The organism is Brevibacterium ammoniilyticum (assembly GCF_038429965.1).
Classification (GTDB): Bacteria; Actinomycetota; Actinomycetes; order Actinomycetales; family Brevibacteriaceae; genus Brevibacterium; species Brevibacterium ammoniilyticum.
In genome coordinates, this window is the sequence record NZ_BAABNP010000018.1 from 1 (window position 1) to 57,671 (window position 57,671).

The 57,671-nt window shown below is 67.6% G+C and carries 38 protein-coding genes, 2 tRNA genes and 1 pseudogene (1 of these 41 running past the window's edge); 16 read left to right on the forward strand and 25 right to left on the reverse strand.

All coding sequences use genetic code 11. The features are described from left to right. Nucleotides 1-342: 342 nt before the first annotated feature. Both AAHA49_RS15815 and AAHA49_RS15820 read right to left on the reverse strand, forming a co-directional pair. A complete protein-coding gene (locus AAHA49_RS15815) occupies nt 343-1,737 on the reverse strand; it encodes an aspartate aminotransferase family protein (protein ID WP_342038964.1) in 1,395 nt (464 codons plus the stop codon). 24 nt (nt 1,738-1,761) lie between these two features. Then, complete coding sequence (locus AAHA49_RS15820; RefSeq protein WP_342038991.1) at nt 1,762-3,246, reverse strand: CoA-acylating methylmalonate-semialdehyde dehydrogenase; 1,485 nt, start codon at nt 3,244-3,246, stop codon at nt 1,762-1,764. 114 nt (nt 3,247-3,360) lie between these two features. On the opposite strand from AAHA49_RS15820, the gene AAHA49_RS15825 reads away from it, so the two are divergent. Further along, the gene (locus AAHA49_RS15825; protein WP_342038965.1) at nt 3,361-5,043 is read left to right on the forward strand and encodes a PucR family transcriptional regulator; all 1,683 of its coding nucleotides are present in this window, start codon (nt 3,361-3,363) and stop codon (nt 5,041-5,043) included. 57 nt (nt 5,044-5,100) lie between these two features. On the opposite strand, the gene AAHA49_RS15830 is transcribed toward AAHA49_RS15825, so the two are convergent. Next, nucleotides 5,101-5,189, reverse strand: a tRNA-Ser gene (locus AAHA49_RS15830). 360 nt (nt 5,190-5,549) lie between these two features. Between AAHA49_RS15830 and AAHA49_RS15835 the strand changes: the two genes are divergently transcribed. Together AAHA49_RS15835 and AAHA49_RS15840 are read left to right on the forward strand one after the other, a co-directional pair. Continuing rightward, complete coding sequence (locus AAHA49_RS15835; RefSeq protein WP_342038966.1) at nt 5,550-7,964, forward strand: LCP family glycopolymer transferase; 2,415 nt, start codon at nt 5,550-5,552, stop codon at nt 7,962-7,964. Beyond that, nucleotides 7,961-10,261, forward strand: a complete 2,301-nt coding sequence (locus AAHA49_RS15840) for an FAD/NAD(P)-binding protein (RefSeq protein ID WP_342038967.1) — start codon at nt 7,961-7,963, stop codon at nt 10,259-10,261. The genes AAHA49_RS15835 and AAHA49_RS15840 overlap by 4 nt, the downstream gene beginning before the upstream one ends. A gap of 301 nt (nt 10,262-10,562) precedes the next feature. Here the strand turns inward: AAHA49_RS15840 and AAHA49_RS15845 are convergent, their stop codons facing one another. Together AAHA49_RS15845 and AAHA49_RS15850 are read right to left on the reverse strand one after the other, a co-directional pair. Then, nucleotides 10,563-13,067 carry a YhgE/Pip family protein gene (locus tag AAHA49_RS15845; RefSeq protein WP_342038968.1) on the reverse strand — a complete coding sequence of 835 codons (2,505 nt, stop codon included), beginning with the start codon at nt 13,065-13,067 and terminating at the stop codon, nt 10,563-10,565. Beyond that, a complete protein-coding gene (locus tag AAHA49_RS15850) occupies nt 13,064-15,988 on the reverse strand; it encodes an MMPL family transporter (protein WP_342038969.1) in 2,925 nt (974 codons plus the stop codon). The genes AAHA49_RS15845 and AAHA49_RS15850 overlap by 4 nt, the downstream gene beginning before the upstream one ends. Nucleotides 15,989-16,253: 265 nt before the next feature. Here AAHA49_RS15850 and AAHA49_RS15855 point away from each other — a divergent pair, with 265 nt between their 5' ends. Further along, complete coding sequence (locus AAHA49_RS15855) at nt 16,254-16,910, forward strand: TetR/AcrR family transcriptional regulator (RefSeq protein ID WP_342038970.1); 657 nt, start codon at nt 16,254-16,256, stop codon at nt 16,908-16,910. 112 nt (nt 16,911-17,022) lie between these two features. Further along, on the forward strand, nt 17,023-17,988 hold the full coding sequence (locus AAHA49_RS15860; protein WP_342038971.1) for a hypothetical protein: 966 nt from the start codon (nt 17,023-17,025) through the stop codon (nt 17,986-17,988). A gap of 81 nt (nt 17,989-18,069) precedes the next feature. Here AAHA49_RS15860 and AAHA49_RS15865 read toward each other — a convergent pair whose 3' ends face one another. Both AAHA49_RS15865 and AAHA49_RS15870 read right to left on the reverse strand, forming a co-directional pair. Beyond that, nucleotides 18,070-19,218 carry a C45 family autoproteolytic acyltransferase/hydrolase gene (locus tag AAHA49_RS15865; RefSeq protein ID WP_342038972.1) on the reverse strand — a complete coding sequence of 383 codons (1,149 nt, stop codon included), beginning with the start codon at nt 19,216-19,218 and terminating at the stop codon, nt 18,070-18,072. Continuing rightward, nucleotides 19,215-20,309 (reverse strand): MBL fold metallo-hydrolase, encoded by a 1,095-nt coding sequence (locus AAHA49_RS15870; protein WP_342038973.1) that lies wholly within the window; start codon nt 20,307-20,309, stop codon nt 19,215-19,217. The genes AAHA49_RS15865 and AAHA49_RS15870 overlap by 4 nt, the downstream gene beginning before the upstream one ends. A gap of 312 nt (nt 20,310-20,621) precedes the next feature. On the opposite strand from AAHA49_RS15870, the gene AAHA49_RS15875 reads away from it, so the two are divergent. After that, nucleotides 20,622-22,025, forward strand: a complete 1,404-nt coding sequence (locus AAHA49_RS15875) for an APC family permease (RefSeq protein ID WP_342038974.1) — start codon at nt 20,622-20,624, stop codon at nt 22,023-22,025. 406 nt (nt 22,026-22,431) lie between these two features. Here AAHA49_RS15875 and AAHA49_RS15880 read toward each other — a convergent pair. Next, nucleotides 22,432-22,519: transfer RNA gene (locus AAHA49_RS15880), tRNA-Ser, on the reverse strand. Between the two features lie 103 nt (nt 22,520-22,622). Then, nucleotides 22,623-26,000, reverse strand: coding sequence for a maltokinase N-terminal cap-like domain-containing protein (locus AAHA49_RS15885; protein WP_342038975.1), 3,378 nt, complete (start codon nt 25,998-26,000; stop codon nt 22,623-22,625). Nucleotides 26,001-26,272: 272 nt separating this feature from the next. Here AAHA49_RS15885 and ilvA point away from each other — a divergent pair, with 272 nt between their 5' ends. From ilvA to AAHA49_RS15910, 5 genes are all read left to right on the forward strand, one after another. Continuing rightward, complete coding sequence (gene ilvA, locus AAHA49_RS15890; protein WP_425286530.1) at nt 26,273-27,559, forward strand: threonine ammonia-lyase IlvA; 1,287 nt, start codon at nt 26,273-26,275, stop codon at nt 27,557-27,559. Between the two features lie 265 nt (nt 27,560-27,824). After that, nucleotides 27,825-28,997, forward strand: a complete 1,173-nt coding sequence (locus AAHA49_RS15895; RefSeq protein WP_342038976.1) for an NAD(P)H-quinone oxidoreductase — start codon at nt 27,825-27,827, stop codon at nt 28,995-28,997. Next, nucleotides 28,994-29,683 carry a proteasome activator gene (locus tag AAHA49_RS15900; RefSeq protein ID WP_342038977.1) on the forward strand — a complete coding sequence of 230 codons (690 nt, stop codon included), beginning with the start codon at nt 28,994-28,996 and terminating at the stop codon, nt 29,681-29,683. Before AAHA49_RS15895 ends, AAHA49_RS15900 begins: the two co-directional genes overlap by 4 nt. Further along, complete coding sequence (locus tag AAHA49_RS15905; RefSeq protein WP_342038978.1) at nt 29,680-30,252, forward strand: hypothetical protein; 573 nt, start codon at nt 29,680-29,682, stop codon at nt 30,250-30,252. Before AAHA49_RS15900 ends, AAHA49_RS15905 begins: the two co-directional genes overlap by 4 nt. Continuing rightward, entirely contained in the window at nt 30,249-31,082 is an 834-nt protein-coding gene (locus AAHA49_RS15910) for a Cof-type HAD-IIB family hydrolase (protein WP_342038979.1), read from the forward strand. The genes AAHA49_RS15905 and AAHA49_RS15910 overlap by 4 nt, the downstream gene beginning before the upstream one ends. A 75-nt stretch (nt 31,083-31,157) precedes the next feature. Here AAHA49_RS15910 and AAHA49_RS15915 read toward each other — a convergent pair whose 3' ends face one another. Continuing rightward, nucleotides 31,158-32,006 (reverse strand): HAD family hydrolase, encoded by an 849-nt coding sequence (locus AAHA49_RS15915; RefSeq protein WP_342038980.1) that lies wholly within the window; start codon nt 32,004-32,006, stop codon nt 31,158-31,160. A gap of 32 nt (nt 32,007-32,038) precedes the next feature. Then, nucleotides 32,039-33,319, reverse strand: a complete 1,281-nt coding sequence (gene serS / locus AAHA49_RS15920; RefSeq protein ID WP_342038981.1) for a serine--tRNA ligase — start codon at nt 33,317-33,319, stop codon at nt 32,039-32,041. A gap of 82 nt (nt 33,320-33,401) precedes the next feature. On the opposite strand from serS, the gene AAHA49_RS15925 reads away from it, so the two are divergent. The 3 genes from AAHA49_RS15925 to AAHA49_RS15935 all read left to right on the forward strand — a co-directional run bounded on the left by AAHA49_RS15925 (nt 33,402) and on the right by AAHA49_RS15935 (nt 38,233). Beyond that, the gene (locus AAHA49_RS15925; protein ID WP_342038982.1) at nt 33,402-34,517 is read left to right on the forward strand and encodes a diacylglycerol/lipid kinase family protein; all 1,116 of its coding nucleotides are present in this window, start codon (nt 33,402-33,404) and stop codon (nt 34,515-34,517) included. A 307-nt stretch (nt 34,518-34,824) separates the two neighbouring features. After that, nucleotides 34,825-36,639, forward strand: a complete 1,815-nt coding sequence (locus tag AAHA49_RS15930) for an LPXTG cell wall anchor domain-containing protein (RefSeq protein WP_342038983.1) — start codon at nt 34,825-34,827, stop codon at nt 36,637-36,639. A 202-nt stretch (nt 36,640-36,841) separates the two neighbouring features. Beyond that, entirely contained in the window at nt 36,842-38,233 is a 1,392-nt protein-coding gene (locus tag AAHA49_RS15935; protein ID WP_342038984.1) for an Ig-like domain-containing protein, read from the forward strand. A 268-nt stretch (nt 38,234-38,501) separates the two neighbouring features. Here AAHA49_RS15935 and AAHA49_RS15940 read toward each other — a convergent pair whose 3' ends face one another. Together AAHA49_RS15940 and AAHA49_RS15945 are read right to left on the reverse strand one after the other, a co-directional pair. Further along, nucleotides 38,502-39,443 (reverse strand): diacylglycerol/lipid kinase family protein, encoded by a 942-nt coding sequence (locus AAHA49_RS15940; protein ID WP_342038985.1) that lies wholly within the window; start codon nt 39,441-39,443, stop codon nt 38,502-38,504. A 131-nt stretch (nt 39,444-39,574) separates the two neighbouring features. Further along, nucleotides 39,575-40,447 carry a DUF1206 domain-containing protein gene (locus AAHA49_RS15945; protein ID WP_342038986.1) on the reverse strand — a complete coding sequence of 291 codons (873 nt, stop codon included), beginning with the start codon at nt 40,445-40,447 and terminating at the stop codon, nt 39,575-39,577. A gap of 569 nt (nt 40,448-41,016) precedes the next feature. On the opposite strand from AAHA49_RS15945, the gene AAHA49_RS15950 reads away from it, so the two are divergent. After that, nucleotides 41,017-42,351, forward strand: a complete 1,335-nt coding sequence (locus AAHA49_RS15950) for an LPXTG cell wall anchor domain-containing protein (RefSeq protein WP_342038987.1) — start codon at nt 41,017-41,019, stop codon at nt 42,349-42,351. A gap of 557 nt (nt 42,352-42,908) precedes the next feature. On the opposite strand, the gene AAHA49_RS15955 is transcribed toward AAHA49_RS15950, so the two are convergent. From AAHA49_RS15955 to dnaK, 12 genes and pseudogenes are all read right to left on the reverse strand, one after another. After that, a complete protein-coding gene (locus AAHA49_RS15955) occupies nt 42,909-44,057 on the reverse strand; it encodes a HoxN/HupN/NixA family nickel/cobalt transporter (protein ID WP_342038988.1) in 1,149 nt (382 codons plus the stop codon). Next, nucleotides 44,054-44,965 carry an urease accessory protein UreD gene (locus AAHA49_RS15960; protein ID WP_342038989.1) on the reverse strand — a complete coding sequence of 304 codons (912 nt, stop codon included), beginning with the start codon at nt 44,963-44,965 and terminating at the stop codon, nt 44,054-44,056. Before AAHA49_RS15960 ends, AAHA49_RS15955 begins: the two co-directional genes overlap by 4 nt. Nucleotides 44,966-45,174: 209 nt before the next feature. Continuing rightward, nucleotides 45,175-45,915: pseudogene (gene ureG, locus AAHA49_RS15965) on the reverse strand (urease accessory protein UreG); the annotation flags it as partial. Continuing rightward, complete coding sequence (locus tag AAHA49_RS15970; protein WP_339392473.1) at nt 45,908-46,702, reverse strand: urease accessory UreF family protein; 795 nt, start codon at nt 46,700-46,702, stop codon at nt 45,908-45,910. The pseudogene ureG and the gene AAHA49_RS15970, both read right to left, overlap by 8 nt. A 14-nt stretch (nt 46,703-46,716) precedes the next feature. Next, entirely contained in the window at nt 46,717-48,420 is a 1,704-nt protein-coding gene (locus tag AAHA49_RS15975; RefSeq protein WP_339392474.1) for an urease subunit alpha, read from the reverse strand. After that, the gene (gene ureB, locus AAHA49_RS15980; protein ID WP_339392475.1) at nt 48,420-48,875 is read right to left on the reverse strand and encodes an urease subunit beta; all 456 of its coding nucleotides are present in this window, start codon (nt 48,873-48,875) and stop codon (nt 48,420-48,422) included. The genes AAHA49_RS15975 and ureB overlap by 1 nt, the downstream gene beginning before the upstream one ends. Nucleotides 48,876-48,960: 85 nt before the next feature. Next, nucleotides 48,961-49,263, reverse strand: a complete 303-nt coding sequence (locus AAHA49_RS15985) for an urease subunit gamma (protein WP_339392476.1) — start codon at nt 49,261-49,263, stop codon at nt 48,961-48,963. Continuing rightward, the gene (locus AAHA49_RS15990; RefSeq protein WP_339392477.1) at nt 49,263-51,005 is read right to left on the reverse strand and encodes a purine-cytosine permease family protein; all 1,743 of its coding nucleotides are present in this window, start codon (nt 51,003-51,005) and stop codon (nt 49,263-49,265) included. The genes AAHA49_RS15985 and AAHA49_RS15990 overlap by 1 nt, the downstream gene beginning before the upstream one ends. Before the next feature lie 346 nt (nt 51,006-51,351). Further along, nucleotides 51,352-51,801 carry a heat shock protein transcriptional repressor HspR gene (locus AAHA49_RS15995; protein ID WP_339392478.1) on the reverse strand — a complete coding sequence of 150 codons (450 nt, stop codon included), beginning with the start codon at nt 51,799-51,801 and terminating at the stop codon, nt 51,352-51,354. A gap of 14 nt (nt 51,802-51,815) precedes the next feature. Continuing rightward, nucleotides 51,816-52,862 (reverse strand): DnaJ C-terminal domain-containing protein, encoded by a 1,047-nt coding sequence (locus AAHA49_RS16000; RefSeq protein ID WP_339392479.1) that lies wholly within the window; start codon nt 52,860-52,862, stop codon nt 51,816-51,818. 212 nt (nt 52,863-53,074) lie between these two features. Then, nucleotides 53,075-53,746 carry a nucleotide exchange factor GrpE gene (locus AAHA49_RS16005; RefSeq protein ID WP_339392480.1) on the reverse strand — a complete coding sequence of 224 codons (672 nt, stop codon included), beginning with the start codon at nt 53,744-53,746 and terminating at the stop codon, nt 53,075-53,077. Beyond that, the gene (gene dnaK, locus AAHA49_RS16010; RefSeq protein ID WP_339392481.1) at nt 53,746-55,617 is read right to left on the reverse strand and encodes a molecular chaperone DnaK; all 1,872 of its coding nucleotides are present in this window, start codon (nt 55,615-55,617) and stop codon (nt 53,746-53,748) included. Before dnaK ends, AAHA49_RS16005 begins: the two co-directional genes overlap by 1 nt. 1,415 nt (nt 55,618-57,032) lie before the next feature. Here dnaK and AAHA49_RS16015 point away from each other — a divergent pair. Beyond that, nucleotides 57,033-57,671, forward strand: partial view of a hypothetical protein gene (locus AAHA49_RS16015; RefSeq protein WP_342038990.1) — the 5' portion only. 384 nt of this gene lie beyond the right edge of the window; only the first 639 of its 1,023 coding nucleotides appear in the window; its start codon is at nt 57,033-57,035; its stop codon lies off the right edge, out of view.

A 57,671-nucleotide genomic window follows, 5' to 3' on the forward strand; every position in this document is an offset into this window, starting at 1 on the left:
CTCTCGGGGAGGTTGAGTCGAAGCTCCTCGAGACGTTGAAACTCCACTGATCAAGGCACTAACGCATTTGACCCAACACAGGTCAAACACGTGCGAGTCTACCGCCTACGACCCCGAAGCTTCACACAGCCTTCAGACCCCGGCCACCCCGTTCACCTTGCGTTCATCTCCCAACTGGGCAAACAACGGCAGGTGTCGTAAGGATGTATCAGCTCTCACATCCCGCCGAGGTGGTCCTCCGTCCCAGCGCACCCTCGCCGAGGCGGTCGTCGGGTTCCGGGCGACCGCCTCGGCGGGGTGGATCCGAACGTCCGCACCCAGCGCACGAACCGTTCGCGACGCTCAGTCCACGAATCCGTCCGCGACACTCAGCGCCCGGTCGAGTGCCTCGAGGCCGCGGCGGACATCGGCGTCGGCGGTGTTGAGCGGCGGGACGATGTGGATCCGGTTGAAGTTCGCGAACGGGAGCACCCCGTCGGCCTTGAGGGCCGCGATCACCGCGTTCATCTCCGGCGAACTGCCGCCGTAGGCAGCCAGCGGCTCCTTCGTCTCCCGGTTGCGGACGAGCTCGACGGCCCAGAAGCAGCCCATCCCGCGCACGTCCCCGACGGACGGGTGCCGCAGTGCGAGTTCGCGCAGGGCCGGACCGATCACCTCGGCGCCGAGGCGGTCGGCATTGTCCACCATCCCCTCCTCACGCATCGCCCCGATCGTCGCAACGGCCGCCGCGCACGCGAGCGGATGCCCGGAGTAGGTAAGGCCGCCGGGGTAGGCGCGGTCGCGGAAGGTCTCGAAGATCGCCTGCGAGATCGCGACCCCGCCGAGCGGCACATACCCCGAGTTCACGCCCTTGGCGAAGGTGATGAGGTCAGGGGCGACGCCCCAGTGGTCGACGGCGAACCAGCGGCCCGTGCGCCCGAAGCCGGCCATGACCTCGTCGGCGATGTAGACGATGCCGTAGCGGGCGGTGAGCTCCCGCACGCCCTCGAGGTAGCCAGCGGGCGGACCGTAGATGCCGGCGGTGCCGGGCACGGTCTCGAGGATCAGGGCCGCGATGTTCGTCGGGCCCTCAAGGACGATGAGGTCTTCGAGGTGGCGCAGCGCCCGCTCGGTCTCCTCCGCCTCGGTGGTCGCACCGAAGTACGAACGGTACTGGTAGGCGGGCATGAAGTGGACGACACCCTCGGCGGAGTAGTCGTTGGGGAACCGGCGGGGATCCCCGGTGACGTTGACGGCGAGCTGGGTGCCGCCGTGGTAGCTGCGGTACGCCGAGAGCACCTTCGTCCGGCCCGTGTGGAGCCGGGCCATGCGGATCGCGTGTTCGTTCGCGTCTGCTCCGCCGTTGGTGAAGAACACGTGGTCGAGGTCTGCGGGGGTGAGCTCGGCGATGAGCCGGGCCGCCTCCGAGCGGGCGTCGTTGACGTGCTGCGGGGCGATCGTGCACAGCTTCGCCGCCTGCTCCTGGATCGCCGCGACGACGGCGGGGTGCTGGTGGCCGATGTTCGTGTTCACCAGCTGCGAGGAGAAGTCGAGGTACCTGCGGCCCTCACCGTCCCAGACGTACGAGCCCTCGGCTGCGACGACCGTCATCGGGTCGAAGGGGCCCTGCGCCTGCCATGAATGGAAGACGTGGGCGCGGTCGAGCTCGTGCGCCCGACGGCCGGCCGCCAGCTGATCCTCGGTGGGCGCCTGTGCGTGGGGCCCGGCAGGAGCTGCCGGATCGATCGTCGTCGTCATCGTCGTGTCCTTTCGCCGAGGCGGTCAGTCGTTTGTGGGGAAGCCGAGGTTGAGGCCGCCGTGGCTGGGGTCGAGCCACCGGGAGGTGACGACCTTGCCGCGGGTGAAGAAGTGCACGCCCTCGTCGCCGTAGGCGTGGGTGTCGCCGAAGAGCGAGTTCTTCCACCCGCCGAACGAGTAGTAGCCGACGGGCACGGGGATCGGCACGTTGACTCCGACCATGCCGACCTCGACCTCCCGTTCGAAGCGGCGGGCGGCGCCGCCGTCGTTGGTGAAGATCGCCGTGCCGTTGCCGTAGGGGTTGGCGTTGATGAGCTCGAGGCCCTCGTCGTAGCCGGGGACGCGGACGACGGAGAGGACGGGGCCGAAGATCTCGTCGGTGTAGATCGACATCTCCGGGGTCACCCGGTCGAAGAGCGTCGGATTGAGGAAGAACCCGTCGGCGGGGACGTCCTCGCGGCCGTCGAGGACGACGGTGGCCCCCGCCTCGGCGCCGGCGTCGATGTACCCGGCGACCTTGTCGCGGTGGGCGGCGGTGACGAGCGGTCCCATGTCCGGTTCGGTGGCGCCGTCGCCGACCCGCAGGGTGCGGGTGCGCTCGGCGATCTTGGCCACGAGCTCCTCGGCGATCGACTCGACGGCGACGACGACGGAGATCGCCATGCACCGCTCCCCGGCCGCACCGTAGCCGGCGTTGACCGCGGCATCGGCGGCGAGGTCGAGGTCGGCGTCGGGGAGGACGAGCATATGGTTTTTCGCCCCGCCGAGTGCCTGCACGCGCTTGCCCGCCGCGGTGCCGGTCTCGTAGACGTACTTCGCGATCGGGGTCGAGCCGACGAAGGACACCGAGGCGACGTCCGGGCTGGTCAGCAGCGTGTCCACGGATTCCTTGTCGCCGTGGACGACGTTGAAGACGCCGTCGGGCAGTCCGGCCTCCTGCCACAGCGCGGCCAGCCAGTTCGCCGCGCTCGGGTCCTTCTCGCTGGGTTTGAGGACGACGGTGTTGCCCGCGGCGATCGCGACGGGGAAGAACCACATCGGGACCATGGCCGGGAAGTTGAAGGGCGAGATGATCGCGGCCACCCCGAGCGGCTGCCGCAGCGAGTGGACGTCGACGGTCGTCGAGACGTTCTCGGAGAACCCGCCCTTGAGGGCGCCTGCGATGCCGCACGCGAATTCGACGACCTCGAGCCCGCGGGCGATCTCGCCGAGGGCGTCGGAGAGCACCTTGCCGTGCTCGGCGGTGATGATCGCGGCGAGCTCCTGCTTGCGGGCGTTGAGCAGCTCCCGGAACGCGAAGAGGATCGCGGTGCGCCGGGCCAGGGAGGTGTCGCGCCAGGCGGGGAACGCCTCGGCCGCCGCCCGGATCCCCGCTTCGGTGGTCGCCCGGTCGGCGAGCGCGACCTGTCCGGAGACGATCCCGGTGGCGGGGTTCATCACCTCGCCGAGGCGGGTGTCGGGTCCGGTGGGGGCGATCTGTCCGTTGATCCAGTGGGAGATGACGGCCATGAGGTGTCCTTCTGCGTCGATGACGGGGTCTGTCGGTTCCATCGTCGCGCCGACCGCACTGGCACGACAATGTCAGAGTGTCATCGAACGAGCATCGAGTCTTACACTGTGTCAATGAGCGCAGAGGCAGCGGAGCACGGCCCCGGCCCGGCTCGGCACACAGCGGGCACGGTCGGGAACACCGCCGGCCCGACCGAGCACGGCACGGCCGAGCACGGCCCGGGCCTGACCGTCTCCGCCGTGCTCGACCTCGAGGAGATCCGCGCCGGAGCGCCGACCGTCGTCTCCGGGGCCGACGGCCTCGACCGCACCATCCGCTGGGTGCACATCGCCGATTCCGAGCATGTCGAGCAGTTCCTCGAAGGCGGCGAGCTCGTGCTCACGACCGCGCAGACCTTCCGGACCGCGGCCGCGATGAGGGTCTTCCTCGATGAGCTCGACGCAGCCGGTGCCGCAGGCGCGGTCGTCGAACTCGTCGATGAGCGCGGGGAGTCGGATGAAGCCGCCGCCGAGGTGCTGCGCCGGGCCGCGGCCGGCCGGGACCTTCCCGTCATCGTCCTCTCCCGCCGGATCAAGTTCGTCCGCATCACCGAGCACGCGCACCGTCGGCTGCTGAGCGAGCACCTCGGTCGGCTCGAACGTGCGCAGGAGATCCACGAGGCGTTCACGCAGCTCAGCCTCGAGCGCGCCGAGGTCGGCACGATCGTCGCCCGGACCGCCGAGCTCCTCGGCGCACCAGTCGTCCTCGAGGACGTCGCCCATCGGGTGCTCGCGCATGCCGGTCCCGGCGCCGAGGCGGTCGTCGGGGACTGGCTCTCGCTCGTTGCCGAGACCGATGCCTACGCGAGTCGGGACTGGGCGCAGATCCCGGTGGGCCTGCAGGCCAGGCGGTGGGGTCGCCTCGTCGTTGCGGGTATTGCCGCCGCCGGGGCCGAGGTCGATCAGATCATCGAACGCGCGAGCCAGGCGCTCACGCTGACCCGCATGGCCGAGACCGACGAACGCGACCTCCTCATCCAGGCGCAGAGCGGTTTCGTCCGCGAACTCATGGACGCCGGGTCCGAGGACGAGTCGCAGGCTCGCGCGCGGGCCCGTTCGCTCGGCTTCGATCCGCCGGCCGGGGCGCGACTCGTGCCCGCCGTCGTCCGCCTCGACCGGGACCCCGGAACCGACCTGACCAGGATCCAGCTGTGGGAGCGCGCGCTCATCCAGGAGGCCGCGTCCGCCGCGAGCCGTGCGGGGGCGGCGACCCTGGCGACCGGACTGCAGTCGGGGTCGTTCGGGCTCATCCTCGCCCTGCCCGGGCGGGGAGATGAGACGAAGGCGCTCGAACGGATCTTCACCGGCATCGACGACCTGGGATCGACGTGGGCCGTGGGCGTCGGACGGACCAGCCCGTCGCTCGTCACTGCTGTCTCCCGGCTCGACTCCGCCGCTCAGGTCGCCGAGGTGGCCTCGACCCTCGATGTCCGGGAGCGGGTCTTCTACCGTTCGGCCGATGTGCGGCTGCGCGGTCTCCTCGCGCTCCTCGGCGAGGACCCGCGGCTGCGGGCGTTCGCCGAGGGCGAGCTCGGTCCGCTGCTCGAGGACGAGGACGCGCAGCTGCTTGATCTCCTCGACCTAGTACTGGCCCACGGCGGGAACAAGTCCGCGGTCGCCCGCGCCGGATTCCTCTCCCGGCCCGCCCTCTACGCGCGCCTGGCCAGGCTCGAGGACCGCCTCGGCGTCTCCCTCGACGATGCCGAATCGCGCACCGCTCTGCACGTCGCGCTCCTGTGGTGGCGGCTCAACCGGTGAACGACGAAGCCCCTGCGATCCGCTTGTTCTCGCGGATCGCAGGGGCTTGTCACAACGCGGAGCCGGTGGGATTTGAACCCACGGTCCCCAGTTCAAGGGACTTCACCTTAGCAGGGTGACGCTTTCGGCCGCTCAGCCACGACTCCATCTTCCGACCCGAGCGACACGCTCACTCGCGCGCCTCGGATCCGCAGTTCACACTGCGAGCACAAGCCTATGCGAAAGGAACCTCAGAGAGCAAAGTTCACAGGCATCGAGTGGCCTTGATCATAGTCGCAGGTGTCGAGAGCGACGGGTTTGCCGACGTTAGGGCCGTTTCGCTGACGAACGTCGGCCCGAATTCCAGCATTCATCAATCTACAGGCGTAAAATCGACCTGATGTGGCCCGCTGGTCTGCACTCCGACACGCCCCTCAGTACGGACGATGCGGGATACATCTGCGCCGATGACGAGGCGTCAAGGCCCGAGACGCGGCGCACGAGAAGAGCAACGAGGAGTTAAGAACTTGCCAGAGTTTCCCCCTGACAAGAGAGGACCCCAGGGCAGCGACCCCGATTCGCCCTCCGCCGGTCGTCGCCTCCGCGCGTCATCCCGCCCCCGCTTCCGCGGTGAATCCGCCGCCAGCGCCAGCGAGAACCACGCCGATTCGGCACCCCAGAGCCCTGCCCCGCGATCCTCGGAACCCGCACCTCCCTCCGCCGCCTACGAGCCGCCACAGCAGTCGGCTTCCGGTTCCGGCGCGGACTACTCCCTCAACTCCTCCCGCCGAGGCGGCTCCCCCTCCGATGCCCGCGGCGAGTCCTCGTCCCGCGGCGAGTCATCCTTGCGCAGCGAATCGAAGGCACCGACCCCGCGCCCTGTGGCCCCGCGCACCCGCCGTGAAGCCCGCATGCTCCGCGCCGCCGCGGCAGGCGGAGCGAGCGCGGCCGGCGTCGCCGCCGCTGCCGGAGATGCCACTGCTCGCGGATCCCAGCCCGCAGCACCGTCTGCACCCGAGACCGCGACACCTCAGGCACCACAGACGCAGACCTCCCAGACTCCCCCGGCGCCCGCCTTCCACGCACAGTCGGCATCCAGCACCGAGGCCGCACCAGCCGGACAGGCGGCACGGGAGTCCCGCACCGCCTCGGCGAATGAAAGCGGGCGCACCTCAGGGCGCCGACGCTCCGAACGCGCCGCCGCAGCCGCAGCCCCCGCCGCCGCGGCAACCGCCGCCGCAGCCCCGGCGGCCGCAGCCCCAACGGCCGCTGCCGCCACCGCCCCGACCGACGGCGACGGCGAGGGACCTGCCTCGCACGGACCGGGACGCGCCCGCCGACATTCCTCCCGCCTCGGCGAAGGATTCCCCAGCCTCGTCGGCTGGACCTCACTGTCCACCCTGCTCCCGGGCATCGGCCTGCTGCGGACGCGGTTCCGCCCCCTCGGCCTCCTCGTCTTCGGCGGATTCGTCCTCACGATCCTCGTCGCCATCGGCTACCTCCTCATCAAGGGGCCCGTCCACGCGGTCGCAACGATCATCGCGACCCCCTCGCTGCTCAACTTCCTCGCGATCGCAGCCGTCGCAGTCGGCCTCATCTGGATCATCGTCGTCATCCTCTCCTTCCTCGGGCTGCGACGCGGGCACAAGTACCTGCCCTGGCAGAACCGCCTCTCCGGCGTGCTCGTCCTCTCCCTCGTCCTCATCATCGGCATTCCCTTCGGCATCGGCTCGGTCTACGCCAAGGTGCAGAGCGACACCGTCGCGAGCCTCTTCGGCGCGAGCACGGGCAAGACCCTCGACGCGCAGAACCTGTGGAAGGACAAGCCCTACATCAACGTCTTCCTCATCGGCCGCGACAACGGCGACGACCGTCAGGGCACCCGCCCGGACACGATGCTCGTCGCCTCGATTGACACGAAGACCGGCAACGCCGCACTCATCTCCGTGCCCCGCAACCTCGCGTTCCCGATCTTCCCCGAGGGCAGCCCCGAAGCCGAGGCATGGCCCAACGGCTTCCGCCCCACCGGCGACTCCTCGGAGGACCTCATCAACGCCGTGTGGCAGTGGGGCGATGAGAACCCCGAATCGGTCGGCGACACGAAGGGCCTCGAACCCGGCATGACGGCGACGATGGCCGCCGTCGAAGGCTCGCTCGGGCTCAAACTCGACTACTGGGCATCGGTCGACATGGCCGGGTTCGAAGACGTCGTCGACGCGATCGGCGGCGTCAACATCGACGTCGAACGCCCCATCCCGATGGGCGGCGGCAAATCGATGGCCGGGGTGCCGAACAAGGTCTTCGGCTGGATCGACCCGGGTCCGCAGAACCTCAAGGGCAAGAAGGCCCTGTGGTACGTCCGCTCCCGCGAAGGCAGCGACAACTACGACCGCATGTGCCGTCAGCAGCGGATGCTCAAGACCACGCTCGAGCAGATCGACCCGCAGGAGCTCGCGGCCGCCTACCCGAAGCTCGCGGGTTCGGCGACGAAGAACATCGCGACCTCGATCCCGCAGAACGAGATCCCCGCGTTCATCGAACTCGCGATCGCGATGCAGAAGGGCGATGTGACGACGGTGCAGATCAACAACGACGTCACCCCCACCTACAACCCCGACTTCGACGTCCTCCACAAGTGGATCCAGGGTGAGATCAAGGGTGCCTCCGACGGCGCCGAGACCCCCGGACCGACGAACAAGCCGAACGAGTCGAGCGACTCGTCGACGACCGATTCGTCGGATTCGTCCGAGGACGCCGGTCAGCGCGACGACAGCCAGGACACCGAGACCGGCACCGATGCCGCCGGCGGTGACGGCGCCGGCTCCGGCGAATCGACTCCGCCCGGCCAGCCCAATGCGGAAGGCAAGTGCTACCCGCAGGACTACAAGCCCGGCGATCCGTGGCCCGGCTACCCCGGCCCGGGTGCCGGAGACCAGGGGTGAGCGCCGACCATTCCGTCGCGATCATCGGGGTCGGCCCGCGGGGTCTGAGCGTCCTCGAACGCCTCGTCGCCCTCGCCTCGGCGCGCTGGTCGCCGGCGCGGGGACCGATCACCGTCCACCTCATCGACCCGTATCCTCCGGGCGCGGGCATCGTCTGGCGCACCGACCAGCCGACGAGCCTGCTCATGAACACGACGATCGGCGAGCAGACGATCTTCCCCGACGCCAGCTGCTCCTTCCTCGGCGAAGTGCCGGATGAGTCTGGTGAGTCGTCGGGTGGGACCGGTGCGACGTCGAGTCGTTCAGATTCCCCCGCCGAGGCGACCGACTCTCCCGCCGAGGCGACCGACCGCGAACGCGGAACGTCCGGTGACCGGTCGGCTGAGTCGGGAGGAGACGACCGTTCGCCCTTCGGCCCCTCGATGGCCGAGTGGTACCGCGCCCGAGGCGGCACCGAGCCCGTCGACTCGACCTTCCCCAGCCGCACCCTCTACGGCGAGTACCTCCGCGACGCCTACGCCGGCATCCGCGACGCCGCCCCCGACTTCCTCGACATCGTCGAACACCGCACCCGCGCGGAATCCGTCATCGACCTGCCCGCCGTCGACCTGCCTGGTGAGCCCGCCGAGGCGGTTCCCCCGCAGCTCGTCCGCTGCGAGGACGGCACGACGATCATCGCCGCGGCCGTCGTCCTCGCCGTCGGGCACATTCCCAGCGCCCCCACCGAGGAGCGCGCCCGCCTCGCCGCCTACGCGCAGCGCTCGGGCGGAATCTACATCCCGCAGAGCCTGCCCGCCGAGGCACCGCTGACCGAGGTGCCCCCACACGCCCGTGTCATCATCCGCGGCATGGGCCTGAACTACTTCGACGTCCAGACGCTCCTGACCATCGAGCGCGGCGGCCGTTTCGACGCCGTCGGCAGCACCGATGCGGGCGCGGTCCGCTACACCGCCAGCGGCACGGAGCCCGTCCTCTTCCTCGGCTCCCGTCGCGGCATCCCCTACCGCAGCAAGCCCATCAGCGACTCTCACCCCAGATCATCCTGGCCGCTGCGCTACTTCACGAAGGACAACGTCGCCCTCCTCGCCGGCCTCGACGACCTCGACGGCGACCGGCTGGCAGCGGCCAGGTTCAACGACCAGCTGTGGCCGCTCATCCTCGCCGATCTTCGCTTCGCCTACTACCGGACGCTCGCGCGCACCACCCCTGAGGCGTTCAGCGACGACCCCGGCCGCCTCCGCGAAGCCATCGCCGAGGCGGTCTCGCGCCACCTCACCCGCCGCACCTGGCAGGAGACCCACCCCGATGCGGAGTCGGCGAGCGAGTCCTCCCGCCAGGGCCGCGTCACCCGCGAGGCGTTCGCCTGGGCGGAGATCGAAGAGGAGCTCGTCCCAGATCCCGCGCATCGGATGTCGCTCCACGACCTCCTCGACCCGCTCGACGGACTCGAGTTCCCCTCCCGTGAACCCGGCGCCCCAGGGTCGTTGCACGACTGGATGCTCGGCTTCCTCCGCACCGACCTCCGCGATTCGCTCGCCGGCCCCGAGGCCAGCCCGGTAAAGGCGCTGTTCATGGTCCTCTGGCAGGCTCGTCTCCTCCTCAAGGAGCTCATTGCCGCGGGTCACATCGACCCGGTGAGCGTCGACATGGAGATCCGCGGATGGTTCGAGAACTTCGTGTCCGGGATCTGCGACGGTCCTCCGCCGAGGCGGATCGCCGAACTCATCGCCCTCGCCGAGGCCGGCATCGTCCGCTTCATCGGCCCCGACATGCACATCGGTGAGAACCCGGCCGCGCAGCCCGCCGCCGCTGTCGGGAATGCCGACGGTTCCGTTGCGGACGGACTGGCGGCGGCGGTTCCTGGCGCGGAGTCGGCCTCCTCGGTGCCCGACGCCGAGGGCACGGAGGATCCGCTGCCGCAGATCTTCGCAGTCACCTCGGCGCGGGTGGCGGGCACGATCACAGGCAGCGTCGTCATCGACGCCGCCTCCCCGACGAACTCGCTCGCCCTGGCAGCCGACGTCCTCATCCACGGCATGGTCGATCGCGGTCAGCTCACTCCTGCCCGTCTGACCTTGGACGATGGTCGTGAGAAGCGGCTGAGTGGACTCGCGGTGACAGCGCGGCCGTTCCGCACGATCGACGAAGAGGGCGCCGAACACCCGCGTCGCTTCGCCCTGTCCATCCAGCTCTCGGCGGTACAGTGGGGCCTCGCGATCGCAGCGAATCCCGAGTCGGATGCTGCGACGCTCGCCGACTCGCACGCCGCCGCCGAGGCGATCCTCGACCTCATCTGAAACGCCCGCGCCCTCGTCTGACCGCCCGATCGGCCGCACAAGGCTGCGGGCAGCCTCCATCATTCTGTCGTGCTGTCGATCCACGCGTAGCTCGAAAATCGACGCGCTCGCGAACAGCGACCGCGCTCGATCCACGCGCGGCTTGAAAGTAGACGCGCCCACGAACAACCTTCGAACTCGATCCACGCGCAGCCGGAAATCCGCGTCGCCCGCGACGCGGATTTCGTGCCACGTGTGGATCGAGCGGACGGGTCGCTGGAACGAGCGCCGCCCGCCGCCCGCCACGCGCCGGCCGCACGCCTCAGGCCATGGCGAGCGCGGCCTCCGGCTTCGTCGTCCGCGCCCGGACGATCGCGAGCAACGAGGCCACCAGCCCGATGACCGCCCACGCGAGCAGTCCGCCATACGCGGCGGCCAGTCCCGAGGTGCCTGCGGCGATCGCGGAGAACCCGTTCATCGCCGGAGTGAGCGGCAGCAGCGGGGCGATGAACTGGAAGAACTCGGGCACTGCGCCGATCGTGCGCCCGGCGACCGCGAGGACGACCGCGATGACCGAGAGGAACCGGCCGACTCCCCCGAACCAGGCGACGAGCGCGAAGTTGAGGATCATGAACACGATCGCCGACACGAACGTGAGCACCGCGAGGTCGAAGCCCTGGATCGCGTCGATGTCCATGACGGTGACCGCGAGGATCGCAAGCACGAGCGCCTGGACGAGCCCGACCGCGAGACCCGGGACGAGTCCGCGCAGCCACACCGTCACCGAGGACCTCGTCGACAGCAGCGTCGAGGACGGGATCGGTTTGAGCACGGTGTAGGTGACGAGACCGCCGACCCACAGGGCGAGCATGATGAGCAGGGCGATCGTCGATCCGGTGAGCAGGTTCGTCACCGAGTCCATGTTCGGGGCTTCGATGTTCGCCGAGGCGACCCGTGAGAGTTTGTCCCGGTCCGGAGCCGAATACGACGGCACCTGGTCCGCCCCGTCCTGGACGCCGTCGGAGAACTGCCCGACGCCGTCGGTGAACTTCTCCGATCCGTCGGCGAGCTGGTCGAGCCCGCCCGCGAGATCCTGCGACCCCGTCGCCGCCTGCGAGACGCCCGTCGTGTACGAACCGAGGCCGTCGGCGAACTTCCCGGCACCGTCGGCGAGCTGGCCGGCGCCGTCATCGAGCTTCGCCGCGCCGTCGGCCGACTTCGCGATCCCGTCGGTCAGCTGTGGCATCCCGTCGGCGAGCTGCTGCGTACCGTCGGAGAGGTCGGAGGCCCCTCCCGCGAGTTTCGAGCTGCCGTCGGCGAGCCCGGATGCTCCCTTGCGCAGGCCCTTCGAGGCGTCGAGGAGCTTCGGCGCGTTGTCGGTGATGTCCTTCATCCCTTTCGCCAGATCGCCGAGTCCCTCCTCGAGTCCCTTCGCGAACTCGCTCATCTTCGTGCTGAAAGTTTTCGTGCTCTTCTTGAGCGCACTCGCCCCGCCGAGGATGGACTTCTCCTCATCGGTCGAGCCGAGTCCGTCGACTGCGGAGTTCAGTCCACCCGAGGTGCCGGCGAGCAGTCCCCGGGCATACGCCCGCTCCATACCCTGGCAGGCCTCGTCGGGGGTCCCGGCCGGGCACAGCTGCGCCCGGATCTGCTCGGCCTGCCCGCTCGTGAGCATGTCCGCAGCCACGAGGTCGTCGAGTCCCGTCGCTGTCTTCGCGAGTGCGTCGGCACCATCGGCCTTCTTCTTGAGCCCGTCCCGGTAGGTCACGAGTCCATCGGAGAGTCCGCTCGCACCGGTGGCCAGGTCGCCGGCACCCTTGTCGAGGTCCTTCGCCCCGTCGATGAGGTCGTCGAGTCCGCCCTGGCCAGAGCCACTGCCAGAGCCACTGCCCGACCCACCAGAACCGCCGCCTGAGAGGCCCTTGATGATCGCGTCGATCGAGGTCGTGTACTCATCGACCCCGCCGGAGAGCTTGTCGGCACCGTCGGAGAGATCCCCGGCACCGGTCGAGAGCTCATCGGCACCGTCGGCGAGCTTCTGCGTGTTCTCCGGCAGATCCTTCGTCTCATCCTTCATCGTGCCCAGGCCCTTCGCGAGACCCGAGGTGCCCTTCGCGAGCTCACCGGCACCGTCGGCGAGATCGCCGGCGCCCTTGTTCAACTCCCCGCCGGCCGTGTCGAGTTCGCCCATGCCGTCGGCGAGCTCCCCGGCCCCGTCAGCCGACTGCCGGGTGCCCGAGGAGAGCTGCTGCGCCCCGTCGTCGAGCTCACCCGCGGCGTCACCGAGCTTGCGCATCTGCGTGCCCATGTCGTTGAAGCCGAGGTAGATGTTGTCGAGGTAGTTCTCCGTCATCTCCGTGTTGAAGGTGGTGCGGGCCACCTCGGCGACGGAGCGGGAGATGAGCTGATCGGAGGCCGGCGCGACACCGGAGACGTCGACGTCGAGCTGGGTCTGCGTCGCCGACTGCGCATCGGAGACCGAGGTCACCGCCCGGGAGAACCCTTCCGGGATCGTCAGACGTGCCGCGTACGTGCCGTCGGCGAGCCCCTTCTCCGCGTCCTCCTCATCGGTGATGACCCAGCGGACGTTGTTCTCCGTCTCCCCGACGAGTCCGCTGGTCAGCTGCCGGCCGATGGGCACGGTCTTCCCGTCCACCTCGGCGCCGTCGTCGTTGTTGACGATCGCCGCCTCGATCGTGTCCAGCCGGTCCCCGCTCTTCCACGTCGCCAGGATGAACCCGGCCGCGACGATGATGGGGATGAGGACGAGACCTGCGAAGGACACCCAGGTCACGGGCCTCTTGGAGTTCGCTCGCTCAAGTCTCACGACTGCACGCCTTCCCGTTCGCTGTCCCCGGCGCGCACACCGGGGCTGTCAGAGGTTTCCTGCTCGGCTCTCCCGCCGAGGTGGTGATGCCGGTCGTCCCGGTCGATGCTCGCCTCGTCGAGGTCGAGGTGGAGATAGTCCGCGTTCGGTTCGAGCACTCCGCGCACGTCCCCGTCCGGCAGGGCGAGGACGACGGTCGTGCCGTCGGCGGTGAGCTCGGGCAGCGCGTCGGCGAGGTACCTGCCGTCGCCGCGGGCGAGCGCCTCGGCGCCGTCGATGACGAGAAGGTCCGGCGGGGTGCTGCGCAGCCGGTTGATCTCCTGACCGTTCGGCGGTCTCGTCCCCGATTCGCCGAGGTCGTAGAACGCCACCGTGCGCCTGACCTTGCCTGCGTGTTCGGGCAGGACCATTTCCCCGATCTTCATCTCCCCGGCCGTGAGCGGCACGCGGCCGGTGAGGGCGAGGAGGAGCGCAGTCCGGTCGGCGCCGCTGACGACGAGGGTCTGACCGGGCAGCAGGGCGATGTCGACCTGCGCGAAGCCGCGGTCGCCGGCGCTCACGCCGATGCCGCGACCGTAGATGCGGTAGGGCGAGTCCGGTTCGGGCCAGTCGCGCAGGGCCACCTCGTGGGCGAGGCCTTCGCCTTCGACGTCGAGGCGGGGCAGGATCCGATCGAGCCACTTCGGCAGCCACCACGCCTTGTCCCCGAGCAGCTGCATGATCGCGGGCACGAGCGACATCCGCACGAGGAACGCGTCGACGAAGATGCCTGCGGCCAGGGCCAGGGCGATCGACTTGATGATCGGCTCACCGGCGGGCACGAAGGCCGCGAACACGGAGAACATGATGACCGCGGCGGCGGAGACGACGCGGGCGGAGGCCATGAAGCCTGCACGGATCGCCTGCTTCGCACTCGCCCCGTGGACGTAGGCCTCCCGCATCCCGGAGACGAGGAAGACCTCGTAGTCCATCGCGAGTCCGAAGAGGATGCCCATGAGGATGATCGGGAGGAAGCTGATGACGGGCCCGGTCTGGTCGATGCCGAGAGGTCCGGCGAGGAAGCCCTCATGGAAGACGAGGACGACGGAGCCGAAGGAGGCGAAGACGGAGAGGAGGAACCCGCCGGTGGCTTTGATGGGCACGGCGATCGAGCGGAAGACGATGGTGAGGAGGATGATCGAGAGGCCGACGACGAAGATGCCGAAGGGCACGAGCGCCTTGCCGAGCTGATCGGAGACGTCGATCTGGATGGCCGTGGCCCCGGTGACGGCGGTGTCGAACCCGTAGTCGTCCTCGATCTGGGCGCTGAGGTCGCGCAGCCGGTTGACGGTGTCGAGGGTGGCCGGATCGTCCGAGGCGGTCGTCGGGATGATCTGGAACAGCGCGGTCGTCGCATCCCGGTTCGGGGTGGCGAGGACGACCTGGTCGACGCCGGGGACCGCGGCGATGCGCTTCTCGATGTCCTCGACGTCGCCGAGGGGGTCGTCGGAGGTGACGATCTGGCTAGTCATCACCAGGGGTCCGTTGAAGCCGGGACCGAAGTTCTCCTCGATGAGGTCATAGGTCGTCCGGGCGGGGCTGCCCTCCTCCTGGCTGCCGGCTGTGGGCAGGGAGAGCTGCAGCTGGGAGGCGGGGATCGCGAAGAGGCTGAGGCCCCCGACGATGATGACGATCGTCAGCAGCGGCACCTTCGTCACCACGGTCAGCCAGCCGGAGAAGAAGCGGTCGGTCAGGGTCTGCGGATAGGGATCTCCCGCCTCGGCGAGGACCGCCGGATCCGTGCGGGGGTCGATGACCTGCGACGACGGGGAACCGTTGCCGCCGGCCGGGGACTGCACGGCACGGGACTGTGCCGCAGCCTCGGCGCGGGCCATGGCCTTCCGGTAGCGGCGGGAGGGCTTCGGGGTGATCTTCGCCTTCGCGATGCCCAGCAGCGCCGGGACCATCGTCAGGGAGATCATCACGGCGATCGCGACGGCACCCGAGGCGCCGATGCCCATGACGGTGAGGAACGGGATGCCGGCCAGGGAGAGCCCGAGGAGGGCGATCATCACGGTGATGCCGGCGAAGACGACGGCGGATCCGGCGGTCGCGGCAGCACGGCCGGCTGCTTCGATGGGGGTGTGGCCCTCGGCGAGGAGGGAGCGGGCGCGGGAGACGATGAAGAGGGCGTAGTCGATGCCCACGGCGAGGCCGAGCATGAGCGCGAGCATGATCGAGGAGGAGTTCACCGCCCCGAACGCCGTCGACCCAACAACGAGGAGGACGGAGATGCCGACGCCGATGAGCGCGGTGATCAGCGGCATGCCGGCGGCACGGAACGAGCCGAGGGTGAGCAGGAGGACGATGAAGGCGATGACGACGCCGATGCCCTCGACCCAGGAGACCTGGACGCCGGTGATCTGGAAGAGCTCGCCCCCGGCTTCGACCTGCGCCCCAGGCAGGGCCGCGCGGATGGGGTCGAGGGCGGAGACGAGCCGGTCGGCGGCGGCCGGTCCTCCGACCTCCTGGAGGGTGCCGTCGTATTGGACGGAGATCATCGCCGCGGACTTGTCGTCGCTGATCGCGCCCTTGACCATGTCGTCGAAGGGTGAGGTGACGGCGTCGACGTTCGGCAGCTCGCCGAGGTCGTCGACGGCGGTCTCGATCTCCCGGCGGTAGTCGGGGTCGTCGACCGTCTTCCCGTCGGCGGCGACGATGATGACCGACGCCGAGGTGCCTGCCGCTTCGGGGAAGGTCGCCTGCATCGCGTCGAGCGCGGTCTGGGCTTCGGAGCCGGGAAGCGTGAAGTCGTCGTCGAAGTCCTTCGCGAAGGCGGCGACGCCGGCGGCGACGAGTCCGAAGACGACGAGCCAGAGCGCGATGAAGCGCAGGGGCTGACGGAACGCCCGACGGCCGAGAGCGTAGAGGAAAGTCGACACGGAAACCTCGATACAAAAGTGTATTGGATACAGTCATGTATTCTTGTTGACGCCTCCCGCCGAGCGCAAATCAGTGTGAGAGAATCATGTGATTTCCCATGGGATGCCCAGCTTGGCGCTGGCCCGGTTTGGCGTTGGCCCGGTTTGGCGCTGGCCCGGTTGGGCGGGTGACCGGCTTGGCGGTGTCCGCTTGGGAGGCGCAGCACGACCCGACGCGGCGAAGCCGCACAGGAACCGAGACGACAGACAGATAGACAGACAGGCTATGAACACAGAGAACCTCAGCGAGCGCAGGCAGCGGACGCGCTCGACCCTCGTCGCCGCCGGCGTCTCCGTGTTCGCGGCCAAAGGCATCGACGGTGCATCGATCGAGGAGATCTGCGAAGCCGGAGGCCTGACCCGCGGGGCGTTCTACTCGAACTTCTCCAGCCGCGACGACCTCGTCCTCGCCACGATCGAGATCCACACCTCGGAGACCCTCGACCGACTCGACAAGGCGATCCAGCGCTGGAAGGAGCAGCTCGACGCGACCCCGCCCACGGAGATCCGCCCCCTGCTCACCCAGTTCATCGCCGACATCTTCACCGAGAAGCGCCTCACCGTCGCCAACGTCATCGTCGAACGCGAGATCGAGGTCTACTGTCTGCGCGCGCCCCGGCTCTATGAGCGGTACATGGAGCTCAACGCCACTCAGCTCGAGCGTCTCGCGAAGCTCGTGCGCACGGCGCTGGACAATGTCGGGGCGACCCCGACGATCCCGCTTGACAGCCTGCTCACCGTCCTCATCTCGCTCTTCACGCAGCTCACGCTGCAGTCCGTGGGCGGCAAGGGACTGGACGAGACCGTCGACGTCGACCCCACTCTCATCGTCGAAGTCCTCATGCGCTTCCTCGACTTCACCGACTGCCCGCTCGCCGACTGAGAGGCCACCGACCGACGGTGGGCCGCACGACGGTGGACCGACGGACGGTGCGCCGACGAACGGTACGCCTCACCCGCCCCCGTACGGCGGGCCAGCGGCTAAGGTGGAGGGCGTGACTGAACTTCAGCGTGAATACACGGCCTTCATCAACAATATGGACGTCCGCCTCGGCGCGTTCGTCCTCGCGGACCTCCCCGAGTTCGTCGAGCAGGAGGACGGGACGCAGGCCCCGTTCCGCAAGGACCTCACCCCTGAGTCCCTTCCGCTCATCGAGCACTTCGTGCTCTCCCGGTTCGCCACCCCCGACGAGGTGGTCGCCCCCGAGAACCACCGGTTCGTCGAGGGGCTCATCCGCTACCTCGGCGAGACGTACCTGCGCGCGGTGGGCGGGGCGTGGGACCACGACGAGACGACGGGCAACGGCATGCCGTTCATCCGTCCCGACAATGCCTCTGGTCAGCTCGAGGGTGAGCCGATTCCGCTCGTCGCAGTCGTCCTCACCGCCGTCGACCAGCGCACCGGTGGGATCTTCACCGCGGTCCTCGATCGGGCCCGGCAGGAGCTCGGCGAGGCTGAGCGTCGCACGAGCACTGGACTCTCGATCGGGATGCTCACCAGGCAGAACTCGTCCGAGGAGGAGGTCGAGTTCCTCTCCCGCTTCATCGGCACCGTCGAACCGGGCATCGCCGCCTGGACGAAGGAACAGGCCGATCCGGAGTCCTGGGCCCTCGACCGCGACAGCCTCGTGCGCCTGGGCAAGCAGCTCGCCGTCCGCTACGACTACCGCGAGCAGATGATGGAGGACGAGGAGATCGCCTTCGTCGGCGGTGCGATGCGCTTCATCGGCGAGACGATCCGTCGCATCGGGCTCGGCCAGTGGCGCTACGGCGCCGAGCTCGAGGCCGACGATCCGCGCTTCCAGCAGCCCTACGTCCGTTTCGTCATCGGTGACCAGAACCTCGACATCGTGCCGTGGAAGCTCGCCCAGGCCGCGCTCGAGGACTCCGAGGCGATCGCCTCGGGCCTCGACACGATCATGGGCATGCGCGCTGAGGAGGCGGAGAAGCTCTCCGAGTGAGGCGCGGGCCTGCGAGCCTGTGAGCACGGCGAGTGGCGCGGGCACGATGCTGGAGCCGGGTGGCGCGCAGGCACCGGAGTCTCAGAGGTGGAAGCGGCGGTTGCCGTGCAATCCGTCTGCGGGTGACCCGGGTGCGAGATCGATCGTCTTCGCGCCCGGGTCGATCTGCACCGTGACGAGCGTGGCCGATCGGTCGCCGTAGGGAGCCCCGGGTTCCGGAACGCATGACACCGGTGGGTCGTCCGGGCCGGTGGTGAGCAGTTCGACGAGGTCCCCGGTCGTCTCCGGATCGTCGCCAGCGGCGATGCCCGCGGCGGTCCGCGCAGCGAGGAAGTCATAGCGCGGTCGTGAACTCGAATCCGCTCGCAGCTCCATCGCCCCGGTCTGCAGATCGGGGTGGAGGAAGTGGTTCGTGTGGATGAGGATGCCCGCGTCGGCGATATCGGTCGCCGATGTCGGGGAGCCCGCCGGCAGCGGGTCTCCAGGACGCAGCTCCCGCTTGGCGTCACCGGCGATCTCGACCTGGACGGCCGCCTCGGCGGTGACGACGGTGACGACCGACGACGATGAGGTCGGGGCCGAGCGGATGATCGCCAGCGCCTCGGCGAGGGTGTGCGCGGTGGCGAGGACCTGGGCGAGGACGGCGTGGACGGGCAATCCCCCGGCGGCGTCACCGGCGTGCTTGAGGATGTTGAGGTGGACGCCGACGCCGGCCTCGTTGAGCCCGATCTTGCCGAGCATCCCGTACTCGGCGATGCCGATGTGGCGCAGCTGTCCGGGCACCGCGCCGATGTCGCCCACATGCCAGAGCGTCGAGAAGTCGGCGAGCCAGTCCCAGGTCTGAGCCGAAACTGTCCCGCCCGGTCGCGTCCGGCTCAGCGTCGAGCACTCCGTGGGGGCGGCCTTGGCGAGCGTCATGATCTCCGTGCGCGCGATGACCTGCATGATCTCGTTCGTCGTCCGCCCGGATCCCTCCGCGACGGCGGAGATCTCGGCGGCGGCATCCGGAGCCCAACCCTGCAGACGGCGATGACTGTTCTCGGCAGCGGTGCGGACGTCCGCCTCGGCGATGCCGAGGAAATCGAAGTAGCGCTGATAGCCGGCGATCGCGGCCCCGATGCCGGTGCGCAGCTCACGGCCGCGCTGGAGTCCGCGCTGGATGTGGTCACGGGCCCGGGTGATGAAGAGCTCGGGGCGGACGGCGGCGGCGGGGACCAACTCGGTGCTCATGGGCGTCCCTGCGGGACGAGGGAGTCCACGCCGACGTCGAGGTCGAGGTAGTGCATGTGGGCGGCGGTCTCGGCGAGGGCGGCGAAGAGGTTGAAGTGGTGGAGCTGGTCGAAGCCGCGGGCCCAGTGCAGGCCCTGGGCGATCGAGTACACGGAGTGGTCGTCGGTGGCCTCCATGCGCGCTTCGATCTCCGCGAGCCGTTCACGGTGGTGGTCGACGAGTTCGCGTTTGCGTTCGCGCAGCCCCCGGAACCGGAAGCCGTGCGCGGGGAGGACCGCGATGTCCTCGGGGAGGTCGCCGATCTTCTCGAGCGAGCCGAGGTAGTCGGCGAGGCTGTGGGTGATCGACCCGGAGTCGAGTCCGATGTTCGGGGTGATCGTCGGCAGCACGTGGTCGCCGGAGAAGAGGAGGGAGTCGTCGCGGACGAACGCGGAGTGTCCGTAGGTGTGACCGGGCGTCCACAGCGCGCGCACGCCGCCGGCTTCGAGCGGAAGCTCGGAACCGTCGTCGAGGACGAAGATCGAGTCGGGCAGGTGCGCCATCTGCCGTGCGAACGGGTCGGACTTCGGTGCGGTCCCGGCCTCTCCGCCGCGTGTCGGCTTGGACACCTGGAGGCTTTCGACCTCGCGCCAGCGGTCTTCGGGGACTCCGTAGGCGCGGGCGATGTTGAGATTCGGATCGATGCCGGTGCCCAGGTCGAGGGCACGGGAGGCGAAGCGCTTGACCGCGCGGAGGTCCTCGCCGTGGATGGCCAGCCACATCGCGGGGTTGACCTGGAGGAGCGCGGGGACGAGACCGATGTGGTCACGGTGGTAGTGGGTGACGGCGATGCCGTGGATGTCCGCGACGGCGAATCCGATCTCCGCCAGCGCCGAGGTGAGGGCTGAGTACTGGTCCCGACCGTCCCAGCCCGGATCGATGAGGACGACCCCGGAGCCGTCGGCGATCGCGTAGCAATAGGTGTAGACGAGAGGATTGTTCGGGATCGGCACCGGGATCGCCCAGACTCCCTCAGCGACGTCTTCGACGGCGGGCAGGACCCGGTCCTTCCAGGCCAGCGACTGCTGGGGGCTGAGCGTATCGATCGGCATTCGGCGGTCTCCCTCTCTCGTCGTCGAGCCTCGGCGAGGTTCTCCGTCCAACCTACTCCCCTCGCGATGAAACTGAAAGATCGTTCGACAATGGAATCCGGGAGGCGCGGATAACGAATGGTAGCCAACTGATTCCGTCGCTATCAGTCGGGCAGGTTCGACTTCTTTGGTCCATTTCGTGGTTCAAATTTCGCTTTCAGTTGAAGTGCACTACCATCGGCATGGCGCAGATCACGTCTGCGCGCTCGTGGGCGACCTCGTGGGCGACGCTGCCTGGTGCCGCCGACGCAAGACTCATTGGGGAGGATTGATATGGCTGGTTCGGGATCGCTGAAGCGGAACCTGGGGTTGTGGTCCATCGTCGGGCTCGGGCTCGGGTACATGACGCCGACGGTTGTGTTCGACACGTTCGGCATCGTGTCGGAGGGGACGAACGGTGCGGTGCCTGCTGCCTACCTCGTCGCTCTCGTCGTCATGGTGTTCACCGCCATCAGCTACGGCAAGATGGTGAGGATCTTCCCGACAGCCGGCTCGGCCTACACGTATACGAGGGAGACGATGACGCCGGGGCTCGGCTTCCTCGTCGGGTGGACCTCGCTCATGGACTATCTGCTGCTGCCGATGGTCAACTGCCTCATCATCCGGCTCTATATGGAGTCGATGGTCCCGGATGCGCCGCCGTGGGTGTGGGTCGTCGCGTACACGATCGTCATGACCGGGATCGTGCTCACCTCGATGCGGGGGACGGCGAACATCAACGCGATCCTGCTCGCGTTCTCACTCGTCCTCATGGTCACCTACTGCGTGCTCGCGGTCGCCCAGCTCAATGCCGGCGAGGGTGCGGGAACCGTGTTCAGCCCCGAACCCTTCATCCATGATGGGGTGCAGTTCAGCGCGGTCCTCACGGGGGCGACGGTCGTGTGCTTCTCCTTCATCGGCTTCGACGCGGTGACGATGTACACCAACGAGGCGAAGCACGTCAGCCTCATGCCCAAGGCGATCATGATCACCGTCATCGCCGGCGGCATGATCTTCCTCATCGCCTCGTACTTCACCCAGCTGCTCTACCCGGACAATTCGCAGTTCACGATCGTCGACGATCCGCTGCCGGAGATCGGCCTGCTCACGGGCGGCCCGTTCTTCCAGCTCTTCTTCGTCGCCGCCGCGTTCGCCGCGACGGTCGCCTCGGGGCTCGCCTCCCATGCTTCGGTCTCGCGGATGCTGCTCGTCATGGGTCGCAACGGGGTGCTGCCGCGCAAGGCCTTCGGCTACATCAACCCGCGCACGCACACTCCGGTGTTCAACATCGTCCTCGTCGGCGCGGTGTGCCTGCTCGCGATGTCGTTCAGTCTCGAGTTCATCTCCGCTCTCATCAACTTCGGCGCGCTTATCGCGTTCACGTTCGTCAACCTCACGGTCATCGCCCACTATGCGTTCCGGACCCGTCAGGTCGTCGATGTCCGGACGGCGATCAAGTACGTGGTCATGCCCGGTATCGGAGCGATCCTCACCGGGGTGCTGTGGGCGAGTCTGCATGGGACCGCGCTCATCGGCGGTCTCATCTGGCTGGCGATCGGCGTCGTCTACCTCGCCGTGCTCACCCGCGGGTTCAAGCGCACTGTCCGCAGCTTCGATGACCCCGAGGCCGACGCCGACATGTCGGAGCCTGAGGCCCCGGAAACCGAGGGTGTCGGCTCGGAGAGGACTGCGGACTGAGTTCGCTGTCGTCGGATGGTCGGCTGGCGCTTGTGCGGCGGGCGGCTGGCGTTTGTGCAGCAGTCGATGGTCGGCCTGTCGGCGTCCCATCGCGGTCGGGCAAGGCTTCGTTGCCTTGCCTCGCGCTGGGGATACTGCGCCGGGTCGGCGCGGGGGTGCTGTCGAGTCGTTCTGTGGGGACGGAACCACTTGACCTCTGCACGCTAACAGTCCCCTCACCCGGGGCGCCTCCCACAAAAGTATGAGATCGCAGGACTTTCTCCCGCCCTCCCATCCGCATACTTAACCCGACGTCCCTGATGTCATGCGGCGCCGCATGGCATTAGGGACGTCGGGTCCTGTTTGCGGTCAGAAATGAGAAATGTGCCGCGACATCGTAGGAACGATGTCGCGACACATCACACGGCGGAAGCGGTGGGATTCGAACCCACGGTACGGGGTTACCGCACAACGGTTTTCAAGACCGTCTCCTTCGGCCGCTCGGACACGCTTCCCTCGGTTCGGACGAAGCCGAACCCGGCCTGCCCAGCGCGAGCTGAGCCAGAACAGTTTCTCACAGTCCCGCGAGCAACTGCCAATCGCTCGGAGGGGCTGACCTCAGTGCTTGTTCTTGCCCTTCTTGTTCTTCTTCGCGCCGGGAACCTCGCGTGCCAGGCCGCCGTCATGCTTGTGCTGCTCGTGCGGACTGCGGCCCGTCGAATCCGCATCCGCCGAGGTGGCTCCCCTTGCCGCGAACGTCGCCGGCACCCGGGACGGAACGAACTCCGCTTCCTCTTCGTCCGCGAATTCGTCCTCATCGACCGGTGTCTTCGTCATGGCCGGGGCATCCGGCCCGTTGAGAGCCGAGGTCCTGTTCTCCCCGGTAGCTCGTTCGGACTCGCCCTGCTCAGCAACAGCGGGCGCATCCGGCAGAGGCGCCGAGGCGACCTCCGGAGGTTCGGACGGCATCGGCGGAGCATCCGGCATCCGCGCCGACTTCGGCGCACGCTCATCCTCGACGATCGGCGGAGCGTCTCCCCCGGCGACCGCCGCACTGCCCTCGGTGTCGGTGGTCTCGTCGGTATCGGTGGTCTCGACAGTCGGGTCGGCGTCGGTGGTCTGGGTGTCTGCGCCGGCGTCTGAGTTCTCCCCAGGTGCGTCGATGTCGCCGATGCCACCGCTCGAGTCTTTGTCGCTATCGCCCTTCGACTCGTCGAGAGCCTCAACGTCGACCTCAGCGAGATCATGGACGCCCAGATCGACCTCGGGGACACCGTCATCGACGCGCTCAACCGTCTCCGTCGTCACCGCGTCGACGTAGGTGTCCTCGACGACTGCACCGCCGGTGATCCGCACGTCGCCCGCGACCACTGAGCTCTCCGAGGTCGTCGTGCCCTCACCGTCCGTGCTCGTCGTCTCGCTGACGAAGAGCGTCCGGGTCACAGTGGTGCCGCGCGCCGAGGTGGTCACACCTTCACGAGTGTCCTTGTCCGAACCGTTGACGGACACTCCGTGGGTCTTCGGCGACTTCGACTCGGTCTCCGTCACCTCGCTCGGTGCCTCGACACTGGGCTCGACGAAGCCTTCGGAATCGGCCTCCGGATCCATTTCCGCGATCTCGTCCGGCCGCGGTTCGACCGATTCTGCCGACACCGCGTCGACAAGCACATCCTGCGAATCACCGTCGCCGGCAGCCGACGAATCGTTGTCGCGAGTTGTCGTGCCGTCGCCGTCCGCGGCAGCACCGGCGTCGGACTCCGCGCCGTCCTCGTTCTCGCTGCCGGTGTTTTCGGCATCCGACTCGGCATCGGCCGTTTCGACGTCGGCATCAGCGACGGAGGCGGACGACGTGTCTGCCTTGTCGCCAACGACATCGGCCCGCTCAGCGACGTGGTCGCCAGAGTGGGCACTATCAACCGAGTCGGCGTCGTCCTCGAAGTCGGCCCTGTCACCCGAATCAGCATCCTTGCCGTCGGCATCGCCCGCAGGTTCGGTATCGGCAGAAGCATCGTCACCATCGTTCGCAGCGACAGCTCCGGCGACGCCGGCGGCGCCGACGACCCCAGCCGCACCAGCGACGAAAGCGGCCCCACGTGACGAGTCACCGGACGTTGCCTCCTCGCTGGCCTTCTCTGCGCCACTGTCAGCCTCTGCACCAGACACATCACCGCTGCCCGAAGCGTCGGAGTCCGCGTCCACCGCGTCAGACTTCGTTTCCGACGACCTGGAGTCCGCCTCCACTGAGCCAACCCGGTCACGCTCAGCCGACTGGGCGGCACCCACGTCGCCACCGGCCCCAACACCACCGGCACCATCGTCGGTCGCGGGAACACTGAGCTCCGCCTCGGTGGGGTCGTCGCTGCCCCGCGCGGGCTTGCCCTTGAGGATGAGGGTGAGCGTCGCGAGCGGCACGGACAGCCAGTTCGGGCGGTTGCGCAGCTCGGTGACGACTTCGACGAGGAGCCGATCGATGAGGGCAGCCCGCAGCACGGGATCGCCCAGGCCGATGCTCTCGCCCCGTGCTCGCGAATACCCGCTGAGCAGGGAGTTCTGCACCTGGGACGCCCACAGGTACTCAGGCGAATCGTAGATCGTCCGCAACGCCGCAGGATCGTTGCCGAAGCCGTTGACGACGAGTCCGCCGTCCTCGTTCTCAAGCGCCTCGGTGCGCTGGAGCCTCGCGAATCCGGCCGCGTAGTCGACGCTGCGCAGCAGGGCGACGAGGTCGATGGCCACCGGCTTGGGATCGGAGTTCGACGAGTCGGTGAACTTCACGACCTGGTAGCCCTCGCTCGGGGAGCTGACGACATGGTCGAGGGTGAGCTCCCCGTGGATCTTCTGCAGCGTCCCGATCGAATCGAGCGACCGCAGCTTGTTCCGATGCTGTTTGAGTTCGGGCACCAGCGAGTCGAGCGCGAGCGGCGCCCGCCCGAGCGCCCAATCGACGCGTTCGGCCCACTTGTCGACGAACTGCTTCGTCGGAGCGCCCGCCCCTTCGACGATGCCGAACTCCGCGGCCATGTCGGAGTGCAGTTCGCCGATCCGGCGCCCCATCTCCGCGGCATGCGCGTTGTAGCCGCCGATCGACCCGGAGTCGACCGCGCAGACGATGTCGACGGCTTCCCTCCACGCCGGTTCCGCCTCGACGTCGGCCTGGGACAGCAGCGCCATCGGCGCCTCCATCTCCGTGACCTCGAACATGTCGTACCAGCGTCCCGAACTCCAGCCGATGACCTCGGGTACGCTGCGCGAGCCCGCCTCGGTGAGCAGGACGGGGATCGTCAGCGACGACGGCATGCCGTTCTCGAGCACCCGGAAGAAGCTCAGCTCCACCGGCTCGTACTCGTCGTGGATGATGACGGTGGACTTGTGCGCCCCCGAATCAGCGACCTCGATCGGCCGGATCGGCACGTCGATCTCGTCCTTGACCTCGGACGACGGGGGTGCGGTGACGGGTTTGGGCGGGACCGCCTCGGCGCTGGGATCACCATCGACAGCGGAGGACGACACCGTCGCCGAGGCGGGCGCTGGGACCGTCTCCCGGGTTCGCCCCGTGGACGCCAAGGTCGAGCGGTCGCGACTGTGACGCAGGGATTCGGTGCTCAGCTGGCCACCGTCGAAGACCTTGCGTTTGGTGATGGCATCGGCGAGGAGGTTGACGAAGATGGGGTCGGCGGCGCCGTCGTAGACGAAGACCCGACCGAGCGCGAGATCGTCGACGGTGCCGATGAGCGCGTGGCGCAGGTGGATGTCCTCGGTGCCGCGCAGGGACAGGGGGATGTTGAGGCGGCGCAGGGTCGGGCCGTCGCCGACGGAGATGACGGTGACGAGCCCGGAGAAGCCGCCGAGCTCCCCGGCGGTGAAGGTGAAGGCGCGGGCCACAGACATCGGGGTGATGTCGGGGTCCATTCCGAAGTCAGCAGCCAGCTTCGGGAACCACGACTGCCGGGGGATCCAGCGGGCTAGGAGCTGTTCGAGCTCACTGCTGATGGCCATGTCGCCTCCTTGAAGGGATTACGGGCATCTTCCATCAAATCACGGTATTGCCCTCTCAGCCCTGATGGCGCACCAGAAACCGGCCAAGTCACCATGCGCTCTGCGGGCGGGGCTGAGGGGGCGGCTGGAATCCGAGCGTCTCTGCGTGACGGTTCCGAATGTCTCGGCGTGAGGGGTCCGACCACCTCGGCGGAGGGGTCGAACGGTGGTCGCACGGTCTGCGATGCGGGACGAGTTGCCGAATGGCAAGACGGAGGGCGCACAATGGGAGGGTGTTGAGAACAGACGAATCACCCCAGCAGCAGACACTCGCGCACGAGGTCGAAGCGGCCGCTGCGCGAATCGCCGACTCCGTGATCACGTCTCCGCTCCAGATTTCGGAGCGGCTCTCCGCCGCCTGCCGAGCCACCGTCTACCTCAAGCGCGAGGACCTCCAACCGGTGCGTTCGTACAAGATCCGCGGCGCCTTCAACTTCATGCTCCAACTCGACGAGGAAGAGCGCGCCCGCGGTGTCGTGTGCGCCTCGGCGGGCAATCACGCCCAGGGCTTCGCGCTCGCGTGCCGTCAGCTGGGAATCCAGGGCACGATCTTCGTCCCCAAGACCACGCCGAGGCAGAAGATCGACCGCATCCGCCATTTCGGCCGCGACCGGGTGACGATCGAGATCTCCGGGTCGACCTACGATGACGCCTCGGCACTCGCCCACCGCTTCGCCGACCGCAACGAGGCCCTGCTCGTCTCCGCGTTCGACGACCGGCGCACGATCGCCGGTCAGGGCACCGTGGCCGTCGAGATCGCCCAGCAGCTCGACACGCACCCCGATGCGATCATCGTGCCCGTCGGCGGGGGCGGAGTCATCGCCGGCATCGCCGCGTATGCGGCCGAACACATGCCGGACACGAAGATCATCGGCGCCGAACCGGCCGGAGCCGCCTCGATGATCGCCGCCCTCAAGGCCGGCCACCCCGTGACCTTGGAGAACATCGACCGCTTCGCCGACGGCACCGCCGTCAAACGGGCCGGCACCATCACGTACGACATCGTCTCCGACCTCGGCGTCGACGTCCGACCCGTCGCCGAAGGCGCCGTGGCCACGGAGATGCTCGCGATGTACCAGGTCGACGGCATCATCGCCGAACCCTCCGGGGCGCTGGCATCGGCGGCCGTCGGCGCGCCCGGCACCGGCAAACCCGTCGTCGTCGAACCGGGATCGACCGTCGTCTGCCTCGTCTCGGGCGGGAACAACGACATCTCCCGCTATCCGGAGATACTCGAGCGCTCCCTCGTCCACGAGGGCCTCAAGCATTACTTCATCGTCGACTTCCCGCAGGAACCGGGAGCGCTGCGCCGCTTCCTCAACGAGATCCTCGGCCCCGACGACGACATCGCGATGTTCGAGTACGTCAAACGCTCCGACCGGGAGACGGGTCCGGCCTTCGTCGGCATCCAGCTTGGCGCGGCGGAGGATCTGCCCAATCTGCTCGAGCGCATGGAGTCCTCCCAGATCGAGATCGAACGCGTCCACCAGAACTCGCCGATGTTCCGTCTCTTCGCGTAGTAGGTCGTCCGCTCAGTCGTCCGGAGCGCCGTCCGCTCGGTCGTGCCTCTCAGTGGTGCCGTTCCCTCGCCGAGGTGGGGGCTGGGTGGGGTCGCGCCGACCGTGTCGTCGAGGTGGCTCGGCTGGATCCACGCGACGACCTCGGCGGGGTCGGGCCCTGTCCCGGCGACCGCCTCGGCGGGGTTGGTTCCACGGTCACGGACCGCTCACGGGATTCACCGATCCGGCCCATGGTGCGGACACGTCCACGGACTACAGTGGTCTCATGCGCGCCATCACGATTCCCGCCCCGGGTGATCCCGAGGCTCTGCAGCTGACCGAGGTGCCCACCCCTGAGATCGGGCCCGACGAGGTGCTCGTGCGGGTCCACGCGGCCGGGGTCAACCGCGCCGATCTCCTCCAGCGCCGCGGGTTCTACAACCCGCCTCCGGGCGCCACCGACATTCCCGGACTCGAGATCTCAGGCACGATCGTCGCCCTCGGCGCCGAGGTGACCGGGTGGAACGTCGGCGACCGCGTCGCGGCCCTCCTCTCCGGTGGCGGGTACGCCGAGGAGGTCGCTGTTCCCGCAGGTCAGCTCCTTGCCGTGCCCGACACGTACGACCTCACCGCGGCAGCCGCCCTGCCTGAGGTGCTCTCGACCGTGTACTCCAACGTCGTCGGCCGCGGACGCATCCGGATCGGCGAATGGCTGCTCGTCCACGGCGGCGGGTCCGGGATCGGCACCGCCGCGATCCAGGTCGCGAACCTCCTCGGTGTGAAGATCGTCGTCACCGTCGGCTCCGAGGAGAAGGCACGGTTCTGCCGCGAACTCGGCGCCGACGCCGTCATCAACTACCGCGACGAGGACTTCGTCGAACGCGTCCACGAGATCTGCGTCCGCCCCGACGGGACGACCGGCGCCGACGTCGTCCTCGACATCATCGGCGCGAAGTACCTCGAACGCAACATCGCCGCCCTCGGCACCGACGGCCGCCTCGTCATCATCGGCCTCCAGGGCGGCACGACCGCCGAACTCGACCTCAGCACCCTCCTCCAGGCGCGCAAGACGATCACCGCAACGACCCTGCGCGCCCGACCGGCGGAGCAGAAAGCGGAGATCATCGCCGAGGTGGCCGCCCAGCTGTGGCCGGCCGTGATCTCCGGCGACATCCGTCCGATCATTCACGACACCGTTCCCCTCGCCGAGGCGGCCCGTGCCCATCAGATCCTCGAGGACGGGAACAACATCGGCAAGGTCCTCCTCACCGTCGGGGATGAGGGCAGCGGCGCTGAGGGCGGGGTCGGGCACGCGACCTCACGCCGCCAGGCTGGACAGTCCGCCGGGGAGTCACAGTCCGCCGGGGAGACGCAGGCAGCCGGGTCGACACAGTCGGCCGGGGAGACGCAGTCGGCCGGGTCGACACAGTCGGCCGGGGAAGAAGGAGCGCGACGATGACCGAGAATTCGACGTCGACCGAGAGCGATCAGACCGAGGGCGCCGCGCAGGTTGAGGCGACGTCTGGGGCCACTGCCTCGGCGGACGTTGCTGCCGCCGAGCTGGGCGACGCGAGTTCCGCAGCCGGCACGGGCGAGGCCGCAGGCGCATCCGGGCCCGGCGATACCACCACTCCCGGGAACCAGCCGAGCTCGAACGGCGAGGCCACGACCGAAGCGGGCACCGCGGCTGAGGATGAGGAAACCGAGGAACCCGACATCTCCTCCCCCGCGAAGGTCATGCGCATCGGCACGATGGTCAAGCAGCTCCACGAGGAGGCCCGCGGAACCGAGCTCGATGAGAAGGGTCGCGAACGCCTCGCGCAGATCCATCGCCGGTCGATCGAGGAGCTCGAGGACGGCCTGTCCTCGGAACTCGTCGCCGAGCTCGACCGCTTCGATCTGCCCTTCGACTCTGCCGACGGTCCGCCTTCGGCCTCCGAACTGCGGATCGCCCAGGCTCAGCTCGTCGGCTGGCTCGAAGGACTCTTCCACGGAATCCAGACCGCGATCATGGCACAGCAGGCGATGGCGAGTCAGGACGCGGCCGGGCGCGGACAGCTCCCCGCCGTCACCCCTGGTGGCGGCCCCGGCCCGGGGTCTCCCGGGGTTGAGGACGACAAGCGCAGGACCGGCAACTATCTGTGAAGAAGCTCTTCTCCTTCAACTCCCGCCGGCCCGACAAGCAGTTCGGAACCGGCCTGTGGCGTCACAACCGCGACCGATTCCTCCGCGCCGTCGACCGCTACTACGCGACGGCCGTCGCAATCCACGACGCGGCCGGAACCGACCCTGTCTCCGACCCCGAGGCCACTGCACCTGACGCCTCCGCACCGACCGCCCCCGGTCAGGCCACTGGGGCACACGAGTCGGCGGCCGCCTCGGCGAGGGAGACGATCATGGCCGGCACGCACCGACTCAACGATCTCGCCTCCGACGTCGACGACCTCACCGCGCGCCTCCACGCCCGCTGGCCCATCGACGATCAGGTCGTTCCCGGGCACGTCCGCGCCGCGGTCGGGGACTCTCCGGAACTGCTCACCCGAGCCTCGGCGAAGGTCGCCGAAGCAGTCCTCGCCGCCTCGATGGTCCGCGCAGGCACCGCCGAAGGCAGCGCGCTGACCTCGGTGGCAGCAGCGACCGAACGCTTCATCACCGACGCCGCCGACCTCCTCGACCGCGCCCGCGAGATCATCGCCGAGGCGGAGCGCTCATGACGGGAGGCGGCACTCCCCCAGCGGACTTCGACCTCGGGCTCGTGGCCAGCGACGTCGACGGGACGCTGCTGCTCGACTGGCAGCCGATCTCCGAGACGACGATCGAGGCGATCCACCGGTGCCAGCGGATGGGGATCCCGTTCGTCCTCGTCACCGGTCGCCCGTTCCGCTGGCTCACGGCGATCGCCGAGCAGATCCCCGACCTCGGCCGCGTCGTCTGCCTCAACGGGGCTGTCGTCTACGACATCGCCACCGGCACGATCGTCGACGCCCATACCCTCAGCCATGCGGGGGTGCGGGAGATCGTCACCGCGATCTCCGACGCTCACCCCGAAGCGTACTTCGCGTTCGAGACGCTCACCGGGCTGTTCATCGACGACGGGTTCGCCACCCGCTCCCCGCAGGACGCCACGGTCATCACCGACCTCGACGAGATCGCCGATCGGGAGGTAGTGAAGATCCTCGTCAGCCTCGGCACCGACGACTCCGCAGCGCTGCACGATCTCCTCGGACCGCTCGTCACCAGCGCATGCCATGCGACCTTCTCCGATCCGGTCAACGGCCTCGTCGAACTCGCCCCGCGCGGGGTCACGAAGGCGAAGACGCTCGAATCGGTGTGCGACCATCTCGGCGTGGGCAGGGAGCGGGTGATGGCGTTCGGGGACATGCCCAACGACATCGAGATGCTCTCGTGGGCCGGGCACGGGGTGGCGATGGGCAACGCGCTCGACATCGTCAAGGAGTCCGCGGATGCGGTGACCGACTCGGTCGCCGACGACGGCGTCGCCCACTATCTCAACGCAGCCCTCAACGCCCTGCTCGCCCGCTGAACGCAGCCCGCAAACTTCACCCGACGTCCCAAATGCGATGCGGCGCCGGGTCGCATTTGGGACGTCGGGTGAAGCTTAGGGGCGGGTCTGGGTCGAGCCCTCGGTGTCGAGCACGGCCGGGTCGAGGTCGAAGCGGTCGACGAGCGCCACGGCCAGTCCGTCGTCCTCGACCGGGTCGGTGACGACGCTGCCGAGCACCTTGAGCTCGTCCTTCGCCTGGCCCATGACGATCGCATGGTCGGCCCACTCGATCATTTCGAGGTCGTTGAGACCGTCGCCGGCCGCAACCGTCAGTGCGTGGTCGATGTCGAGCTCGGATTCGACGAGGGCGAGTCCGCTCGCCTTCGACACCCCGTCGGGGGCGATGTCGAGCCAGTTGCTCCACCCCACCGAGTAGCTGACCTCGTGGAGACCGAGACGGTCGACCGCCTCGGCGAAGTCCTCCGCGGTGCCGTTGACGTCGCGCATGACGATGCGGGTCGCCTGCTTGTCCAACAGCTCGTCGAAGGGGACGATGTCGAGGGTGTCGGATTCGGCGAGCTCCCCGGGCGGGAACGCCCCGGACGCCCAGCGGTGCAGGTCGGGATCCTCGACGAGGAACAGGGCGCTCGGCAGCACCTCCCGCATCCGCTCGAGCGCACTGCGCGGGTCGAACGAGACGACATGGTGCATCTCCCAGCCCAAGGGCAGCGACGAGTCGAGCTTGACGACGACCGAGCCATTCGAGCACACGACGTAGCCTTCGGTCAGACCGAGGGCGTGGACGATCTCAAGCGCTCCCGGCAGGGCACGTCCGGTGGAGATGACGAGGTGGTGGCCCGCCTCGGCGAGCTCGAGGAGGACCTGCCGCACCGCCTCGGACAGGGTTCCGTCATAGTCGATGATCGTGCCGTCGACGTCGAGCGCGATGAGGTGTGCGGGCAAAGCTTCTCCTTGGCCGGCGGTGGCTGGGCTGCTCAGAATCGGGGTCCCTCCGGTCCCTGAGCAGTCATTCCGCCGAGGTAGGGGCGCAGGGCGGCAGGGACCGTGACCGATCCGTCGGCCTGCTGATGGTTCTCGAGGATCGCGACGAGCCAGCGCGTGTTCGCCATGGTCCCGTTGAGGGTCGCGACCGGGCGGGTGGCGCCGTCGTGGCGTTCGCGGATCTGCAGGCGCCGGGCCTGGAAGGTCGTGCAGTTCGACGTCGAGGTCAGCTCACGGTAGGTCTCCTGCGTCGGCACCCAGGCCTCGCAGTCGAACTTCCGGGCAGCCGAATCGCCGAGGTCGCCGGCAGCGACGTCGATGACCCGGTAGGGCAGTTCGCACAGCTGGAGCATCTTCTCCTGCAGGGAGAGCATGCGCTCGTGCTCGGCCTCGGCGTCCTCGACCTCGACGTAGGAGAACATCTCGACCTTCTGGAACTGGTGGACGCGGATGATCCCGCGGGTGTCCTTGCCGTACGAGCCGGCCTCCCGGCGGTAGCACGAGGAGATGCCCGCGTAGCGCAGCGGACCGTCGCCGAGGTCGATGATCTCGTCCATGTGGTAGCCGGCCAGGGGCACCTCGGAGGTGCCGACGAGGAAGAGGTCGTCGGCTTCGAGTCGGTAGACCTCGTCGGCGTGCTCGCCGAGGAAGCCGGTGCCGCGCATGACCTCGGGTTTGACCAGGGTCGGGGTGATCGTCGGGCTGAACCCGGCCTCCTCGGCGACGTCGCGGGCGAGGTTGAGCAGCGCCATCTCGAGCTTCGCACCGAACCCGGTGAGGTAGTGGAAACGGGCCCCGGAGACCTTCGTGCCCCGGGTCGTGTCGATGGCCTTGAGGGCCTCACCGATCGCGAGGTGGTCGAGGGGTTCGAAGCCCTCGGCGGCGAAGTCACGGGGCTCACCGACGGTCTTGAGGGTGACGAAGTTCTCCTCATCTCCCGCGGGGATGCCGTCGATGATGAGGTTGGGCAGCTTCGCGGCGAGGGACTCGAAGGCGAACGACGCTTCCTCCGACTCGGCCTGCAGGGCCTTGACCTTGGCCGACTTCTCCTTGCCTTCGGCGATGAGGGCAGGTTTGTCGTCCTTGGGCGCCTTGGCGATCTGGGAGGAGAAGGACTTCTGGTCGGCGCGGGCGTCTTCGAACGCCGTGATGGCCGCACGCCTCGCCGAGTCCGCGGCGAGGACCTCGTCGACGAGCTCGACGGAGGCCCCGCGAGCCTTCTGCGAGGCCTTGAACAGGTCCGGGTCTTCTCTCAGCTGCACTAGATCGATCACCGTCTCAGCTTAACGGGCCGCCGGTGTTTTCGACATTCGCCCCCTGAGTCCGCACTCAGTCTGACCAGAGTAAATTTGTCCCATGACCTTCGATCTTGATCCCGCCATGACGTGGTTCGTCATCGCCGGAGTCATCATCGTCGTCATCGCCGCCTTCCTCGTCGGCGCCCGGTTCGGTTCCCGCCGTGCCCTCGACCGTCTCCACCGGTACTCCCGCACCCATGCCCCTGCCGACGCCGAGGTGGACCCCACCGCCCGCTACCGCGCGGCGCTCATCGTCAACCGGACGAAGGCGAATGCCGAGAACATCATCTCCACGGCACGGGCGGTCTGCCGGTTCGAAGGCTGGGATCCGCCGCTGATCTTCGAGACCTCCCCCTCCGATTCGGGTGAGGGCGTGGCCGAGCAGGCTCTCGAGGCCGAGGTCGACGTCGTCATCGTCGCCGGCGGCGACGGCACGATCCGCGCGGTCGCCTCGGTGCTGACGGGCACGTCGACGCCGATGGGCATCGTCCCCATCGGCACCGGCAATGTACTCGCGCGCAACCTCGACATCGTCCTCGACAAGCCCGAGTGGGCGCTGCGGATCGCCCTGTGGGGCCACAACCGCGCCGTCGACGTCGGCACCGCCCGGCTGAGCAGGGACGGCGACCGGAACGTCTTCATGGTCATGACCGGCCTGGGCTTCGACGCCGAGGTGATGGCCAAGACGACAGCGGATGCGAAGAGCAAACTCGGCTGGCTCGCGTACCTCGAGGCGGGATCCCGGACGCTCGTCGGTCGGCCCAGCCACGTGAAGATCACCTACGACGAGGACTACCGGGTCTCGGCCAGGGTGCGCTCGGTCATCGGCGGCAACTGCGGGAAGCTGCAGGGCGGGATTCAGCTGCTGCCCGAGGCGGTCATCGACGACGGTCTCCTCGACGTCCTCGTTGTCAGTCCGAAGAACCTGGGCCAGTGGGTCGGGGTGGCTGCCTCGATCATCGGGCGGAAGACGACGAAGGGCCTGCACACGGACATCCGGAAGTGCAGGACGGTCGTCATCGAATCGCGCGAGACCCTCGACGTCCAGCTCGACGGGGATCCGGCAGGCACGACCCGGTATCTGGCGATGGCGATCCTGCCCGGAGCCATCAACGTCAAGGTGCCCACGACCGAGCAGCGACGAGAGATCAGGGCCGAAGCCTGGCCTGTGTGAGTGGGGCCGCGCGTGTGAGTCTGGCCTGGCTGGTGTGTGTGGGCCGCGCGCGACGCTGACTGCCGGCACCTTCGCCCTTGTTCCCGACCGCGTTCGCCCCTGCTCGCAGCCGCGTTCGACACTGCTCGCGCCCGCGTTTGACGCTACCGGCAGGTAGGTCACGAACAGGTCGCGGAACTGTGATGCCGTTCACCAAAGCGTTACAGCAATTCACCCGACCAAAACGTACAAAAATAGTTCTGATAATTTCCTGTACCTAGGATGACTTCCAGATGTGCACCCCCTCACACAGATAGAAGGCATTCCAATGAAGAAGCTCATCCTCGCACCGGCTGTCGCCCTTGCGTTCACCGGACTCGTCGCCGCCCCTGTCGCTGCGGCAGAGGCCCCCACCACTCAGTCCGCCGAGGCGAAGGCCGCCGAGAAGGAGAAGGCTGAGAAGGAGAAGGCCGAGAAGGAAGCCGCGGCCAAGAAGGCGGCTGAGAAGAAGGAAGCCGAGGAGAAGGCGGCAGCCAAGAAGAAGGCTGACGAGAAGGCCGCCGCGAAGAAGAAGGCCGACGAGGAAGCCGCGAGGACGAAGGCGGCTGCGAAGAAGGAAAGCGACTCCGACGCGACGAAGCCGCCCGAGCGTGTGGAGCCGTCGCCGGCGAAGAGCTCCGCTGCCCCTAACCCTTCGGACAAGCCCACGAACGAGGCTCAGAAGGCCGACCCTGTGCTCGTCGTTCCTCAGGGTGAGGTCGCTGCCGAGGACCTGGCCGATCCCGCCAAGGGCGTGACCGTCACGGTCAACGGCCTCGAGGCCGGCGATGAACTCACTCCGCTCAACGGACTCGCAGGTGATTCCGTGACCGCTACCGGTACCTCGGCGACGATGAAGCTCTACTTCGACGGCAACGCCGAAGACCTCAATGACGGTCCGAAGGCATTCACCATCGACTACCAGGGCGCGGCCGGGATCAAGGAGCTGAGCGGCTCGGTCAATGTGAAGGCGGCCGAGGACACCTCGATCAAGGCCACCCTCAGCGTCGAGCCCGCAGAGATCACCGCCGAGGACATCACGAACAAGGACAAGGGCCTGATCGTCACAGTCAAGGGCGTCAAGGCCGGCGACACGATCACGAATACCCTCACCGACGACATCGTCACTGTCGAGGAGGACGGGGACCAGGTCCTCTACCTCTACTACCGCGGCAAGCCGAGCGACCTTGCGCCCGGTGTTCTCGCGTTCGATGTGACGGTCAATCGCGATGGCGAAAAGCCAAAGGAGCTCCCGGGCGAAGTCACCATCGTCGAAGACGACGCCGTCGCCCCGATCGAGGCGTCTCTCAAGGTCGTGCCAAAGGAGGTGACCGCAGCCGATCTCGCGAACGAGAAGAAGGGCGTCAAGGTCACCGTCTCCGGTGTCAAGGCCGGCGACGTCATCACCGACTCCCTCACCGGCATTGAGAAGACGGCGACCGAGGACGGCGACTTCACCTTCACCCTCTACTACGACGGCAACCCCGAGAACATCGAAGAGGGTCCGGTCGACTTCACCGTGACGATCGACCGCGAGGGAACCGATTCGGCCACCCTCAAGGGACAGTTCACCGTCGTCAACGACGAGCCCGAAGCCCCCGCCGAGGCGACGCTGACGGTCTCGCCGAAGTCGATCGAGTCCGGTGACTTCATCAATGAGAAGAAGGGCGTCAAGCTCTCCGTCAAGGACTGCCAGCCGGGCGAGGGCGTCCGCTTCATGGTCAAGGCGAAGGACCGCTCGAACATCACGGCCTACGACCGGACGATCAAGGCGAACAAGGACGGCAAGGCCACGGTCACCGTCTTCGGCACCTCGGACAACGCCTCGGCATACGTCGGCTCCTACTCGGTCACCGTGACCTGCGGCGACACCACGATGAAGGATTCGTTCAAGGTCACCGGCAGCCCGAACGCCGGAGGCGGCGACGGCAGCGGCGACGAAGGCCACGACAACGGTTCCGCCGGCAGCGGCAGCGAACTGCCCCGCACAGGTGCCGAACTCAACGGCCTCGCCGCAGGCGCCCTGCTCCTGCTCGTCGGCGGAGCGGCCGTGACCATCACGATGCGTCGCCGCAAGGGCGACTTCTCGCCCTCGTACATCTGAGGGTGACGCGGTGACCGGCCGCTGAGTCCGGGCACAGACAGCGCAACGGCGGAAGGGCCGGGAGTTCGATCGAACTCCCGCCCCTTCCGTGCCCTCCGTCACCATCGGGGAAAACGTGACCAGTCCGTGACAGAAATGGGGGATCCGCCCCGATATGCTTCTGTAGTTATCTGACAATCCCCTGAGAGGACCCTCTCCTTCCATGCCCAAGAAACTGGCGCTCATCCCTGCGCTCGCACTTGCCCTGGCCGGACTCGGCGCATCCCCAGCGCTCGCTGCTCCCACCGATGTCGACAGCGCCTACTCCGCGCCCGCCGCCGCAGAATCCGCCCCGGAAAGCACGGAATCGACCGACGACTCCGCGACCACCGAGGAGACGGAACCCACGGAGCCGACTCCCTCGGAGGACTCGGACACCGACGCCTCGGCGACGGAGACCCCGGATGCCCCGGCAGAGACCGAGAGCCCCGCACCCGACGAGACTGCCGACGCGGAGCCCACTCCGACCGAGGAGGCCGCGGCACCGATCGAAGCCACCGTCACTGTCGATCCGAGCACGATCGACCTCTACGACTTCTGGGAGGACGGCGTCGTCATCACCGTCGCCGGTCTGGAGAAGGGCGACGTCGTGACGAACTCGCTCACCGGTGAGAAGAAGACCGCCAAGGGCAGCACCGTCGAGTTCGACTTCTTCGACGACAACGATGAGATCTACGAGGCGCAGGTCGTCGACTTCACTGTCACGGTCAAGCGTGGGGACCAGGAGTCACAAGAGTTCCCCGGACGCTTCACGATCACCGAAGAAGACTACGAGGACTTCGAGCCCGGTGAGCTGTCGCTGTCGACGAACTCGATGAGCGTCTCCGAGTTCAAGAAGAAGGGCATCGCCTTCTCGGGCACCGGATTCGCACCTGGCGAGATCACTATCGCGGCCGCCGCGAAGATCGACGAGGACGAGTTCGACGCCAGCGAACTGCTCTACCTTGATCAGAACCTCAAGGCCTCTGACAAGGGTGTGGTCTCCGGAGTCATCCGGCCCAACGAGACCAAGAACGTCAAGCCGGGCACCTACTTCGCCTATGCATCCGGCGAAGAGCAGCTCTCGATGGCCGAGTTCACGCTGACCGCGGACTCGAAGGAGGCTTCGCTGTCGGTGTCCCCGAAGACCATCGACGCCGCTGACTTCGTCAATACGGACAAGGGCGTGAAGCTCACGGTTGCGAACTGCGCTCCGGGAACCGACATCCGCTTCGTCGTCAACCCCAAGGGCAAGTCGACCGTCACCGCCTACGACCGCACCGTGAAGGCGAATGCGAACGGCACCGCCTCGGTGACCGTCTACGGCACCTCCGACAACGCCTCGGCGTATGTCGGCGACTACACGGTGACCGCGAGCTGCGGTGACGACGAGCTCAAGGGTGGGTTCTCCGTGACCTCCGGCGCGAACGCCGGCGGGACCACCGGCAAGGGCGGCAACCTGCCGCGCACCGGTGCCGAGCTCAGCCCGCTCGCCGGCGGAGCCGCACTGCTGCTCATCGGCGGAGCCGCCGTGGCGCTGACGATGCGCCGCGCGAAGGCTCGTCAGTCGCACTGATCGATCACTGATGCGTGCCCTGTCACTGACGGGGCGATCCGCGCCGAGCTGCTGATGCTGTTGAGGCCTCAGCCCGGACCGCCGGATTAAGCGCCAGCACAGATGCCTGTGGCCCCGACTTCGGTCGGGGCCACAGGCATCTGTGCGTCATGGGCACCTCCGGCAGGATCCTCGTCGTCCTGGGCGACCGCCTCGGCGAAGGACCGCCCGGGATCGGGCACGGATCATACGATCTCGGCGACCGCCTCGGCGAAGGGAATACTCCGATTCAGCGGACGCTCAGGGCCGACGGGGAGATGCTCACGTCGATGCGCTCCGTCTCGCCGAGCTCGTCGCCGTCGACCTCGACCACCCGCGGCTTCTCGAGTTCGATCGTCAGCGAGGACACCCTCTGGTGGATCGCGGTGTCGCTGCTCTGCGCGGAATCGTCCTTGGACACGATGCGGCGGATGCCGTTGTCCCAGACCATGTTCTTCATCGTGTCGAGCCACCCGCTGACTCCGTCGGCCTTGAGGATGAGGACGTCGAGCTCACCGTCGGCAGGGTCGGCGTCCGGGAGCAGCGTGATGCCACCCTGGAGGGTGCCGCAGTTGCCGACGATGAGGGTGTGCGCGAATTCGTCGTCGAGGTCCTCGCCCTCGCGGGAGAGCTTGATCTCCATGACGTCGCTGGCCGAGACCGCCCGACCCAGGGACTCGACGTAGGCGAGCCAGCCGGCCTTGTCCTTGAGGTCGTCGTTGGTCTCGGTGATCATGTGCGCGTCGATGCCGAACCCGGCCATGACGACGAACGGCTGGTGCTCGTTTCCGTCGGGGAGCGCGATCTCGACCCAGCCCATATCGATCCGCTGCGGCGTGCCGTCGATCGCCCGCGTCATCGCGGCCTCCAGGTCGTTCAGGGGCACTTCGAGATTGCGGGCGAGGAGATTCCCGGTGCCCAGCGGGACGATGCCGAGGTCGACATCGGCTCCGGTCTCGGCGAGGTGCCCGGCGACTGCCCGAACGGTGCCGTCGCCTCCGGCGGCGATGACCACCTCGGCGCCGTCGGCGCCGTCGGCGATGGCCGCCTTGGCTGCCGACTCCCCCGGGTCGTCCTCTTCGGTCTCGTACCAGGAGACGGTGAGGTCGGTGCCTTCGGGCAGCGCCGCCTCGAGATCCTCCTTCTCGGTCTTCGCGGGGTTCCACACGATTCCGATGCGTTTGGCGCTCATGTCAGGTCCTTTCGCAGACGTTCTGCTGGCTGTGATGCTGTTAGATCATCGGCCGCGGTCCCGGCGGCTTCAGACCACACACTAACGCAGTCTCCTCGGTGCACCGTGGCAGTTCCCGGGGCGCTCCGGTATCAATCCATCTTGTCGTATCGGGCGCGCAGGAAGAGGAAGACTCCGTAGAGGACGAGTCCGACGCCCACGCCGAGGAGGAGGTACGTGCCGAAGGGCTGCTCGCGCATGGCTTTGAGCGCCCCATCGACGCCGGTCGACTTCTCGGGATCCCCCGTGACCCCGGAGACGATGACGAGGATGCCGACGGCGATGAGGGTCGCACCCTTGCCGAGGTGGCCGAGGACGCCGGTGATCGTCAGCAGCTTCGCCACCGCACTCGAACGCGGGGTGCGCACATCGTCCTTCCAATTCCTGCGGATGCCGTTGACGCAGAACACGATGCCGATGATCGTGACGACGACGCCGATGACGACGAGGAGGAGGATTCCACCTGGAGCCTGCGCCAGCGTCGATGAGGCCTGCTGCGAGGACTGACCCGAATCGGAGCCCTGTCCGAAGACGAACTTGCCGAAGAGCACAGCCACGGCCGCGTACGTGATGCCCTGGGCGATCGCGAGCACGAAGTCCTTCCAACGGTCACGCCCGTGCTCGTCGCGAGGATCGGTCGACCCGTGTCCGCGCAGGGTGGCCGTGCCGAAGAAGGCGTTGGCGAGGTTCCACAGCGCCAGCAGCGCGCAGCCGAGCATGCACAGCCACAGCAGCACCATGCCGAAGGGCTGTGAGGCCATCTGCTGCATCGCACCAGACTGCTCGGCTTCGCCGCTCTTGCCCAGCGCCAGACCGGCAGCGGTCGCACCGAGGATGATGTGGACGAGGCCGTTGGCGATGAAGCCGACCCTGGCCACCCGTTCGAACCATTTGCTGTCCGCGGCGCTGACCGCCGCGTCGTCGGCCTTGCTTGCGGCCCGCTTGATCGTCGAGTCTCCAGTCATAGCACGTCTCCAGTCATAGGTTTCAGTGTTGCACCGTCACCCCTGCTGTCAAGGATTCTTGTCTCACCAGGCGGGTCGCGGTCGGGTCTAGGGCAGGTAGTGGGCGTTCCTAGTGGTTGCAGGTGTTCCTGGTGGCGGCGGGCGTTCCTGGTGGTGGCGGAGGAAGAGGGCGCGGTGAGATTGCGGGCGGCGGGGGTTGCTGTCGGGGGTTGCAGGTTGGTGCGAGGAAGGTTGCAGGCGGGTCTGAGATTGCCGGGTCATGGGAAGGGGGTGCCGGTCGCGGCGAGAAAAGTTGCAGGCGGGTTACGGGCGGCGGGAGCAAGGTTGCGGGCAAGTCTCGGCGGACTCACGATCGGCCAGCACTCGCCCTGCCGGAACCTCGGCGCCTGACGCGATCCTGACCTGGCGTCAACCCTGCCGTCACCCCGCAACTCGACGCGAATCCGAGCTGTCGGAAAGAAAATCTGCCCGGAGACGGTGACCAAAACGTTCTAAACTATGCGCGTCGTGAATGTTTCATTACCGTTACCTTCGGAAACCTTTCCTCCCCTCGCACCCGAAGGATCAGAATGAAGAAGCTCGTGCTCGCTCCCGTGGTGGCCCTCGCCATCACCGGCCTCGCAGCATCCCCCGTCATCGCCGCACCGAACTCCGGTGATGCCTTCTCCCGCACCGGAGTCCAGACGCCGGCCACGGGCGGAGAATCCAAGACGGCCGAGGCGGACGTTCAGAAGATCGAAGCGTCTGTGTCGGTGTCTCCCACGGAGATCTCGCAGACCGACCTCGCCGATGCGAAGAAGGGCGTCGACGTCACTGTCACCGGCCTCGAGGCCGGCGACGTCGTCACCGACAGCCTGACCGGTGAGGAGACCGTCGCCGAAGGCGCCACGGTTACCTTCACGATCATCAACGACTCCGGCGATCCCGAAAAAGTGCCCGCCGGCCCCGTCGACTTCACCGTCACCGTGGACCGTGGCACCGAGTCCGCGACCTATGACGCGTCCTTCACCGTCACCCCGGATGAGACCGAAGAGCCGACCGCTCCCGCTGTCGACCCGAAGGCGAAGTTCGCTTCGGAGAAGATCAGCGTCTCGGAGATCGAGAGCAAGGGCCTGAAGTTCTCCGGTGAGGGCTTCACTCCCGGCGGCACCGTCTCGATCGAGGGCATCTCCACCCCGCAGTCCGGCGACAAGGCAGGCGTGCAGGCCGCCCAGGCCGGCACGCAGGCCGACATCATCACGGCCGATGAGGACGGCAAGATCACCGGTACGCTCATCGCCCCCGAGGGCGCGGCCAAGGTCGGCAAGTACGTCGTCGCCTTCGTCGACGACAAGACCGGTGAGAAGACCGAAGCGGTGGAGTTCACCGTCACCGAGGACGCGACCGAAGAGCCGACCACCCCGGCTGCCGACGCCAAGCTGATCATCTCCCCTGAGACTGTCAGCCCGAAGGACTTCGTCGATCAGAAGAAGGGCGTCAAGGTCGCCATCGAGAACTGCAAGCCCGGCGAAGACGTCCGCTTCCTCGTCAACCCCAAGAGCGACATCAACGTCACGGCCTTCGACCGCACCGTCAAGGCCGACGACAAGGGCACGGCGTTCGTCAACGTCTACGGCACCTCGGCGTCGAACCCGAGCGCCTACATCGGCGACTACTCGGTGACCGTCACCTGCGGTGACGACAAGCTCACCGGCGAGTTCTCGGTTGAGAACGAGGCCAACGCCGGTGGCGGCGGAGGCGACAATGACAACGGCGGCAACGCCGGTGGCGGCGGGGACCTCCCCCGCACCGGTATGGAGCTCGGCGGCCTCGCAGCCGGCGCGGCCCTCCTCCTCGTCGGTGGTGCGGCAGTCGTCATGACGAAGCGCCGCCGGAGTGCAGCAGTCTCCCCGTCGGACATCTGATCCGACCGGAGTTCGTCAACTCAGCTGATCGTCATCGGGCCGGCCACCCTTAGCCAGGCGGGCGCGACGATCGAGAGGCTGAGCATCTGACAGACACGAGGCGCTCCGTCCGACTCCCACACGGGTGTCGGATGGGGCGCCTCTTGTCATGCCCGCTCGAGGCTGGTCCCCCTGATCGGTGTGCTCGAGGCGTGTCCGCCGCCGGGCAGCTGGTCCGGCGCACGGTCGCCGTAGCACGAGGTCGTCAAGGTCCGGGGTCGTCGCTGGGTGCGGAGTCACCGCAATGCGGGGAGTCTTGGCTGCGCTTGGCCCCCGATGGGCTGGATCACCGCTGCGCAGGAGCAAGCGCAGCCAGCGACGGCAGTTCCAGCTCACTCCAGTCTGTACAGCTCAGTTCGCGAACTGAGCTGTACAGACTGGAGTGAGCTCTGACCGATGTCAGCCCGGAAGGGGCCTGCGCGAATGACGAACTGTCGGCGTCGGGGTCCCGCACGACCGGCTCAACCCGGCCCCACCGACTTAACGCGACGGGACCGACTGCTTCCAGCCCCACGGCTTCACTTTGCCGCGACGGGTGTCCGCGTCCGCTTTCGAGCGGCGACCAGGGCAAGCATGGCGATGAGGATGAAGAGGCCGGTTGCGGCGAAGCCGACGTACTCGGTGTCGACGGACGGCAGACGGAACAGTTGGGTTTCGGCACCCGCCTCGGCGAATCCGGCGATGACGACGAGGGCAGCGACGAGCACCGAGAGCCCCGTGACGACGAGGTTGTACCTGCGGAAGCGTCCTCCGTCACCGGCCGCCCACCGGTAGAGCCGGGCCATCATCACGCTGTCGCCCGTGTCGCACGCGGCCATACCAGCGGCAAAGAGCAACGGCAGGGAGAGTGCGAGCAGGGGCGAGGTGCTCGCGGCCGTGGTGCCTGCGGCGATCATCAGCCCGATCGTCGCGGCCGTGTCGAAGCCGAGCCCGAAGAGCAGTCCGATCGGGTACATGCGCGCGGGTCGATCGACCGTTCCGATGAGCTGGGAAAAGACGGTGATCAGAGGGCCTCGGGTCGCCGAGGCGGTGCCGCCGGTCCCGTCGGTCCCGACGTCACTGCGCAGCAGACGGATGAACGCGACGAGGTTAACGATGCCGAAGACGGCGACGACTGAGGTTGCGAACAGCAGTCCCCACATGCCGAGCACCTCGCGAAGATCCGAATCCTCGCTGATGACGAGGCTGCGCGCCACTCCGGCACCGGCCGTGACGAACGCGGCGGTGACGATGACGACGCTCGAGTGACCGAGGGCGAACCAGAACCCGACGGCTCCGCCCTCGAGGCGAGCGCGGTGGGGGTTCGTGAAGGGAGCACGGCCGGAGTTCGCAGGGCCGGATCCGGGGTTTGCGGAGTCTGAGCCGTGGTTCGCGGGCGGAGACTGGTCGCGTGGCATGGGTTGCGACTGCTCGGCGGTTGCCAGTCTGCGCGTGACGTTGTCGATGACGGCGATGTGATCGGCATCGAAGGCGTGACGGGCACCGAGCAGTACCGCAGTTGCCGCCAGGCCCCACGCTGCGATGGGCGCGATCCCGCTCGTCGACGCGAACACAAGGCAGACGCCCACGACCGCGAGCGTCGTGATCACCGCAAATGGAAACTTGGTCGTCCACGGTCTCCTCGTCAGCGGTCGGGTCGTGGTCGTCTCGTCTGCTGTCACGCTCATGAGCGCGCCTCCTCGTGTGCGGTCGGTCGTTCGTCGGACGGGGGCTGTATTGGACTTGTGCTTTCGCTGCCGGACGGCGGGGTCGACAGGGACTGCCCGTCGGTCTGAATGCATCGGTCGACCGCGCCGTGGTCGATGGCTTCTGGACGCACCTGGTCATCCTGGGTACCGCGAGGCTCCAGCACGGACTGCGTCCAGTCGTCCCACACGGCGTCGACATGAGACGCGTGCGCGGCCGTACCGACCGCTCGCGCAATGGCTCCGGGACTGGCGAGGTCGAGGATCTGACTGTCCGCGTCCTCCGTGAGGCTCCGCCTGCCGAAGAGCATCGCCGTGTCGAGCACCGAGGCTTCCCCGAGCACGCCCGGCAACGGCTCGCTTCCGTCGATCGCGAGGTCTTCGACGAAGACAGGAGCACCTGCGCAGTCACGGACATCGGTGCTGCTCGTCATCGCGCCTCCGGTCTCCCCGGTTCGCCCGAGCACGATCGTCTCCCGCAGGCAGACCGTGGACTCGGTGCCGATCCGAACTCGGGTCGACCGGCGCACTCTAGCCCCGGTGGCGACGACGAAAGGGTACGTCTCCCAGATGAGGCGGCCGCCGTCGGCGACCTCGATGTCGACGTCCCACGTCGAGACTCCCTCACCTGTCAACGCGGCACGGGCCGGCCCGGCCGGGTAGGCAACGGTTCCGCCGACGTCTTCGACGACCAGGGTGCACCCAGTACCGACCCTGACCTCGATGCTCACCGTGTCCCCACCGAGCAGGACCGCTCCCCCGGCGACGAGCGCCACATGGGCGTGACCTCCTGCCCTGCGGGACACGAGTCTCGGCTGCAGCAGACCGGGAGAGAGACGGACTTTCGGACGGTCCCTCCCCGCGACCTGCTCGACGGAGATAATTGTCATCCTCGACCGGATGCGGTCAAGGTGTCTGCGGTGGAAAGCTGGTCCGAGACCGGCGCGGAAGCACCGACGGTCGCACCACCGGTCGCACCACCGGAGGCCCTGTCGGCGACCGCCTCGGCGTGCCTGTGCTCGTCGTGCCCGGACACTGCGTGCCCACGCGCATCGCTGTGCGCGCCGTACGAATGCTCGCCCGTCGTGTGCTCATGGCCGTGGGAATGCCCACCGTCCCCGTGCTTTTCGTCGTGAGAATGCACGTAGCCGCCGTCCTCGTCGGCGTGGAAGTGCGGGGCCATCGGACCGGGATCCTGCGGTTCGTGCGCACCGGCTCGATGCGCTTCGAGCAGGCCGAGCAGCCACGCCCGCAGACGGGCCACGGATGCCTCGTCCGTGCGCGAGAGACCGAGCACGGGACCACCGTCACGGGCCGCCTCGGCGTCGGAGATCATCTGCTCGACATCGACGCCCACATAGGGGGCGAGGTCGGTCTTGTTGACAACGAGGAGATCGGCACGCCCGATGCCGGGCCCACCCTTGCGCGCCACGTCACCGCCGCCGGCGACGTCGAGGACGAAGATCTGCGCGTCGATGAGCGCCGGGGAGAACGTCGCAGTGAGGTTGTCACCACCGGACTCGACGAGGACGAGGTCGAGCGGATCGAAGTCCGCCTCGAGGTCCTCGACCCCGGCGAGGTTGGCGGTGACATCATCGCGGATTGCCGTGTGCGGGCACGCCCCGGTCTCGATCGCGCGGATCCGCTCGGGTTCGAGGACCCCGGCGGCACGGAGCAGGCGGGCATCCTCGTCGGTGTAGATGTCGTTGGTGATGACACCGATGCGGATCTCGGCGGCCATGGCCCGGCAGATCATCGCGATGAGCGAACTCTTGCCGGTGCCGACGGGACCAGCGACGCCCAGGCGCAGGGAACGGTGTGGGGTGGGGAACTCAGGCACGGAACAGCCTCCTCGGCAGTGCGGACTGGGCCTGCGCCCAGACCTCGATGAGCGGTGCCCCGGCAGCGGGGATCGCTGCGGGGGCGGTGAGCGTCGCCAGGTCGGCGACGGAGTCCTCGAAGGCAGTGCATGCCTCGAGCACCCAACCGGTGGCCGTGATCGGGTCCATCGGTTCGAGTTTGAGGACCGCGGCGGCCACGGTCTGCGCATCGTCGTAGGCGACGATCCGGACGAGGTCGACGGCGGGAATCCCGGCGGCCGCGGCGATCGCGCCGAGCACGACAGGTCGTGGAGTCCCCCGCCTCGGAAGCACGCCGGCCAGGCCGGGCCACAGTGCCACGGCCACGCGGCGCAGGCCCGCCCCGAGCACCTCGGCGATCTCCCGCAGTGCCGGGCTGGGGGTGCGCGCCGCCCATTCGGCGGTCACCGTCGTGAGCACAGCGGCGGGATCGGCGCAGGCTTCCTCGGCGCCGGCGGCATCCTCAGCCACCAGAACATGCCGGGTGACGACGGCGGCACCGGCTTCGACGCGGACGACGGTGCGCATTCGGGCACGCATGTAGGCGGCCACCTCGGCGGGGGTCAGTCCATTGCGCAGGCCGGCTTCGACGCTGTTCGACGACACGTGCGCCCCGGCCGGCAGGCGGGCATCGGCGAGGAGCAGCATCAGGGTCGCCGAGGCGGCCCCCGGCACGGTGGCATCGACCGTTCCCGGGGAGACCGTTCCCGAGGCGGCCCCGGGCACCAGCGCACCCATCGTTCCCCGGCCTGTCGTTCCCGCGCTCATCGGTCGGCTCCCCATCAGAACATCTGGTAGAGCTGGGCGAGCGGGAGGACGGTGGCGGGGGCGGCGGTGACGGGCTCGCCGTCGATGGCGATCGCGAACGTGTCGGGCTCGATGTCGATGGCCGGCCGGGCGTCGTTGTTGCGCATGTCCGCCTTGCCCACCGACCGCGTCGGACGCACGGCCAGCAGCTCCCGTCGCAGGCCGAGCCGATCCCGCAGCCCGTCCTCGACTGCGGCTGGGGAGACGAACGAGACCGATCGCTGCGCGCCGATCGCCTCGCCGAACGCGGGTCGCATGAGCACCGGCTGCGGTGTCGGGATCGAGGCGTTCGGGTCGCCGAGGCCCGCCCACGCGATCGTCCCGCCCTTGATGACGAGGTCCGGTCGCACCCCGAAGAAGCGCGGATCCCACAGCGTCAGGTCGGCCATCTTCCCGGCCTCGACGGACCCCACGTGCTCGTCGATGCCATGCGCGATCGCGGGATTGATCGTGTACTTCGCCACGTAGCGGCGTGCCCGTTCGTTGTCCGCAGGCAGGTTCTCGCCGAGGCGGCCGCGGCGGTGCTTCATCGTGTGGGCGACCTGCCAGGTGCGGGTGATGACCTCGCCGATGCGGCCCATCGCCTGTGCGTCCGAGGACGTGATCGACAGCGCGCCGAGGTCGTGGAGGATGTCCTCGGCAGCGATGGTCGTCGCCCGGATCCGGGATTCGGCGAAGGCGAGGTCCTCGGGCACGCTCGGGTTGAGGTGGTGGCACACCATGAGCATGTCGAGGTGTTCGGCGACGGTGTTGACCGTGTGCGGCAGGGTGGGGTTCGTCGATCCGGGGATGATGTTCTCCAGAGCCGCGATCGAGAGGATGTCCGGGGCGTGGCCGCCGCCGGCGCCTTCGACGTGAAACGCGTGGATGCTGCGTCCGTCGATCGCGGCGATCGTCGATTCGACAAAACCGGACTCGTTGAGCGAGTCCGAGTGGAGGGCGACCTGGAGGCCGTGCTCGTCGGCGGCGCGCAGGGCGGCGTCGATCGCGGCGGGAGTCGCGCCCCAATCCTCGTGGATCTTGTAGCCGGCGGCACCACCGAGGGCCTGTTCGGCGAGGCCGTCCGCGGAGACCGTGTTGCCCTTCCCGAGCAGGAGCACGTTGACCGGCACATCGTCGAGGGCGGCGAGCATCGTGCCCAGATTCCAGGCGCCCGGGGTCACCGTCGTCGCCTTGCTGCCCTCCGAGGGACCGGTGCCACCGCCGATGACAGTGGTAATGCCGGTGGCGAGCGCCTCATGGATCTGGGAGGGCGAGAGGAAGTGGACGTGGGAGTCGATGCCGCCTGCGGTGAGGATCCGTCCTTCGCCGGAGATGACGTCGGTCGACGGTCCGATCCGCAGCGCCGGATCGACGCCGTCGGCGATGTCGTCGTTGCCGGCCCGTCCCAGGGCGGTGATCCTGCCGTCCCGAATGCCGACATCGGCGCGGACGACGCCCCACCAGTCGAGGACGATGACGTTGGTGATGACGGTGTCCGGTGCACCCTCGGCGCGGGTCGTCGTCCCCTGGAGCATCGACTCCCGGATCGACTTTCCGCCGCCGAAGACCGCTTCGTCCCCGCCGAAGGTCCGATCCTCCTCGATCTCGATCCACAGATCGGTGTCGCCGAGGCGGACCTGGTCACCCGTGGTCGGACCGTAGAGCGCGGCGTAGCGCTGGGCCGAGATCTCCGCCATCAACAGTCACCCGCCTCAGCGATGGGATCGTTGGCGGTGGGGTCAGCGACGCTGGTTGGGCCGGCAACGCTGGTGCGGTCGGCTGCGACGGTCGGGGCGGCAACCTCGGTGAGGTCATCGGCATTGCCGCCGGCATCGCCGCGGATCTGCAGTCCCGGGACGACCCTCCGCCCGCCGAGGCTGACGATCGGCACGGTGCGGGAGACTCCGGGTTCGAAGCGGACCGACGTCCCCGCGGGGACGTCGAGACGGAAGCCGTCGGTCTGCCGCCGATCGAAGGCGAGGGCGGCGTTGACGTCGGGAAGGTGGATGTGCGAACCGATCTGCACCGGGCGGTCGCCGGTGTTCTCGATCGTCACGGTCCCGGTCTCCCCCGCCGAGTCGCGGCGATTGAGCACTCGGGTTCCCTCGCGCACGCGCACCGCACCGGGCCCGTGGTCTCTCGTTCCTGCCATGGGCGTCCTCTCGGTCGGTTGGTTTCAGTCGTGTCTGTCTCGGTCGATCCATCGCGGCCGGCTGGCCGCGGTCAGCCGTCCCTGCTCAGTCGATGGGGTTGTGGATGGTGACGAGCTTGCGCCCGTCGGGGAAGGTCGCCTCGACCTGAACGTCGTGGAGCATGGCGGCGACATCGTCGAGGACGTCGTCCCGGCTGAGCACCTCCCTGCCTTCGACCATGAGCTCCTCGACTTTCGCGCCTTCCCGTGCCCGCTCGATCACCCACGTGCTCAGCAGCGCCACGGCTTCCGGGTGGTTGAGCGGCACTCCGCGTGACAGCCGGTCGCGGGCGATCATGCCGGCCACCGAGAGCAGCAGCTTCTCGGTGTCACCGGGGGTGAAGTGCATCAGCGCTCCCGGCCGGGGTCGGCGGACTCGCGCCCGACCTCGGCCCGCCCCCGCGTGACACTCGGCCGTGCCCCACCGGGGTCGGCAGGCAGGACATGTTCGCCGAGGCGGTCGGTTGAGAGCGCGAGCGAGCTGAGATAGAGCGGCTGCCCGTCCGGACCGGTCTTCGCCGAGGCGATCATGTCCGGACGCTCGAACTCCATCTCCGTCACGTGGCACCACAGAGTGACATCGGTGGGATTGCCGTGCTCGTCGAACATCGGCACATCGATGCCGTCGTCCCGGCGGCGCAGGTAGTACCGGCCCCGGGTGAGGATCGCCATGAGCGGGGTCGCGACGATCGCGATACCCACGGCGAAGAGCGGCGAGAACGGCTGCACGGCGGCACCGAACGCCCCGAAGTAGATGGCGATGGACACCCCTCCCGAGAGCAGGAGGGACACGACTCCGACGGGATTCCAGTCGTAGAGCATGCCCCGACGGAACTCCGGTGTCTTCGGCGAGAGACCGAGAACGTACTTGTTGATCGCAATGTCCGCGGCGACGACGCAGATCCACGACATCGCGAGGTTCGCGTAGAAGCTGAGGATCGCGTTGAGGAAGTCGAACATGTTCAGCTCCATGAGCGCGAGCGCGAAGAGCAGGTTGACGACGAGGAAGGTGATCCGTCCCGGATAGCGCTTGGTGATGCGCGTGTACGCGTTCGTCCAGGCCAGCGAACCCGAGTAGGCGTTGGTGACGTTGATCTTCACCTGCGAGATGACGACGAGAACGACGGCGAGCAGGAGGGCGAGCCACTGGGGCATCATCTGCTCGTAGGTGGCGAGCAGCTGCTGGACCGGTTCGGTCGCGAAGCTCGTCGCCCCGGGGACGTTGGCGATGAGGTAGACGGCGAGGAACATGCCGATGATCTGCTTCGTCGCCCCGAAGATCACCCAGCCGGGTCCGGCGAGGATGACGGCGGCCCACCAGCTGCGACGGTTGGCCGGGGTGCGCGGGGGCATGAAGCGCAGGTAGTCGATCTGCTCGGCGATCTGGGCGATGAGCGAGAGGCAGACGCCGGCTGCGAGCATCGCCGAGGCGAAGTTCGCGCTCTCCCCGTTCTCCCCCTGGTAGGCGAAGAAGGAGTTGACGGAGTCGGGCTGGAAGGCGATGAGGTAGCCGACGGGGACGACCATGAGGACGAGCCACAGGGGTGTCGTCGAGACCTGCAGCCGGGCGAGCGCCTTCATGCCGAAGATGACGAGCGGGAAGATGAGCACCGTGGACACGAGATAGCCGATGGGGCGTGGGAGTCCGAGACCGAGGTAGAGCCCTTGGGCCATGATCGAGCCCTCGAGGGCGAAGAAGATGAAGGTGAACGTTGCGAAGATGATGTTCGTGATCACCGAACCGTAGTAGCCGAATCCGGCCCCGCGGGTGATGAGATCGAGGTCGAGGTTGTAGCGCGCGGCGTAGAACGCGAGCGGCCAGCCGGTGAGGAAGATGATGATCGCGGCGGTGAGGATGCCGAGGATGCCGTTCGCCGTGCCGTGCGCGAGCCCGATGCTCGCACCGATCGAGAAGTCGGCGAGGTAGGCGATGCCGCCGAGTGCGCTCGTCGCGACCACGGCCGGCGCCCACGTGCGGTAGGACCGCGGTGCGAACCGCAGCGTGTAGTCCTCGAGACTCTCCTTCGCCGCGGCCTTCGCCTCATTGCTGCCGGCCGGCGGCGTGGCCGACCCGTCTGCGGTCACTGTCATGGTGGGCTCCTCGGTCGTCGTCCGGACTCAACATCGCCCATCCTGACAGCCGATTGTTTCGGTCCGTGACGGGCGAGTTTCGTCCATGTTTCGAGACCTGTATCTCACCTTGCAAACACTGCCGCCCGCCGAGGTGGAACGCCGCAGCCCTCGCGTCGAGCCGAGTGCGTGTGTGCCGCCGCCGAAAACAAGTCGAGCCCACTTGAGTCTGTGGGGCACAGTTCGTGAACTGTGCCCCACAGACTCAAGTGAGCTCAACCGAGAGTCGACCGCCAGTAGGCAACCGGCCGCCAACAGCCGGGCGACCACTATCAGGCAACCGGCCGCCCGCCAACTGCCGACCCGCTCACACCCTCCGGGCGCGGAAGTCGTCGTAGAGCACGACGGCGCCGGTCGGGGATTCGGCTTTGACCTTGGGGCGCCGGCCCCGGGCGATCGAGACGACATCGCCTCCGGAGCCGGCGGCGAACACGCGCGCATCGCGTTCGCGTTCCTCCGCCTGCGCGAGGACTTCCTCCTCGAGCTCCTGGTTCCGGTTCCTCAGTGCGTCGATCTGGTTCTGCATCTCCATGATCTTCTTGATCCCCACGAGGTTGACCCCCTCGTCCTGGGAGAGATGCTGGATCAGGCGCAGCTTCGCGATGTCGCGACCCGAATAGCGTCGGCCTTTGCCGGCCGTGCGCTGCGGGATGACAAGGCCCATCCTGTCGTACTGGCGCAGGGTCTGCGGGTGCATGCCCGCAAGCTCCGCCGCCACCGAGATGACGTAGAGGGCCGCGCTCTGAGAGAACTGCATACGAATGCGCCGCCTCAGCTCGTCTTGGCCCGATCGAGCAGGCCGGCCCGCGGATCCTCGTCCTCGGTCGCCGCCTTGTACGCCTCGACCGCTTCCTTGGCTTCCTTCGACAGGTTCTTCGGTGCGACGATCTCCACGGTCACGAGCAGATCGCCCGTGCCCTTCTTCGTCTGCACGCCCTTGCCGCGCACCCGCAGGGTCCTGCCCGAGGGCGTGCCCGCGGGGATCTTGACCTTGACGGGCTGACCGCCGAGCGTGGGCACCTTGACCTCGGCGCCGAGTGCCGCCTCGTCGAAGCTCACCGGCAGGTCGATGCGCAGGTTGTCGCCGTCCCGGGTGAACACCGGGTGCGGTTTGACGTTGACGGTGAGGATGACGTCTCCGGGCTCGCCGCCGTTCGGGCTGGCCTTGCCCTTGCCGGCCAGACGGATCTTCTGCCCGTCCTTGACCCCGATCGGGGTGCGCACCGTCAGCGGCTTGCCGTTGGGCATCTTCAGTTTGACCGAGGCGCCGTTGGCCGCCTCGGTGAAGCTGAGGTTCGTCGAGGACTTGATGTCCCCGCCCTTGACCGGAGGCGAATAGCCGCCGAAGCCACTGTCGCCGTAGCCGCCGTAGGAGGCACCGCCGCCGAATCCGCCCAGCAGATCGGCGAGGTCGGGCGGCACGTCTCCGTAGCCGCCGGATCCGCCGAAACCGCCGCCGGAGTACGTCGTCCGGGTCCGGGTGCGCCCGCCGCCTCCGAAGAGGTCGGAGAACACGTCGTCGAAGCCGCCTCCGCCACCGGCGCCGCCGGCGCCCGCGCTGAACCGGGCACCGCTGCCCATCGCGCGCACCTGGTCGTACTGCTCGCGCGACTCCTTGTTCGACAGCACCTGGTGGGCCTGTCCGATCTCCTTGAACTTGGCCTCCGCCTCGGCGTCGCCCGGATTCGCGTCCGGATGGTACTTCCGCGCGAGCTTGCGGTAGGCCTTCTTGATCTCGGAGTCCGTGGCGTCCTTGGAGACGCCGAGGGTCTTGTAGAAGTCCTTCTCGAACCAATCATTCTGAGGTCCGGTACTCATCTGGCACCTCCCTTCTTCCTTGTCCTGTTCTGCTCGCCGCTGCCTGCCGGCACCGGCTCTGTCATCGTTCTGCTCATCTGTCCACTCACAATCCGCAACCTCCGAAAGCTGTCCTCCCGGAGATTCCGGACCGTCGCCGAGGCGGCCGCCCCGCTCCCAGCGTCCGTGTCCGGACGCTGGGGCTGGGTGTCACCTCGGCGGGGTCGGGATGCTCAGTCCTCGGGCTGCTGCACGCCGACGCGGGCCGCGCGGATGATGCGATCACCCATGCGGTAGCCCGGCTGCATGACCATGAAGACCGTCGGCACCTCGACATCGTTCGACGGCTGCTGCATGAGAGCCTCATGCAGGCGAGGGTCGAACTCGTCGCCGACGGCGCCGTACTGTTCGACGCCGACCTTGGCCAGGGCGTCGAGCAGCTTGTTCACGTGGGCCTCGAAGGGCCCGGTCACGTCGCCGTTCTCCTGCGCCAGACGCACCTCGTCGAGGACGGGGACCAGGGCCTCGACGGCCTTGATCGTTCCGCCCGCGGCTGCCCGCTCGCGTTCGCGGTCGGCACGCATGCGGTAGGCAGCGTACTCCGCGTTGATCCGCTTGAGATCGGCGAGGTGGGCGGCTGCCTCCGACCCGGGCGCGGGCTCGGCCGCACCCGGCTCGGTGGCCGCCTCGGTGTCGTCCAGCGTGGAGGCATCGGCCGGGATGTCGACACCGAGGTCGCTGGCGTCGGCCAGCACCTCCTCGGTGTCGGCGCCTTCACCGGCCCCCGCGGCCGACTGGGCGTCGGCCTCGGGACGAAGCTCACCGGTGTCGGGGTCGACCCGGCGCTTGTCATGGAAGGTGAAGCGCGGCTCCTCGGACGACGGATCGTTGCCCTCGGTCGTCATTACTTCTTCTCCCCGTCCTCATCATCGTCGACGACCTCGGCATCGACGACATCGTCGTCGGCACCGGTGCCGGCATCGGAGGCGCCGGCCTGGTCAGAGGCACCGGCGGCGCCGGCGTCCTGCTGGGCGTAGATCGCCTCGCCGATCTTCTGCTGCTTCTCGGTGAGCGTGTCGAAAGCCTTCTTCACGGCGTCGTCGTCTTCGCCCTCGAGAGCCTTCTTGACGGCGTCGACGTCGGCCTGCATCTCCGACTTCAGTTCCTCAGGCAGCTTGTCGGCGTTGTCGTCGAGCAGCTTCTGGGTCTGGTAGGCGAGGTTCTCCGCGTTGTTGCGGACATCGGCTGCCTCACGGCGCTTCTTGTCCTCCTCCGCGTGCTCCTCGGCCTCACGGACCATGCGCTCGATGTCCTCCTTGGGCAGGGCCGAGCCGCCGGTGATCGTCATCGACTGCTCCTTGCCTGTGCCCTTGTCGGTGGCCGAGACGTGGACGATGCCGTTGGCGTCGATGTCGAAGGCGACCTCGATCTGCGGCACTCCGCGCGGAGCCGGCGCGATGCCGGTCAGCTCGAAGGTGCCGAGGTTCTTGTTGTCCCGAGTGAACTCGCGCTCACCCTGGAACACCTGGATCGACACCGAGGGCTGATTGTCCTCAGCCGTGGTGAACGTCTCCGAGCGCTTGGTCGGGATCGGGGTGTTGCGTTCGATGAGCTTCGTCATCACGCCGCCCTTGGTCTCGAGTCCGAGCGAGAGCGGGGTGACGTCGATGAGGAGGACGTCCTTGCGTTCGCCCATGAGCACACCGGCCTGCACGGCGGCGCCGATCGCGACGACCTCATCGGGGTTGACGCCCTTGTTGGGCTCCTTGCCTCCGGTGAGCTCGGTGACGACCTGGGTGACGCCGGGCATACGGGTCGAACCGCCGACGAGGACGACGTGGTCGATGTCCTTGACGGACACGCCTGCGTCCTTCATCACAGCGTGGAACGGGGCCTTGGTCCGCTCGAGGAGGTCCTTGGTCAGATCCTCGAACTTCGCCCGGGTGAGGGTCTCGTCGAGGTGGATCGGACCGTTCTCGCTCATCGACAGGTACTGCAGGGAGATGTTGGTGCTCGTCGCGGACGAGAGCTCCTTCTTCGCCTGCTCAGCGGCCTCCTTGAGACGCTGCATCGCCGTGGAGTCCTTGGTCAGGTCCACGCCGTAGTTGTTCTTGACCTGCTCAACCAGCCAATCGACGATCCGCTGATCCCAGTCGTCGCCGCCGAGGCGGTTGTCGCCGGAGGTCGCACGGACCTGAATGGTCGAGAAGCCGTCGTCGTCCTTGCCGACTTCGAGCAGCGAGACGTCGAAGGTGCCGCCGCCGAGGTCGAAGACGAGGATGAGCTCGTCTTCCTTGCCGCGTTCGAGGCCGTAGGCCAGGGCCGCAGCGGTGGGCTCGTTGATGATGCGCAGGACGTTGAGGCCGGCGATCTCACCGGCGTCCTTCGTGGCCTGACGCTCGGCGTCGTTGAAGTAGGCAGGGACGGTGATGACCGCGTCGGTGACCTTCTCCTGCAGGTACTCCTCGGCGTCGTGCTTGAGCTTCTGGAGGATGCGGGCGGAGACCTCGGGAGCGGTCAGCGTCTTGCCGCCGATCTCGGTGTTCCAGTCGGTGCCCATGTGGCGCTTGACGGACGCCACGGTGTTCTTCACGTTGGTGACAGCCTGGCGCTTGGCGATCTCGCCGACCAGGGAGTCCCCGTTCTTGTTGACTGCGACGACGGACGGGGTCGTGCGACCGCCTTCCATGTTCGCGATGACCTTGGGGTCGCCGCCTTCGAGGACTGCGACGACGGAGTTCGTGGTTCCGAGGTCGATTCCAACTGCACGTGCCATATCGTTTCTCCTTATCTGTGAGAGTCGGCTCGGGCTGAATGCGCGCGGTCGGCCTGAGAGGTGCCACCGGGAGCTGCCTCCCGGAGTCGTCTCGTCGGACCGTCGCCCGCATTGAGTCTGATGGACTCAAGTATTCTCTTCGCGGCCGAGATCGTCAATCCCCGCCTCATAAAAGTTGCGTACACCAGACTCAACTTTGTGGAGCGGGGGTTTATTCCGCTCCTGAAGAATTTTTTCGAAGGTCCTTTAAGATGCGTTCCGAGTGGTGCGCTTCCTACCAGCATGCGACACCGAGCTCGTATCGACCACCCTCGGACTGATCTGCCCTCAAGAAGTGATCAGCGAAGAACCTGTGCGTCGTCCTCCGTTTTATCAGGCAGAGAAATTTCCCCGGTGTGTTCTAGCTCACGGCCACTCACAGGACCGCCATGCACGAGAGCCTCCTCGAACTCGATTGGCTCTGGCTCGCAGACTTCGCCCCCAACACCACACGAATCGCAACGCAGCCGTTCCACCTCCAAGAACAAGACGGTGCCCACCTGCGCAGACACGTCCTCGACATACAACTCGAACACAGCAACGGCAGCAACACACTCGTCGATGCGAACCCAGCAACCAGACTCTCCGACAAACGGGTACAGGAGCAGTTCTCGTGGTCCGCCCGCTTATGCGGGCGAAAGGCTGGAGCAACGTAGTATGGTCAGGCGCAGATCCCGTTCTGATGCGCAACCTCTGGTTCATCGCCGTCAGCCGACGAGCACACTTCCTCCACTCAAAACTGCGCGACGAATTGGAACCGCTGGTACACCCAGAAATGACGCTTGCCCAGACAGAGCTGGCTGCAATTGGGGATCCGTCCATTCGGAAGAGAGCAACTAGTCCGCGCAGAACCCGCGACTGCTGAGTAAACCAAGATAAGGAGTCTCTGCGAAACCCGGGGCAATTCAGTCCCTTCACTGACGACTCACTTGCAATTGCCCGTCGCATGGATTTTCGAACTCATCCCTGGATGGCCCTCAACCAGCACACCCACGATCACTACGGGGTGGACAACAGTTCTGCTCACCGACGGGGGCCTACTCGTCAATAAACGAGAGTGGCCACACTTCCCAACCGTACGAGGCGCTTATCCATATTGATGGGAGACCAACGGAAAGAGAACATCTCACCGCACAAATCCCGCTCCACAATCTCAACACCGAATGGAAACTTCTCTCGGACGAAATCTGGACGGAAACTCGCGAAAACCCCGCGGCAACGACGTTCAGCCCATGAGACCATGACACTTCCAGAGTCCACCCGCGCCGACAGAATTTCGCCGCGACCACCGCCCAGCCTTGTATAACACAGGAACAGGACCGTGAAGCTCCTGGATCACAAGCTACACTCACAGTGACAAACACTAGGATCACTTGATGCCCGACAGAAATCACGTTGATCAGGTTCGTATCAGCCTGCACAGCGGAGGAGCCATCGCAGCTTCCTCACACCTTGCACCAATCGCTCACGCCTTCCTCGTCCGGCACCTCCAGCAACTTGAAACGCCAGACATCGACGAGCTCACGGAAAGAATCACACAATTCGCTTCCCGCCCACGGCCGTACCTGCCTGATGAAACATTCGGACAACCACATGCGGGAATGCCTCAACAGGATGTCGAATGGTGTTGGGTCAACCCCAACAGAGTGCTCCTAAAGGAGACTGGAACACAATCATTCATCCATGACGCGAGCGACCGCGCCCACTTTGCCCATCAACCCCAACGTGGCCTATCCCCTGACCGCATCACCGGTATCGCAGAATTTGCTCGGCGCATCGCCAGAGAACACGGCGAAGAACGCGGACTCCACACCCTGCTCGGAATTGGTGCGGACGGTTCGATCTCCCAAGATGGAGTCTTACGCATCAACGTCGACGGATACACATCACCCCTCGGTGACATATTCCGCATCCACGGCAACGGCAACCACCGTCTCGCTGCACTCGCCGCATTGGAGGTCCCTTGTGTCCCCGCGGAAGTTGAGTGGCGTCGCGGCCCATTCAGCACATCCCCG

Coding starts and splice junctions, on each gene's coding strand:
- AAHA49_RS15815 (WP_342038964.1), bottom strand. CDS start 1,737: ATGACGACGACGATCGATCCGGCAGCTCCTGCCGGGCCCCACGCACAG.
- AAHA49_RS15820 (WP_342038991.1), bottom strand. CDS start 3,246: ATGGCCGTCATCTCCCACTGGATCAACGGACAGATCGCCCCCACCGGA.
- AAHA49_RS15825 (WP_342038965.1), top strand. CDS start 3,361: ATGAGCGCAGAGGCAGCGGAGCACGGCCCCGGCCCGGCTCGGCACACA.
- AAHA49_RS15855 (WP_342038970.1), top strand. CDS start 16,254: ATGAACACAGAGAACCTCAGCGAGCGCAGGCAGCGGACGCGCTCGACC.
- AAHA49_RS15865 (WP_342038972.1), bottom strand. CDS start 19,218: ATGAGCACCGAGTTGGTCCCCGCCGCCGCCGTCCGCCCCGAGCTCTTC.
- AAHA49_RS15870 (WP_342038973.1), bottom strand. CDS start 20,309: ATGCCGATCGATACGCTCAGCCCCCAGCAGTCGCTGGCCTGGAAGGAC.
- AAHA49_RS15875 (WP_342038974.1), top strand. CDS start 20,622: ATGGCTGGTTCGGGATCGCTGAAGCGGAACCTGGGGTTGTGGTCCATC.
- AAHA49_RS15885 (WP_342038975.1), bottom strand. CDS start 26,000: ATGGCCATCAGCAGTGAGCTCGAACAGCTCCTAGCCCGCTGGATCCCC.
- AAHA49_RS15895 (WP_342038976.1), top strand. CDS start 27,825: ATGCGCGCCATCACGATTCCCGCCCCGGGTGATCCCGAGGCTCTGCAG.
- AAHA49_RS15900 (WP_342038977.1), top strand. CDS start 28,994: ATGACCGAGAATTCGACGTCGACCGAGAGCGATCAGACCGAGGGCGCC.
- AAHA49_RS15910 (WP_342038979.1), top strand. CDS start 30,249: ATGACGGGAGGCGGCACTCCCCCAGCGGACTTCGACCTCGGGCTCGTG.
- AAHA49_RS15925 (WP_342038982.1), top strand. CDS start 33,402: ATGACCTTCGATCTTGATCCCGCCATGACGTGGTTCGTCATCGCCGGA.
- AAHA49_RS15930 (WP_342038983.1), top strand. CDS start 34,825: ATGAAGAAGCTCATCCTCGCACCGGCTGTCGCCCTTGCGTTCACCGGA.
- AAHA49_RS15935 (WP_342038984.1), top strand. CDS start 36,842: ATGCCCAAGAAACTGGCGCTCATCCCTGCGCTCGCACTTGCCCTGGCC.
- AAHA49_RS15940 (WP_342038985.1), bottom strand. CDS start 39,443: ATGAGCGCCAAACGCATCGGAATCGTGTGGAACCCCGCGAAGACCGAG.
- AAHA49_RS15945 (WP_342038986.1), bottom strand. CDS start 40,447: ATGACTGGAGACTCGACGATCAAGCGGGCCGCAAGCAAGGCCGACGAC.
- AAHA49_RS15950 (WP_342038987.1), top strand. CDS start 41,017: ATGAAGAAGCTCGTGCTCGCTCCCGTGGTGGCCCTCGCCATCACCGGC.
- AAHA49_RS15955 (WP_342038988.1), bottom strand. CDS start 44,057: ATGAGCGTGACAGCAGACGAGACGACCACGACCCGACCGCTGACGAGG.
- AAHA49_RS15960 (WP_342038989.1), bottom strand. CDS start 44,965: ATGACAATTATCTCCGTCGAGCAGGTCGCGGGGAGGGACCGTCCGAAA.
- AAHA49_RS15970 (WP_339392473.1), bottom strand. CDS start 46,702: ATGAGCGCGGGAACGACAGGCCGGGGAACGATGGGTGCGCTGGTGCCC.
- AAHA49_RS15975 (WP_339392474.1), bottom strand. CDS start 48,420: ATGGCGGAGATCTCGGCCCAGCGCTACGCCGCGCTCTACGGTCCGACC.
- ureB (WP_339392475.1), bottom strand. CDS start 48,875: ATGGCAGGAACGAGAGACCACGGGCCCGGTGCGGTGCGCGTGCGCGAG.
- AAHA49_RS15985 (WP_339392476.1), bottom strand. CDS start 49,263: ATGCACTTCACCCCCGGTGACACCGAGAAGCTGCTGCTCTCGGTGGCC.
- AAHA49_RS15990 (WP_339392477.1), bottom strand. CDS start 51,005: ATGACAGTGACCGCAGACGGGTCGGCCACGCCGCCGGCCGGCAGCAAT.
- AAHA49_RS15995 (WP_339392478.1), bottom strand. CDS start 51,801: ATGCAGTTCTCTCAGAGCGCGGCCCTCTACGTCATCTCGGTGGCGGCG.
- AAHA49_RS16000 (WP_339392479.1), bottom strand. CDS start 52,862: ATGAGTACCGGACCTCAGAATGATTGGTTCGAGAAGGACTTCTACAAG.
- AAHA49_RS16005 (WP_339392480.1), bottom strand. CDS start 53,746: ATGACGACCGAGGGCAACGATCCGTCGTCCGAGGAGCCGCGCTTCACC.
- dnaK (WP_339392481.1), bottom strand. CDS start 55,617: ATGGCACGTGCAGTTGGAATCGACCTCGGAACCACGAACTCCGTCGTC.